Here is a 48,089-nt window from a genome sequence, read left to right as displayed (position 1 = left end):
CATGTCGAAGGGGTTCGGGCTGGCGGCGTTGCGCGTCGGCTACTTGATCGGCGACCCCGAACTCATCGACATCGTCCAACGGGTCCGGATTCCATTCAGCATCAGCTTGATGGGCATCTGGGGCTGTCTGCAGGCACTTGCCGAACCGCAAGAGCTGAAGCGGCGACGCGAGTTCATCAGCTCGGAAGCCGATCGGTTGCACGCGGCGATGCAGAAGATGGAAGGCGTCGAATCGTATCCCTCCGACGGCAACTTCGTCCTGGCTGACATCTCCGCGAGCGGTCGGCCCGTCTCGGCTGTCGTCGACGCACTCCTTGCGGAGGACATTCTGATCAGGGCCATGGGTGCACACGGGCTGAAGGGGTCCCACGTGCGGGTGACGGTCGGGACCATCGAGCAGAACGACCGGTTTCTCAAGCTGTTCGAAGAGCTTCTGCTGCCCGTCGGCAAGGTGTAGGTTCTTGAACCCGGGTGAGCGGAGACTTCGATGAGCCCGCACTTCCTGGCGTTCGATATCGGCACCAGCGGCGTGAAGGTCGTGGTGGTCGACGCCGACGGCGCACTGCTGGACAGCTCGTACCGCGGCTACGGCATTCAGATGGTCGGCGACGCCGGCGTCGAGCAGGATCTCGACCTGATCATCAGGTCGTTGCTTGATGCCGCTCAGGAATTGCTGAGACGAGTAACAGGCGCTGGTGACACTTCCGTCTCCATCGATGGGATCAGCGTCACCGCTCAGATGTTCAATCTTGTGGCCGTCGATGAATCAGGCAAGCCGTTGATTCCGATGATCAGCTGGCTCGACCAACGCGCTGAGGGCGCCGCTCGGGCGCTGGCCGAAATCATGCCGCCCGATGTGCAGTTCAAGCGTTTCTCCGCGGTCGTATCCGCCAAAGACATCGTGCCGAAGATTCTCTGGCTCCGTGACACTGCGCCGGAGGTGTATGCCCGCACCGCCAAGCTGTTGGACTGCAAGGAAGCTGTCGTCCTGCATCTCACGGGCATGGCGGTCACCGATCACGCCGGGGCATCGGCCTATCGGCTTTTCGCCCATGACACCCGCGACTGGGACAACGACGCGTGTGAGGCGGCGGGGATAGATCCCCACAAGCTTCCCGCCGTCCGCGCCGCTACTGACGTGGCCGGCCGGCTCTTGCCCGATATCGCGCATCGACTCGGCTTGCCCGCCGACATCCCGGTGTACGTCGGCGTCGGCGACGTACCTGCGAGCCAATTGGGCTCTGGCGCAGTCCATCCGGGCGATCTTCACGTCAGCCTTGGTACGGCGGTGTACTTCGGCTTGATGATGTCCGAGCGGCGCGTCGATCCTTGTCACCAACTTGGGGCACTGGCGCACGCCCAGGCCGACCAGTGGATCCTCTGGCTCGAAATCGCCACCGGCGGTGCTGCGCTCGCCTGGGCGGTGCGCATGCTGGGGCTCGGCGAACCCGGCTCGGTGGACTACACACAGGTCGAACAGATGGCGCGGGACAGTGCACACGATATGGATGGCCTGTTGTTCGCGCCGTGGCTCAGCGGAGAGCGCGTACCGGTATTCGACGACGCTGCCCGCGCCTCGTTCGTCGGCCTGAGCTTGCACCATGGACCAGGACACTTCCTGCGCGCCGTCATGGAGGGCGTGGCGTTCCAAATGCGGTGGGCCCTGCAGTACGGGCTCGACTACGGAGAGAGGGTCAAGAGGATCCGCGCGGTGGGCGGCGGATCGATGGGATCGGTGTGGACTCAGATCATCGCCGACGTGCTGGAGCGTCCGCTGGAAACCATCGCCGCACCGCAGGATGCCGGGGCGATCGGAGCCGCCGCATGCGCACTGGTTGGGAGCGGGGCCAAGCCCGACTACTCGTTCCTCGCCGACCGGGTGACGGTTACCCATACCTATTTGCCCGACGCGGGCCGGTCGCGCGAATACGGCGCCCGGTATGTCCAGTACAGACGGCTCTACGACGCCCTCTATCCGATCTATCACGACATGCGAGATGAGGCTGGACGGTGACACACCGCTGCGTGGTGTTCGACCTCGATGGGGTGCTGGTGATGTCCGAGCACTTGTGGGAGCAGGGCTGGGAATCGGTGTCGGCCGAGCACGGCTACCTCTGGCTGTCCGAGGACACCAGGACGTGCCAGGGCAAAAGCGTCCCCGAATGGGCCCGCTACGTCAGTCAACGCACCGGCATGGACGAACAAGCCGCAGCGCAACGCGTCATCGGTGTGGTCGCGGCGGCGTACGACCGCGGCCAGGTTCCGCTTATCGATGGAGCGCTCGAAATGGTGCAGGCCGCCGCGGCGAGAGTGCCGGTGGCGTTGGCCTCTTCGGCGCCCCGCACGATTATCGACCGGGTAATGACGTCCACGCCCGTCGGCGAGTACTTCCGCGCGACGGTCTCCAGCGCCGAGGTGGCCGCGGGAAAGCCCGCCCCCGACGTCTACCAGGAAGCCGTCGCCAGGTTAGGTGCACGCAGCGCAGGCAGCTATGCGGTCGAGGACTCGAGCAACGGCATCCGGGCCGCCGCAGCCGCCGGGCTCACAGTTCTGGGCATGGAACACCCTGCGTACCCGGTGGACCGCGACGCTTCCGGCCGCGCCGCCGGCGTCTACCACAGCATCGAAGACGTCACCGCCGTGCTGGTGGGTTTCCTCGACGAACGCTAGCTCGTCATCCACCAGACGGGGCCATGGTAGGACTGCTGCCATGACCCAGGTCGCAGATGATCTCGCCCTCGCGTTGGAGATGGCCGATGCCGCAGACGCACTGACCTTGGACCGGTTCGGTGCGCTCGATCTGCGTGTCGATACCAAACCGGACCTCACACCGGTCACCGACGCCGACGAATCGGCAGAAGAGCTGCTGAGGGCGTCGCTGACGGCGCACCGTCCCGATGATTCGGTGTTCGGCGAAGAACTCGGCGGCACACCGGCTTTCACGGGTCGGCAGTGGGTCCTCGATCCGATCGACGGCACGAAGAACTTCGTCCGCGGAGTTCCGGTGTGGTGCACGCTGATCGCCCTGCTCGTCGACGGCACCCCCGTCGTCGGCGTCGTCAGCGCCCCCGCACTCGGACGTCGGTGGTGGGCGGGCGCCGGCGAAGGCGCGTTCACCTCCTTCGGCGATGCGAAGCGGCGTATCTCCGTCTCCGGAGTCGATGACCTCGCCTCGGCCAGCCTGTCCTTCTCCGACCTCACCGGATGGGGTGACCGCCGATCGCGTTTCCTCGACCTCACCGACGAGGTCTGGCGGGTACGCGCCTACGGCGATTTCTGGTCTCACTGCCTGGTGGCCGAGGGTGCCGTCGACATCGCGATCGAACCTGACCTCAAGCCGTGGGACCTCGGTCCTCTTGACCTCCTTGTGAGGGAGGCGGGCGGCACGTTCACGAACTTCCACGGCGAGTCGGGCCCACACGGCGTTAGCGCGGTTTCGACCAACGGACGTCTGCACGACGCGGTGCTGGCCAGGCTCAACGAGGTGTGAGCCAGGGAACATTCCTTTTCTATCTTACTCCGGAGTAAGATAGGGTCATCGGCACTGCCCTACTGAGCGAGGCTGCACACAAATGACCAACACAATCGACCGCAAGTCGGCGCGCGCACCGAAAAAGAACGGGCGGGAAAGCGCCGTCGGCGCCCACAAGCACAAGCGGACACCGACCGATATCGGCCTGGCATTGATCACTCCGATCGTCGGCCAGGAGTTCCTGGACAAGCACAACCTGCGCGATCCGCTCAACCGCGGACTGAAGTACGGGGTGAAACAGGTCTTCTCGGTCGTCGGCGCCACCAACCGTCAGTTCAAGAAGGTGTCCGGCGGCAAGAGCAGCCCGACCCGACTGAAGGCCAGCGGAGCCGACTACTTCGACCTGACGCCGGACGACGACCAGAAGATGATCGTCGAGACCGTCAGCGACTTCGCCGAAGAGGTTCTCCGGCCCGCCGCCCGCGATGCCGACGAAAAAGCAAGCTACCCAGCGGATCTCGTCGCCAAGGCCAACGAACTGGGCATCACCGCGATCAATATCCCGGAGGATTTCGACGGCATCGCCGAACACCGTGCCGCCGTGACGAACTCGCTGGTTGCCGAGGCGCTCGCCTACGGAGACATGGGATTGGCGTTGCCGATCCTGGCGCCCGCCGGTGTCGCATCGGCGCTCACCCATTGGGGCAGTGCCGACCAGCAATCCACCTACCTCACCGAGTTCGCCGGCGAGAATGTGCCGCAGGCCTGCCTGGCGATCGCCGAACCGCGTCCGTTGTTCGATCCGACCGCGCTGAAGACGACGGCCGTTCGCACGCCGAGCGGTTACCGCCTCGACGGCGTGAAGTCGTTGGTGGTGGCCGCCAAGGAAGCCGAATTGCTCATCGTGGCGGCCCAATTGAACGGCAAGCCCGCGATGTTCATTGTCGAATCGTCGTCGAAGGGCCTTGCCGTCCAAGCCGACCCGAGCATGGGGATCCGCGCGGCGGCGCTCGGCCGGGTCGAACTGAACAATGTGACTGTTCCGCTGTCCGCGCGCCTCGGTGAGCAGGCCGCGACAGACGAGGACTACTCGGAGGCTGTCGCACTTTCCCGGCTCGGCTGGGCATCGCTGGCCGTCGGCACAGCCCACGCGGTGCTGGATCACGTCGTCCCCTATGTGAAGGAACGGCACGCGTTCGGCGAACCGATCGCCCACCGCCAGTCGGTGGCGTTCATGTGCGCCAACATCGCGATCGAACTCGACGGTCTGCGGCTGATCACCTGGCGTGGCGCGTCACGCGCAGACCAGGGCCTGTCGTTCACCCGGGAAGCGGCGCTGGCCAAGCGGCTCGGCACCGACAAGGGCATGCAGATCGGCCTGGACGGAGTACAGCTGCTCGGTGGCCACGGCTACACCAAGGAATATCCCGTCGAACGCTGGTACCGCGACCTGCGCGCGATCGGCGTCGCCGAGGGCGTCGTCGTCATCTAAGGGGAACGGAAACACTTTCATGGCAATCAATCTGGAAATGCCGCGCAAGCTGAACGCGGTTATCGAGAAGGCGCACCAGGGCGCGGCGGAGATGCTGCGGCCGATATCCCGCAAATGGGATCTTCGCGAGCACGAGTATCCGGTCGAGCTGGACACGTTGGCCACCCTGTTCGAAGGCATCTCCGAGGCAAACTTCGTCGCGTTCGCGGGCGCCGAAGCGTTCCGCGACGCTGAAGAGGCCAAGGCGACGAACCACAACGGCGGCAACATGTCTGCCGTCGTCAACGTGATCGAGATCAGTTGGGGCGACGTCGCCTTGATGCTCTCGGTGCCGCGCCAGGGCCTCGGCAACGCCGCGATCAGCGGGGTGGCCACCAACGAACAACTGGGGCGGCTCGGCAAGGACGTGTGGGCCGCCATGGCCATCACCGAACCCGGCTTCGGCTCCGACTCGGCCGCGGTGTCCACCACAGCCACGCTCGACGGCGACGAGTACGTGATCAACGGCGAGAAGATCTACGTCACCGCCGGCTCGCGGGCCACCCACATCGTGGTCTGGGCGACGCTGGACAAGTCGATGGGCCGCGCGGCGATCAAGTCGTTCATCGTGCCGCGCGAGCATCCCGGTGTCACCGTCGAGCGCCTCGAGGACAAGCTCGGTATCAAGGCCTCCGACACCGCGGCGATCCGCTTCGACAATGTGCGCATCCCGAAGGAAAACCTGCTCGGCAGCCCCGAGATCCAGGTGGAGAAGGGTTTCGCGGGCGTCATGGAGACCTTCGACAACACGCGTCCCGTCGTCGCGGGCATGGCGGTCGGCATCGCGCGCGCCGCCCTGGAGGAATTGCGCAAAATCCTCGAGGACGCGGGCGTGGAGATCTCCTACGACAAGCCCGCCCAGGTCCAGAGCGCCGCCGCCGCGGAGTTCCTGCGCATGGAGGCCGACTGGGAGGCCGCCTATCTACTGACGGTGCGCTCCGCGTGGCAGGCCGATAACGACATCCCGAACAGCAAGGAGGCGTCGATGGGCAAGGCGAAGGCGGCTCGGGTGGCCACCGACGTCACGCTCAAGGCTGTCGAAATGGCAGGAACCACTGGCTATTGCGAAGAGACGCTGCTGGAGAAGTGGGCGCGCGACTCCAAGATCCTGGACATCTTCGAAGGAACGCAGCAGATTCAACAGCTGGTGGTGGCGCGCAGGCTGCTTGGACTGTCGTCGGCCGAACTGAAGTAGCCCCCGTGGCCGCGACGTAATGTCGTGGCATGGACAACTTTGCCGCTCTGGTCGCCCGCAAGAACGACGATCGCATCGACTGCGCGATCGAGACCTTGGCGGAGTCCGACCTTCCCCCCGGCGAGGTGACTATTCGGGTGGCCCACTCGAGCGTCAACTTCAAGGACGCGCTGGCCGTGACGCCCAACGGCGGTGTGGTGCGCGACTATCCGATCGTGCCCGGCATCGACCTGACCGGCGAGGTGGTCGAGTCGCAGTCGCCCGATTTCGCCGTGGGCGACGCGGTGCTGGCGCACGGATACGAGATCGGCACTGCCCGCAACGGCGGCTACGCCGAATACGCACGGGTGCCCGCGGACTGGGTGGTCTCACTCGGCCCGCTGAGCCCCCGCGACGGGGCCGCCATCGGGACGGCGGGCTTCACCGCGGCGATGAGCGTTCAGGCGCTGATCGACTGGGGCATCACGCCCGACGACGGACCGATCGTGGTGACCGGTGCGACGGGCGGTGTCGGATCGGTCAGCGTCGACCTGCTTGCCGCCGCGGGTTACGAGGTCGTCGCATCGACCGGCAAAACAGAGGCGGCCGACCGACTCAAAGCACTCGGCGCCGCCGACGTCATCGGCCGGCTGCCCGAGGATCCCGACGCCAAGCCCCGCCCGCTGGCCAAGACCCGGTGGGCCGGGGCGGTCGACTGCGTCGGCGGCAAGACCCTCGCGGACGTGCTCAGCACTCTGCGGTACGGCGGAGCTGTCGCGGCCAGCGGGCTGACCGGCGGGCCGGGGCTGAACACCACCGTCATGCCGTTCATCCTGCGAGGAGTGTCGCTGCTGGGCATGGACTCGGTGCTGATGCCGATCGGGCCGCGCCGCGAACTTTGGAAGAAGCTGGGCGATTCGCTTCGTCCGCAACACCTTTCGGATATCACGAACGAAGTCGACATCTCAGATGTGGTCGGCGTCCTCGACGAGATCCGCGAGGGCCGCTACTCGGGTCGCGCCGTGGTACGGGTGGCCGGCGGTTTCTAGATGCGCCGACTGCTGCTGATGGCCGTCTGCGCCGCGGCTATCTCCACCGCACCCGCTGCGGTGGCCGACCCCGCCGGTGACAACTCGGGTTACCAGCCCTACGGCGACGGGGTGCCGACGATAATCTCCGGCGGACCCGTCCCGACGATGAACGGGGTGCCGTGTGTCGCAGGGCATCTGGGCACTTGCATCTCGATGGCACAAAACCAATCCCCGCCGAGGAGACCCTCGACGGGGATTGGCCATAGTCCAACGATCAGGCGTTGACTACCCGAGGTACTTCTCCATATCGGGCTTCATCTGCTGCAGCTGTGCGCCCCAGTACTCCCAGCTGTGCGTGCCGTAATCCGGGAAGTTGAACACGGCGTTCTTGCCGCCCGCGGCGACGTAGTTGTCCTGGAACGTGCGGTTGGTCCGAATCGTCAGGCCCTCGAGGAAGGTCGCGGGCAGGTTGGCGCCACCAAGCTCGTTAGGCGTGCCGTTACCGCAGTACACCCAGAGGCGAGTGTTGTTGGCTACCAGTGCCGGAATTTGGACCATCGGGTCGTTGCGCTGCCATGCCGGATCGGACTGAGGACCCCACATGGGGTCGGTCTCGTAGCCGCCCGCATCACCCATGGCCAGGTTGATAAGGCCGGGCCACTGACCCTCGGACGGGTTCAGGAACGCCGACAGCGAGCCGGCGTAGATGAACATCTGCGGGTGATACACCGCGAGGATCATCGACGAGTTGCCCGACATCGAGAGGCCAACTGAGGCGTTGCCGTTCGTGGACACGCCCTTCTCGGCCGACAGCCACTGAGGCAGCTCGGCGGTCAGGAACGTTTCCCACTTGTAGGTCTGGCAGCCGTCCTTGCCGCACGCAGGCTGGTACCAGTCGGTGTAGAAGCTCGACTGTCCGCCCACCGGCATGATGACCGAAAGGGGACTCTGGTTGAACCACTCGAATGCCGGGGTCTCGATGTCCCAGCCGTTGTAGTCGTCGCGGGCGCGAAGACCGTCGAGAAGAAGCACCGAGTGCGAACCCGTGCCCTTTTGGAACTGAATCTTGATGTCGCGGCCCATCGATGCGGACGGCACCATCAGGTATTCGACGGGTAGGCCAGGCCGGGAGAACGCACCCGCCGTCGCCGATCCTCCCGCGAAGCCGATGATCCCCGGTAGCAGGACCGTCGCCAGAGCGGCGACTGTGAACCTGCGTGCCCAACGGCCTCGGAACTTGTCAACGAAGGTCATAACTGCAGTCCATCCATCTTTCGGTTATCGCGAACGCCTACACGGGTCATACCCGCTCGACATCAGACGAGCGGACCAAGCGAATTCAGTTGTGCTTCCTGAGTAAAACATGTGACCAGGGCGGGAGAAACCCCGGCTGTCGTGCTGTGTCTCTTTCGTAAGCGAAATTTATCGTGACGCCATCGTCAATCGGACCGGTCCGGCGGCACTGCTTCGGATCGCCGATCACCGTAGGGTAGTTGATGATGGCAATGAAGCGCGCGGGGGCTGCCACCAGCCGGTTAACTGTCGACGACTGGGTCCAGGCGGGCTTTTCGATTCTTGCCGAAGAAGGCATACCGAGCTCAGGATCGACAGGCTGTGCAGCCGCATATGATGTGAGAAAGGGGCCACCGTGGCCGACGACCTTCGTGACCGCCTCACGACGCTGTTTCAGAAGAACGTCGCGAACCGTGTGATGCGGGCGATGCCGTTCCAGACGCTGCTGGAGACGACCGGCCGCACGTCTGGTGAGCCGCGCCGCACGCCGCTCGGGGGCAGCAAGGTCGGCAACGAGTTCTGGTTCGTATCCGAGTTCGGCGAGAACTCCCAGTACGTGAAGAACATCAAGGTCAACCCCAACGTGCGGGTCCGGCTACGCGGCCGATGGCACAACGGCACCGCCCATCTGGTGCCCGACGACGACCCACGGGAACGGCTTCGCTCGTTGCCGCAGTTCAACAGCTTCGGCGTGCGCACATTCGGCACGAACCTGCTGTCGGTTCGGGTCGACCTGACGGACTGAGGCGTTGACGCGGGCGCTCCCGAAAAACTAAAGTCAGATTTACTTTTTCGCCGCGCCGTCCGGTAGGAGCACCATGGAATCGTTCGTTCACCTGCGCAAGGGCACGACCCCGCGGCGGCTGCACGCCGACCTGGACGGCCTGAAGGACGACGAACTCGGCCGCGGCGGGTTCACCGGCCGCACCGCCAACATGTACCGCCGCAACGACCCGACGGCCTACCGCAGCTCAGGGCCGCTACGACCCGTCGACGTGCTGGCGAGCGATCTCAAGCCCAGCGACGCCACCGACGCGGCTGGCGGTCCGATGCTGATGTTCTCCAATCCCGACTGCCAGGTTCTGCTGTCGCGACGGACCGAGCCGATGCCGTTCTTCGTTCGCTACGTCGACGGCGATCTGCTGTCCTTCGTGCACAAGGGCACCGGCGTGCTGGAGACCGAGTTCGGCCCGTTGCGCTACCGCGAGGGCGACTGGGTGTACATCCCGAAGGCGTGCACGTTCCGCCAGGTGCCCGATGTCGAATCGGTTCTTCTTCTCATCCAGACCACCGACGAGCTGCGGGTGCCGCCGCCGGGCCAGCTGGGTAGGCACTTTCCGTTCGACCCGTCGCAGGTCCTCATTCCCGACCCCGTACCGATGGACGGCCCTCCCCCGTCGGGCGCGGACACCTACGAGGTGCGACTCATCCACGACGGTGGGCCGACAACGCTCACCTACCAACATCATCCACTTGACGTGGAGGGTTGGCGCGGCGACAACTTCGCCTTCACGTTCAACATCGCCGACTACAACGTGGTGACCTCCGACAGCGTGCACCTGCCCCCGACCGTTCACCTGTTCATGCAGGCCGCAGGCGTCTACGTGATGAACTTCCTGCCCAAGCCCGCCGAGGGTGTGCCAGGCACCGAGCGCACACCCTGGTATCACCGCAACGTCGACTACGACGAGATCGCGTTCTTCCACGCGGGTTCGCTTTACGGCATCCCGATGCCGCCGGGGCTGATTTCACATGCGCCACAAGGCGTTCACCACGGCGCACCGGAGAAGGCGCGCGAACGCGCGCGACGCAAGTTCGACGAGTATGACAGGGTCGACTGGTCGGTGATCGCCATCGATACCAGGCGCAGGCTCATCCCATCCGACGAGGTGCTGGCCAACGACTTGGGTCAACACTGATGACGACGACGGAGGCACCGGTCCGCTACGAATACGATCGCATTCCGTATCTCGTTGCCTATCAGAACACTTCGGCGGTTCGGGATGTCTACGGCGGCGTCGCCGAGCTGGTGGTGCTGGAGAGTTATCTGCTCAAACCGAGGAACACGACGGATACCGGAGCCGCACCGGCGGCGACATCAAACACCGTGCTGGTGTTCATGCATCCCATCGGCGGGGGCGCCTACCTGCCGATGATCAATGCGCTGGCGCGCGCAGGCCACCACGTCATCTACTGCAACAGCAGGTTCCGCGGCACCGACTCGGCGCTGCTGATGGAGAAGGTCGTCGAAGACCTCGGCGAAGCCATCAAGGACGCGAAGAACCGGCTGGGGTACTCGAAGGTCGTGCTTGCGGGCTGGAGCGGCGGCGGTTCGCTTTCGGTGTTCTATCAACAGCAGGCGCAGAAGCCGACGGTCACCGCGAGCCCGTCCGGCGACGGTCCCGACCTCACCAAGCTCGGACTCCTGCCTGCCGACGGCATCATGCTGCTGGCCGCGCACGTCAGCCGCCACGGCACGATGACCGAGTGGATGGACGCGTCTATCCTCGACGAGGCGGACCCGACGGCGCGCGATCCCGAGCTGGACCTCTACAACCCCGACAACCCCAACCAGCCGCCGTACACGGCCGAGTTTCTCGCGCGCTACCGCGAGGCGCAGATCGCGCGAAACAGGAGAATCACGAAGTGGGTCAAGGAGAAGCTCGCCGAACTCAAGGCGGCGGGTCGGCCCAACGACGAGTACGGGTTCGTCGTCCACGGCACGATGGCAGACCCGCGCTGGCTCGACCCGACCGTCGATCCGAACGAACGCGCCCCTGGCACCTGCTATCTGGGCGATCCTTCGGTGGTGAACAACAGTCCAGTCGGCCTGGCCCGGTTCTGCACACTGCGGAGTTGGCTGTCGCAGTGGAGCTACGACGACGCCAACGGCGACGCGGTCGAGTGCGGCCCCGACATCGCGGTGCCGACGCTGGTGATCGGGAACCTGGCCGACGATGCCTGCACGCCGAGCCACACCCGCAGGCTGTTCGAGGCGATCGGGCATCCTGATAAGGAGATGCACGAAATCCCCGGCGCCAACCACTACTACTCCGGCCCCGAACAACGCGGGACGCTGCGGCAGGCCGTCGGCATCTGCACCGACTGGCTGCACCGGCACGGGTTCTCCCAATGACAACCGGTCCGCTGGACGGCATCCGGGTCATCGAGGTCGGCACACTGATCTCCGGACCGTTCGCGGGCCGGCTGCTCGGCGACATGGGTGCCGAGGTCATCAAGGTCGAACCGCCCGGGGCGCCCGATCCGCTGCGCACGTGGGGGCAGGCCGAACTCGACGGCCACCACTTCTTCTGGACGGTGCACGCGCGCAACAAGAAGGCCGTCACGCTGAACCTGCGCGAGACCGAGGGCCGCGACATCTTTCTCGATCTCGTCGAGCGGTCCGACATCATCGTGGAGAACTTCCGGCCCGGCACGCTGGAGAAGTGGGGTCTTGGCTACGACGCGCTGGCGGCCCGCAACGAGGGCATCATCCTGGTCCGGGTGTCGGGCTACGGGCAGACCGGCCCCGAGGCGCACAAGGCGGGATACGCGTCGGTTGCCGAGGCCGCCAGTGGGCTGCGGCATATGAACGGATTTCCCGGGGGTCCACCACCCCGCCTCGCACTCTCGCTCGGCGACAGCCTCGCGGGCATGTTCGCCGCACAGGGCGCGATGGCCGCGCTGTATCGGCGCACAGTGACCGGCAAGGGCCAGATCGTCGACGCCGCATTGACCGAATCCTGCCTGGCCGTGCAGGAGTCGACGATCCCCGACTACGACGTCGGCGGTGTGATCCGCGGCCCGTCGGGCACCCGGCTCGAGGGCATCGCGCCGTCCAACATCTACCGCAGCGCTGACGGCAGCTGGGTGGTGATCGCCGCCAATCAGGACACCGTGTTTCGGCGACTGTGCGCGGCGATGGGCACGCCGGAGTTGGCCACCGACGACCGGTTCGCCAATCACGTTGCGCGCGGCCGTAATCAGGACGAGCTGGACAAGATCATCGGCGCCTGGGCCTCCGAACGTGGTCCCGACGACATCATCTCCACCCTCTCGGACGCGGGGGTGATCAGCGGGCCGATCAACACCGTGGCCGAAGTCGTGGAGGATCCGCAGCTGCTTTCCCGCGGCATGATCGCCGAGCACTTCGACGAACGGATCGGCCGCAATGTGTTGGGACCCGGTGTGGTGCCGGTGCTCACGGAGAGCCCGGGGACCATCCGCTTCGCGGGTTCGGCCAGGCCCGGCCAGCACAACGACGACGTGTACTGCGGGTTGCTCGGCAGGACCGAGGCCGAGCTGGCGGCGCTGAAGGAAAGGGGGGTGCTGTGAGCGAGCTACCGGCACACGTCGACATTCGCGATGTCTCGCTGCGTGACGGCCTGCAGATCGAGGATCCGATCCCGTTGGCCGCCAAGCTCGAATTGCTGGCCGCGGTCGCCGCCACCGGTGTACGGGAAATGGAGGCGACGGCATTCGTGTCCCCGTCGAAGGTGCCCGCGCTGGCCGATGCCCCCGAACTCGCCGCCGAACTGGTGAACTTCGACGGCATCGAGTTCTCCGCTCTCGTCGCGAGCCCGAACGGAGCAAAACGGGCCATCGCGGCGGGACTGCATTCGATCGAGTACGTGGTGTCGGCGGCGGATGGTCACAGCCGGTCCAATGTCGGGCGTTCGGTGGCCGAGTCGACGGCACTGATCGGTGAGATCATCGCGATTGCACACGACAGCGGGGCTTCGGTGGAGGTCATCATCGCCACCGCATGGGACTGCCCCTTCGACGGCCCGACGCCTGCTGCGCGGGTCCTCGACATCGTCAAGGCGGCTTGCGACAGCGACGCCGACCGGCTCGCGATCGCCGACACCATCGGCACCACGACGCCGCGCCGGGTGACCGACCTGATCGCCGAGGTATCACCACTGATCGCGGACATCCCGCTCGGCGCGCACTTCCACAACACCCGCGGCGCAGGGCTCGCCAGTGCGTACGCCGCAGTGACCGCGGGTGTCACCCGGCTCGACGCCTCCGTCGGCGGACTGGGCGGGTGCCCGTTCGCGCCCGGCGCGAAAGGCAACATCGCCACCGAAGACCTGGTCTACCTGCTGCGGGACAGCGGAATTCACGTCGATGTCGATCTGGAGGCCGCGATCGCCGCAGCCCGGGTTGCGGAACGTCTCGTCGGCCATGAACTCCCCAGCTCGTTGCTGCGGGCCGGTGACCGACTGCTCGGCGCGTAGCCGTGCCTGTCCAGACACTCACACCCAAAGGCCGCCAGACCCGTACCGCCATCGAACAGGCCGCCAGAAAGCTGTTCGCGGAGCGCGGCTTTCACGGCACCACGCTGGCCGACATCACATCGGCGGCGGGCAAGTCGCCCGCGGTGTTCTACCGGTACTACACCGACAAGGAAGACCTGCTGGCCGCACTGGCCGAGTCCTTCCTGCGCGACATCGTCACTCCGTCGGGGCTGAGCCTGCACTTGCCGGACTCGGCAAATGACAGCGAGTTCTTCACGTCGGTGGTGACCGGCTACTGGAACATGTTCAAGCAGAACATCGGGATCATGATCGCGGTCGCCCAGCTGGCCACGACACAGCAGCGATTTGCCGGCGTGCAGAACGAGTTCCGGCGCTTCGGCATGGACATCGTCGCCGCATCCGTGCGGCGCGCACAGGAGCAGGGCCACGGGACCGAACTCGATCCCGAACACACGGCGGCGGCGATCGCGCTGCTGTTCGAGAACTTCACCACCGTGGTTGTCGGGCGGTCGAGCCTCGGACTCGAGATCAGCGACGAGGATGCCATCGCGACACTCTCGACGATCTGGAAGAAGACCCTGTACGGGTTCTGACAAAGGAGACCACCGTGGATTTCGCTCTCCCCGAACACCTTCCCGGCCTGCTGGCCCAGATGGACGAGTTCATCGAGTCGGAGATCAGACCGCTGGAGCGCGAGAACATCCAGTATTTCGACCAACGCCGCGAGCACGCCCGCACCGATTGGGACAACGGGGGCATCCCGCGTCGTGAGTGGGAAGACCTGCTCGGCGAGATGCGCAGGCGTGCCGATGCGGCCGGCTGGCTGCGCTACGGATTGCCGTCGCAGTTCGGTGGCCGCGACGGCACCAACATCGACATGGCGGTGATCCGGGAACACCTCGCGCACAAGGGCCTCGGGCTGCACAACGATCTGCAGGACGAGTCGTCGATCGTCGGCAACTTCCCCCAGGTCATCATGATGGACCGGTTTGGCACCGACGCGCAGAAGCGGGAGTGGACCGACGCCCTGATCACCGGTGAGCGCTCGATGGCGTTCGGGCTCACCGAGCCGAACCACGGCTCCGACGCCACCTGGCTGGAGACCCGCGCAGAGGCCGACGGCGACGACTGGATCATCGACGGCGCCAAGCGGTTCAACACCGGCGTGCACAGGGCGACGCATGATCTCGTGTTCGCGCGCACCTCGGGTGACCCGGGACAGGCGCGCGGCATCACCGCATTCCTGGTGCCGACGGACGCGCCGGGGTTCAGCGTGCCGTACTACTGGTGGACGTTCAACATGCCGACCGATCACGGCGAGGTCGAGCTCAAGGATGTCCGGGTGTCCGCCGACACCGTTCTCGGCGAGGTGGACCGCGGCCTTGAGGTCGGCCAGACGTTCCTGCACGAGAACAGGATTCGGCAGGCGGCAAGCAGCCTGGGCGCCGCCCAGTACTGCATCGATCGCGCCGTCGAGTACGCGAACGACCGCAACGTGTTCGGCAAGCCGCTGTCAGTCAACCAGGCCGTGCAGTGGCCACTGGTGGAGCTGCAGACCGAGGCCCAGATGGTGCGGCTGCTGGTCTACTACGCGGCGACCCAGCTGGACGGCAACCACCACATGGAGGTGTCGGACAAGGTGTCGATGGCCAACTACCGCGCCAACCGGCTGGTGTGCGAGGCCGCCGACCGGGCGATGCAGGTGTTCGGCGGAGTCGGCTACAGCAGGCATCAGCCCTTCGAGCACATCTACCGTCATCACCGTCGCTACCGGATCACCGAAGGCGCAGAGGAGATCCAGATCCGGCGAGTGGCCCAGCGGCTCTTCGGTTTCGGCCGCAAGTGAAACACCAACTGGCCGATGTCCTGAAGCCGGTCGTCGGCGAGGTCCGCATCGAGAACCTCACCACCTTGACCGGCGGTGCGAGCCGCACCACCTGGGCATTCGACGCGGTCGGTGACGACGGCAGGCTGGCCCTGATCCTGCGCACCGGTCCGCCAGACGATGTCCATGCGGGCATGGAGCTGGAGGCCAGCGCCCAACAGCGCGCGGCGGCCGCGGGGGCACCCGTCCCCCGAATACTTGCCGCCGACAATTCGACTGCCGCACTGGGCAATCCGTACCTCATCTGCAACGCTATCGCGGGCGAGACGATAGTCAGGCGGATACATCGCGCTCTCGACAGAGCCGACGGGGCTGCCGGAAGAGACCGGCTGCTGACACAGTGCGCGCAGGCGCTGGCCGCGATCCACCGCGCCGACCCGGACGGGCTCGGCCTGGCGCAGACCGAGCAGCTGTCCGAGTGGCGCGACCGGCTCGACGAGATGGGCGACACCACAGCGACCTTCGAATGGGCGTTTCGGTGGCTGGCCGCCAACCGACCGCCGCCGACACCGCCGCGGCTGGTGCACGGGGATTTCCGGATGGGCAATGTGATCGTCGACGACTCGGGCTTGGCCGCCGTGCTGGACTGGGAGCTCGTGCACATCGGCGAGGTCTACGAGGACCTGGCCTGGTTCTGCATCCGGGCCTGGCGGTTCGGCGCACCGGACGCGCTCGGTGCGGGCGGCCTGGGCAGCGTCGAAAGCTTTCTCACCGCGTACGAAGAGGCCGCGGGCATCGACCTCGACCGCGACGTATTTCGCTGGTGGCTGACGGTGGCCACCCTGCGCTGGGGCGTCATCTGCCGGTTCCAGGCCGAGCGCCACCTGTCGGGCCAGACCCCGTCGGTCGAACTCGCCGCGATCGGCCGCCGGGTCAGCGAAACCGAGTGGGACGTGCTGGACCTGCTGGAGGGGGCGCGGACGTGAGCCCGGTGTACGGACGGCCGACGGCCGCCGAACTCGTCGCGGTCGTCGCAGACTTCCTGGACAACGATGTCCGCAACGCCACCGATGGTCAGGTTTCGTTTCATGCCCGGGTGGCCGCGAATGTGCTGCGCATCGTCGAGCGGGAGCTGTTGGACGACCGAGCCGCGCCCAACCTCCTTGGGTATCCGGATGAAACGGCGCTGGCGGCTGCCATCCGCGCCGGCGACCTCGACGACAGGGCAGCCGACGTGCTGCCGTGCCTGCGCGCCCTGGTGCGGCATCGCCTCGCCGTCGCACACCCCGGCTACGACCAGGCCACATGACGTCAGAGGCGACGAGCCCTGGCCAGCCATGCAGGCTCATCGACGCGGCTGCCGATCGGCAGCCCGATGGCGTCGGCGTGCACCTCGGTGACCACACCGCGATAGGTGGCCGGCTCGAGCGCTTCGAGCTCCCATCCGTCGCCGAACGCGTCCCTGATCGTCTCGCCGCTGACTTCCGGCCCGAAGCCGCGGCCCTGGTCGGACAGCGCGAGGACGTGCACGACGCCACCGGGCAGGCACGCGCCATGCAGGCTGGCGACGTATTTCGGGCGATCGGTGTCGTCGAAGATGTGGAACAGCGCACTGTCGAGGATGGTGTCGTAACGCGGCTCGGCGGGAAGGTTCATCGCGTCGGCGACCTCGAACCGCGGCCCCGCGCCCTTGGCATCGGCATTGCGCCGGGCCTGCTCGACCGCCTCCGGCGCGAAATCGATGCCGAGCACGTCGTAGCCGAGCCCAGTGAGCAGGATCGTGTGCTCGCCGGTTCCGCAGCCGACGTCGAGCACCCTTCCACGGATCAGGCCGGCCCTCTCCAGTTCGACGACCGCAGGTTGCGGTTCGCCGATCACCCACGGCGGGGTGGTGGTTTTGTAGAACTCATCGAAACGAGAGATGGCGGGTGTCGTATCCATGACTGACAGTGTTCTACCTCAACCAAACTTGAGGTCAACCGTCGCCGACGTCGCGCAGCGGCTCTTCGCGGCCATCGAGGGGGGCGACGCCGACGCCGTCGGGGCACTCTGGGACGACGACGTCCTGGTCTGGAAGTCCGCTGAGCCGCAAGAGCAGGTCAAGACGCGCGCACTGCGGGTCATCTTCTGGTTCATGGACGCCACCACCGAACGCCGTTACGAGATTCTCGACCGCCAGTTCTTCGACGGTGGATTCGTCCAGCAGCATGTGCTGCACGCGACGGGGCGAAACGGCGGATCGATCTCGATGCGGGTCTGCATCGTCATTAAGGTGGGGGCCAACGGGCTGATCAGTCGCATCGACGAGTACTTCGACCCGGCGGCGATCGCCCCACTGCTCGATTCGACCAACTGACAGGAAGTGTGACATGGCGAGCCTCAGCGAGTTTCTCAGTGACCCGGCATCGGCCGGGACATGGACCGTCGTCTCCGATCAATCCACGATAACGGTGAAGGCCAAGTCGATGTGGGGTGTCGTGCCCGTCAAGGGGCGCTTCACCGAGTTCAGCGGCGGCGGCGAAATTACCGCTCCCCAAACGGTTTCCGGACAGCTCGACATCAAGGCCGCGTCACTGCGCACCGGTATCGGCAAACGTGACACACATCTTCACTCCGGCGATTTCTTCGAGGCGGAGAAGTTTCCCGACATCAACGTGGTCGTCTCGGGCGCAGACCCGCTCGACGCCGACACCATCAACCTGCATGCCCAGCTGACCATCAGGGGCACAACGAAACCGGTGGACCTCAAGACGAAGGTGACCCCCGTCGGCGACGGCGCGATGCGGGTCACCACCCAGGGAACGGTCAACCGCCAGGACTTCGGCGTCGACGGCAACATGATGGGCATGATCGGCGACAACGCCACCTTTTCGGGCGACGTGGTGTTCCGCCGCGCCGGGGCCTAGCTCGCCGGCGTCGCCGGCCGGACAACTGCGTGGTTTAGCATCTGGCGCATGCCCGAATCATCTCGGCCGCTGCGAATTCTCGTCTACAGCGATAACCCGAGGACTCGCGAACAGGTCCGGTCGGCGCTGGGCAAGCGCGTGCACCCGGACCTGCCCGAGCTGACCTACCTCGACGTGGCCACCGGGGCGATGGTGATCGAGCAGATGGACGAGGGCGGATTCGATCTCGTCATCCTCGACGGCGAAGCCACGCCCGTCGGCGGTATGGGAATTGCCAAGCAGCTCAAGGACGAGATCGACGACTGCCCACCGATCCTGGTGCTCACCGGGCGCGCCGACGACGCCTGGCTGGCGAACTGGTCGCGCGCCGAGGCCGCGGTTCCGCACCCGATCGACCCCATCCGTTTGGGCGAGGCCGTGACGACTCTGCTGCGGGCGCCCGTTCAATAGCCGCTGGACCAAAGGTGCTGCCGCCGTTGGCTCTTCGCGGCACGCCAAACCCGGCGGTTTGCAACCTGAAGCGATAGTAACCCCGAGTTGCAGGCTGCATTTAAAACCCCGCTAGGCTGTGGGTCAGCTCACATCGGAATGCCCACGAGGGAGCAGTCACACCTGCATGAACCTGTATCTACCCATCCTGGTACTCGGCGCGATCGCCGCCGGGTTTGCCGTGTTCTCGGTCGTCGCCGCGCTCCTCGGCGGGCCTCGGCGCTACAACCGCGCCAAGCTCGAGGCCTATGAGTGCGGCATCGAGCCGCTGCCCGAATTGGCCAATCCCGCGGCCGCGGGCCAGCGGTTTCCGATGAAGTATTACGTGACCGCGATGCTTTTCATCGTCTTCGACATCGAGATTGTGTTCCTGTACCCGTGGGCCGTCGCCTTCGACAGTCTCGGGGTATTCGCGCTGGTCGAGATGCTCATGTTCATGGCCACCGTGTTCGTCGCGTACGCCTATGTCTGGCGCCGAGGAGGCCTGAATTGGGACTAGAAGAGAAGTTACCGAGCGGCATCCTGCTGACGACGGTGGAGAAGCTGGCGGGCTATGTCCGCAAGGGCTCCCTGTGGCCTGCCACGTTCGGCCTAGCCTGCTGCGCCATCGAAATGATGGCCACCGCAGGCCCGCGGTTCGACATCTCCCGGTTCGGCATGGAGCGGTTCTCCGCGACTCCCCGGCAGGCCGACCTGATGATCGTCGCCGGACGGGTCAGCCAGAAGATGGCCCCGGTGCTGCGCCAGGTCTACGACCAGATGGCCGAACCCAAATGGGTCCTGTCGATGGGCGTCTGCGCGTCGTCCGGCGGGATGTTCAACAACTACGCGATCGTCCAGGGCGTTGACCACGTCGTTCCGGTGGACATCTACTTGCCCGGATGCCCGCCGCGGCCAGAGATGCTGCTGCACGCGATCCTGAAACTCCACGACAAGATCCAGGAGATGCCGCTCGGCGTCAACCGTGAGGAGGCCGTCCGCGAAGCAGAGAAGGCGGCGCTGGCGGTCACGCCGACCATCGAACTGAAGGGCCTGCTGCGGTGACGACTCCCTCGGATGCTCCCGAGAGCTTCCCCACCGGCACCGGCGATAACGGCGAGAAGGAAGTCGTCGGCGTTCGCCGTGGCATGTTCGGCCCCGAGGGCTCCGGCGACACCTCCGGCTACGGCCGGCTGGTTCGCGAAGTCTCGATGCCGGGCAGCTCGCCGCGCCCGTACGGCGGCTACTTCGACGAGGTCGTCGACGCCCTGGCCGACGTACTCGGCGAGGATGCCTTCGAGGCCGCGATCGAGCGGGTGGTGGTGCACCGCGACCAGCTGACCCTGGAGGTGCGCCGCGAGCAGCTTGCCGCGGTGATGCAGGCGCTGCGCGACGACCCGGGCCTGCGTTTCGAGCTGAGCCTCGGCGTCAGCGGCGTGCACTACCCGGCCGACAGCGGCCGCGAGCTGCACGCTATGTACCCGCTGTTGTCCATCACGCACAACCGGCGGATCCAGGTGGAGACCACTGCACCGGACGCCGACCCGCACATCCCGTCGCTGTTTCGCGTCTATCCCACTACCGACTGGCACGAACGCGAGACCTACGACTTCTTCGGGATCATTTTCGACGGTCATCCCTCCCTGACCCGCATCGAAATGCCGGACGACTGGGTCGGGCACCCGCAGCGCAAGGACTATCCGTTGGGCGGCATCCCTGTCGAGTACCACGGCGCCGAGATACCGCCGCCCGACGAGCGGAGGGCATACAGCTGATGAGTCACGCGAACACCCCGCCGGAGAGCGGGGGATCCGACACCGTCGTCATCGTCGGCGGTGAGGACTGGGACCAGGTGGTCAGCGCGGCCGCCAAGGCAGACGCGGGCGAACGGATCGTCGTCAACATGGGCCCGCAGCACCCGTCGACGCACGGCGTGCTGCGGCTGATCCTCGAGATCGAAGGCGAGACGATCATCTCGGCCCGCTGCGGAATCGGCTACCTGCACACCGGGATCGAGAAGAACCTGGAATACCGAACCTGGACCCAGGGCGTCACGTTCGTCACCCGAATGGATTACCTCTCACCGCTGTTCAACGAAACGGTGTACTGCCTCGGGGTCGAGAAGCTGCTCGGGGTCACCGACGACATCCCCGAACGCGCGAGCATCATCCGCGTGATGATGATGGAGATGAACCGCATTTCGAGCCACCTGGTCGCACTGGCCACCGGCGGCATGGAGCTGGGCTCCATGGGCGCGATGTTCTACGGCTTCCGCGAGCGCGAGCAGATCCTGTCGATCTTCGAGACGATCACCGGGCTGCGGATGAACAACGCCTACATCCGGCCCGGCGGGCTGGCAGCCGACCTGCCCGACGAGGCACTTCCGCAGATCCGCGACATGCTCAAGCTGATGCCCAAGCGGCTGAAGGACCTCGAGGACCTTCTCACCGAAAACTACATCTGGAAGGCCCGCACCCAGGGCATCGGCTACCTCGATCTGACCGGATGCATGGCGCTGGGGATCACCGGCCCGGTGCTGCGCTCCACCGGCCTGCCCCACGACCTGCGCAAGTCGCAGCCGTACTGCGGCTACGAGACATACGACTTCGACGTGATCACCGATGAGGGCTGCGACGCCTACGGCCGGTACCTGATCAGGGTCAAGGAGATGCACGAGGCGTTGAAGATCATCGAGCAGTGCGTGGAGCGTCTCGAGAAGACCTCAGGGCGGGTGATGATCGACGACAAGAAGCTGGCCTGGCCTGCCGACCTGAAGCTCGGCCCCGACGGGCTCGGCAACTCCCCCGAGCACATCGCGAAGATCATGGGCCACTCCATGGAGGGCCTGATCCACCACTTCAAGCTCGTCACCGAGGGCATCCGGGTGCCGCCGGGACAGGTCTACGTCGCGGTGGAGTCACCGCGCGGCGAACTGGGCGTGCACATGGTCTCGGACGGCGGCACACGGCCGTATCGCGTGCATTACCGCGACCCTTCGTTCACCAACCTGCAGGCCGTTGCGGCCACCTGCGAGGGCGGCATGGTCGCCGATGCGATCTCCGCCGTCGCGTCCATCGATCCGGTGATGGGTGGCGTGGACCGCTAATGAGTACCAACGGTTCCCATGTGTTCATCGAACTCGGTCAGCGCCCCGACGAGGCGGGTCCCCCGATCGGCGGCCAACCGGCATACCCGGCCGACGTCACGGCGCAGCTGGAAGCCGCCGCGCAGGAGATCATCGCCAAGTACCCGCGGCCGAGGTCGGCTCTGCTGCCGCTGCTGCATCTCGTGCAGGCCGAAGACGGCTACCTCACCAAGGCCGGGCTCGCGTTCTGCGCGGGCCGGCTCGACCTGACCGAGGCCGAGGTGACCGCGGTCGCCACGTTCTACTCGATGTACCGGCGCACTCCCACCGGCGAGTACCTGGTCGGCGTGTGTACGAACACGCTGTGCGCGATCATGGGCGGCGACGCGATCCTCGATTCGCTGCAGGACCACCTGGGCGTCCACGCAGGCGAGACCACCGACGACGGACGCGTCACCCTCGAACACATCGAGTGCAACGCGGCGTGCGACTACGCACCCGTCGTGATGGTCAACTGGGAGTTCTTCGACAACCAAACCCCGTCCTCTGCAAGGGATCTCGTCGACTCGCTGCGAGCAGGCGAGCCGCCCTTGCCGAGCCGAGGCGCGCCGCTGTGCACATTCCGGGAGACCGCCCGCGTCCTCGCTGGACTGCCCGACGCCCGTCCAATCACGGCGGACGGACAAGTGCCGGCGGCCACGCTGGCCGGGCTGCGGGTCGCCCGCGAGCTCCACATGGAGGCGCCACCGGCCGACGCCGAGCCCGCGTCGCAGCCGAAGTCCGACGGCACGAAGGGCGAGGCCGTCGAGGCCACCAAAAACGAACCGGCACCGGGCCCGTCGGCAACCGTGCCCGCCGAACCGGCGACCACCGAAACCGACCCGAGCAAGACGGATTCACGCGACTGACATGGCACCTGCTACTCCCCTGACACCCGTATTCAGCCGGTACTGGGACGATCCCGAACCCTGGACGCTGGACACCTACCGTCGCCACGACGGATACCGCGCGCTGGAGAAAGCGCTGGCGATGGATCCGGACCAGGTCATCGCGCTGGTGAAGGACTCCGGTCTGCGCGGCCGCGGCGGCGCGGGCTTCCCGACCGGAACCAAATGGTCGTTCATCCCGCAGGACGACACCGGCGCCGGCGCGAAGCCGCACTACCTGGTGATCAACGCCGACGAGTCGGAACCCGGTACGTGCAAGGACATGCCGCTGATCCTGACGACGCCGCACTTCCTGGTTGAGGGCGCCATCATCGCCGCATACGCGATTCGGGCGCACCACGCGTTCATATATGTGCGTGGCGAGGTGGTTCCGGTGCTGCGGCGATTGCAGGCCGCCGTCGCCGAGGCCTATGAAGCCGGCTACCTCGGCACCGACATCAACGGCTCGGGCTTCGACCTCGAGTTGGTCGTGCACGCGGGGGCGGGCGCCTACATCTGCGGCGAGGAGACCGCGCTTCTCGACTCGCTCGAGGGTAGGCGCGGCCAGCCGAGGCTGCGGCCACCGTTTCCGGCAGTGGCAGGTTTGTACGCCTGCCCCACGGTGGTGAACAACGTCGAATCCATTGCGAGCGTTCCGCCGATCATGCTGAACGGGATCGATTGGTTCCGTTCGATGGGATCCGAGAAGTCGCCTGGCTTCACGCTGTACTCGCTGTCGGGACATGTGACCAACCCCGGCCAGTACGAGGCTCCGCTCGGCATCACGTTGCGCGAACTCCTCGATTACGCGGGCGGGGTGCGCGCCGGCCACTCGTTGAAGTTCTGGACGCCGGGCGGTTCATCGACGCCGCTGCTGACCGACGAACACCTTGATGTGCCACTGGATTACGAAGGCATGGCCGGCGCCGGATCGATGCTCGGCACCAAGGCGCTGCAGATCTTCGACGAGACCACCTGCGTGGTGCGTGCGGTGCGGCGGTGGACGGAGTTCTACGCCCACGAGTCGTGCGGCAAGTGCACCCCCTGTCGCGAGGGCACTTACTGGCTCAGCCAGATCTACGAACGGCTGGAAACGGGCCTCGGCACCGAAGACGACATCCAGAAGCTGCTGGACATCTCCGACACCATTCTCGGGAAGTCGTTCTGCGCCTTGGGTGATGGTGCGGCGAGTCCGATCCTGTCGTCGATCGAATACTTCCGTGACGAGTACGTCGCGCATCTGGACGGCGGCTGCCCGTTCGATCCGCATGCCTCGACACTGATGGCGACCGAGGAGGTGGGTGCCTGATGACGATGACCGAACCGACCCGGGATGCACCGGCGGTGGAGATGGTGAACCTGACCATCGACGACGTGCCGATCAGCGTGCCCAAGGGCACCTTGGTGATTCGCGCGGCGGAGCTGATCGGCGTACAGATCCCGCGGTTCTGCGACCATCCGTTGCTCGACCCCGTCGGCGCATGCAGGCAGTGCCTCGTCGAGGTCGAGGGCCAGCGCAAGCCGATGGCCTCCTGCACCATCACCTGCACCCCCGACATGGTGGTGCGCACCCAGCTCACCTCGGAGGCCGCCGACAAAGCCCAGCACGGTGTGATGGAGCTTCTGCTGATCAACCATCCGCTGGACTGCCCGGTTTGCGACAAGGGCGGCGAGTGTCCACTGCAGAACCAGGCGATGTCGAACGGCCGGGCCGAGACACGCTTCGAAGACGTCAAACGCACCTTCCCCAAACCGATCCCGATATCGGCGGAGGTGCTGCTGGACCGGGAGCGATGCGTGCTGTGCGCGCGGTGCACCCGGTTCTCCCAGCAGATCGCCGGCGACCCATTCATCGAACTGTTGGAGCGTGGTGCGCTCCAGCAGGTCGGCATCGCGCCGGGCGAGCCGTTCTCGTCGTACTTCTCGGGCAACACCGTGCAGATCTGTCCGGTGGGGGCCCTCACTAACACGGCCTACCGGTTCCGGGCCCGGCCGTTCGATCTGGTGTCCAGCCCGAGCGCCTGCGAACACTGCGCTTCGGGCTGCGCCCAGCGCACCGACCACCGGCGCGGAAAGGTGTTGCGCCGGTTGGCCGGCGATGACCCGGAGGTCAACGAGGAGTGGAACTGCGACAAGGGCCGGTGGGCGTTCACCTATGCAGGAGTCGGTGACCGAATCACCACACCGCAGATCCGCGAAGACGACGGCAAGCTGCGTTCCGCGTCGTGGTCGGAAGCGCTGCGGGTAGCGGCGACGGGGCTCGCGGCGGCAGCAGGTAGGGCCGGCGTGCTTGTGGGCGGCCGGAGCACCATTGAGGACGCCTACGCGTATTCGAAGTTCGCCCGGATGGTGTTGGGCACCAACGACATCGACTTCCGCAGCCGCGCACACAGTGACGAGGAAGCGGAGTTCCTGGCAGCCGAAGTCGCGGGCAGGCCGATGAACGTCACGTACGCCGACCTGGAGAAGGCGCCCGCGGTGCTGCTCGCCGGCTTCGAGCCGGAAGAGGAGTCGCCGATCGTCTTCCTGAGGCTGCGCAAGGCCGCCCGGAACAACGGTGTGCAGGTGCTCGCCGTCGCTCCGTTCGCCACCCGCGGCCTGACCAAGATGTCCGGCAGGCTCATTCGCGCGACGCCAGGTGCCGAAGCGGCGGCGCTGGACGAGTTGGCCGAAGAGACGCTGCTCAACCAGCCCGGCGCGATCATTCTCGTCGGGGAGCGACTCGCAACGTCGCAGGGCGCGCTCTCGGCGGCAAGCAGATTGGCGGCGGCAACCGGAGCCCGGCTCGGCTGGGTACCGCGCCGCGCAGGCGATCGCGGCGCCCTCGAGGCCGGCGCTCTGCCGAACCTGTTGCCCGGCGGCCGTCCCCTCGCCGATGCGTCGGCACGGGAGCAGACCGCAACCGCGTGGCACGTCTCCGACCTGCCGGACACCGTCGGACGTGACACAGCCGGCATCCTGGCCGCGGCGTCGAGCGGTGAACTGGGTGCGCTGCTGATCGGTGGGATCGAACTCGCCGATCTCCCCGATCCCGACGCCGCACTGGCCGCAATCGAGGCCGCGCCCTTCGTCGTCAGCCTCGAGTTGCGGGAAAGCGCGGTCACCGACCTCGCCGACGTGGTGTTCCCGGTCGCGCCCGTCGTGGAGAAGGCCGGCTCCTTCGTCAACTGGGAAGGCCGAGCTCGGCCTTTCGGACCCTCGCTCGTCAGCAATGCGACACCCGATCTACGGGTGCTGTACACACTCGCCGACGAGATCGGCGTCGACCTCGGCCTGCCGGACGCGGCGACAGCCGCTGAAGAACTCGCCACGCTCGGCTGGTGGGGCGGCACATGGCCGAGCGCACCGAGCATCGCCGCGGCCGAGACCGCTGCACCCGGCAAGGGCGAGGCGGTACTCATCGGGTGGCGGATGCTGCTGGATTCGGGCCGACTGCAGGACGGTGAACCGTTTCTCGCAGCAACCGCCCGCACCCCCGTGGCGCGGCTCTCGGTTGCGACCGCGGCCGAAATCGGTGCGGCCGAAGGAGATCCGGTGACCGTCGCAACCAACAGGGGCGAGGTCACCTTGCCGCTCGAGATCACCGACATGGATGACCGGGTGGTGTGGCTGCCGCTGAACTCGCCGGGATCTGCGGTGCACCAACAACTGGCTGTGACCGCGGGCGCCGTGGTCTCGATCGGGCGGACGCAACTATGACGGACCTTTCGGCCTTCGGCCACGACCCCATCTGGCTGATCCTGGTCAAGTCGGTCGGGGTCTTCGCGTTCCTGCTGCTGACGGTGTTGGCGGCCATCTTGATCGAACGAAAGTTGTTGGGCCGCATGCAGATGCGGTTCGGTCCCAACCGCGTCGGCCCCAAGGGTTTGCTTCAATCGCTCGTCGACGGCCTGAAGCTGGGCCTGAAGGAAGGCCTGGTTCCCGCAGGCGTTGACAAGCCCATCTATCTGCTGGCGCCGGTGATCTCGACAGTGCCCGCGTTCATGGCCTTCGCCGTCATCCCGATGGGGCCGGTGGTCTCGGTGTTCGGCCACAAGACACCGCTGCAGCTGACCGATCTGGCCGTGGCGGTGCTGTACATCCTGGCCGTGACGTCGATCGGGGTGTACGGCATCGTGCTGGCCGGCTGGGCGTCGGGATCGACCTATCCCCTGCTCGGCGGGCTGCGGTCGTCGGCGCAGGTGATCTCCTACGAGATCGCCATGGCGCTGTCCTTCGCCGCGGTTTTCCTCTACGCGGGCACCATGTCCACGTCCGGCATCGTGGCCGCGCAGGACGGCCGCTGGTTCATCTTCCTTCTGCTACCGTCCTTCCTGGTCTACCTGACGTCGATGGTCGGCGAAACCAACCGCGCGCCATTCGATCTGCCGGAAGCCGAGGGCGAACTGGTCGGCGGTTTCCACACCGAGTACTCGTCGTTGAAGTTCGCGATGTTCATGCTCGCCGAGTACGTCAACATGACGACGGTGTCGGCGCTTGCCACCACGATGTTCCTCGGCGGCTGGCACGCTCCATGGCCGATCAGCATGTGGGACGGCGCCAACACCGGTTGGTGGCCGCTGCTGTGGTTCACCGCCAAGGTGTGGGCATTCCTGTTCTTCTACTTCTGGCTGCGCGCCACCCTGCCGCGTCTGCGCTACGACCAGTTCATGGCGCTGGGTTGGAAGGTTCTCATCCCGGTCTCGCTGGTCTGGATCGCCATCGTGGCCACCACGCGCAGCCTGCGCACCGAGGGCTACACGGCGTGGGCCAACGGGCTGATCGTCGTAGGCACCGTCTTCGCGCTCCTGGTCGCCGTGCTGCTGTGGCGCTCCATGCGGGTCAACACCGTCCGAACGATTCCGGTCCAAACCGTCGATGCGGGCGCCTTCCCGATACCGCCGATACCGGGGCCGACCGCCAAGGAGAAAGCCGATGCCTAAATTCCTGGACGCCCTTGCAGGTTTCGGGGTCACGTTTTCCACCATGTTCAAGAAGCCGATCACCGAGGAGTACCCGGAGAAGCCCGGGCCGGTAGCGAAGCGGTATCACGGCCGCCACCAGCTCAACCGGTACCCCGACGGTCTGGAGAAGTGCATCGGCTGCGAGCTGTGCGCATGGGCCTGCCCCGCCGACGCGATCTACGTCGAAGGCGACAACAACACGCCCGACGAGCGGTTCTCGCCCGGTGAGCGCTACGGCCGCGTCTACCAGATCAACTACCTGCGGTGCATCGGCTGCGGGCTGTGCATCGAGGCCTGCCCGACCCGCGCGCTGACCATGACCAACGAATACGAGATGGCCGACGACAACCGCGCCGACCTGATCTGGGGCAAGGACAAACTGCTGGCACCGATGCAACCGGGGATGGTGGCGCCACCGCATCCGATGCAGCCCGGAAGCACCGACGAGGACTACTACCTCGGCAACATCACGCCCATCGACAGCTGGCGCGAAGCGCAAAAAGTCGCCGAGGATGTCCGGTGACCGTCGAGATCGTCGCGCTGGCCGCCGATTCCGCGGGTCATACCTCGACCGCCGAAGCGGTGACGTTCTGGATCGTCGGCGCGGTCGCGCTGCTCGGCGCCGTCGGTGTGGTGGCCGCACCCAAGGCCGTGTACTCCGCCATTTTCCTTGCGGTGACGATGATTTCGCTCGCGGTGCTCTACATCGCACAGGAGGCGCTGTTCCTCGGCATCGTCCAGGTCGTCGTCTACACCGGCGCGGTGATGATGCTGTTCCTCTTCGTGCTGATGCTCATCGGCGTCGACCTGTCGGAAGACCTGGTGGAAACCATTCGCGGCCAACGCTATGCGGCGCTGTTCGCGGGCGTCGGATTCGGCGTCCTGCTGATCGCCGGCATCGGCAACCTTTCGGTCGCGGGCTTCACCGGCCTGCCCGAGGCCAACAGCGGCTCCAATGTGGAAGGTCTCGCTGCGCTCATCTTCACCCGCTACCTGTGGGCGTTCGAGCTGACCGGCGCGCTGCTGATCACCGCTGCACTCGGGGCGATGGTGCTGGCGCACCGGGAGCGCTTCGAGCAGGCCAAGACCCAGCGCGAACTCGCCGAGGAACGGTTCCGGCCCGGCGGGCATCCGACACCGATGCCGGGTCCCGGTGTGTTCGCCAGGCACAACGCCGTGGACATCGAGGCACGGCTGCCTGACGGTTCGGGCTCCGCGATGTCGGTCGCGGCGGTCCTGCAACGACGGAACGTGGACGTGGATGAATCCGGCGCGAAGGAGGTGGACAATGAATCCCGATAACTATCTCTATCTGTCCGCCCTGCTGTTCACGATCGGGGCCTCAGGAGTTCTGCTGCGCCGCAACGCGATCATCATGTTCATGTGCGTTGAGCTGATGCTGAACGCGGCCAACCTCGCCTTCGTATCGTTCTCCCGCATGCACGGGCAACTCGACGGCCAGGTGGTGGCGTTCTTCACCATGGTGGTCGCGGCCTGCGAGGTCGTCGTCGGCCTCGCCATCATCATGACCATCTTCCGCACCCGCCGCTCGGCCTCGGTCGACGACGCCAGCCTGCTGAAAAACTAAGGCTTCGATGACGATTCCGGTTTGGCTTCTGATCGCCCTGCCCCTGGCAGGCGCGGCAATACTTCTGCTGTCCGGCAGACGGTCCGACCCGTGGGGCCATCTGCTCGGCTGTGCGATGTCGCTCGCGTCGTTCGCGGTGGGCGCCGTGCTGTTCGCCGGGATGCTCGGCCGGGCCGGCGAAGAGCGCGTCGTGCACGAGAAGTTGTTCTCCTGGGTGCCGGTCGGCGGGCTGCACGTCGACTTCGGCCTGCAACTGGATCAACTTTCGATATGTTTCGTGCTGCTCATCACCGGTGTCGGCTCTTTGATCCACATCTACTCGGTCGGCTACATGGCCGAAGATCTCGACCGCCGTAGGTTTTTCGGCTATCTGAACCTGTTCCTGTCCGCCATGCTGCTGTTGGTACTCGCCGACAACTACCTGGGCCTGTACATGGGGTGGGAAGGCGTCGGCCTTGCGTCGTATCTGCTGATCGGGTTCTGGCAGCACAAGCCGTCGGCGGCCACCGCGGCCAAGAAGGCGTTCGTGGTCAACCGCGTCGGAGACATCGGCCTTGCGGTCGCGCTGATGGTGATGTTCGCCTACATCGGCTCGATCTCGTTCGAAGGTGTCTTCGCCGCCGCACCGGACCTGGGCGAGGGCACGCTCAACGTCATCGGCCTGCTACTGCTGCTCGCCGCGTGCGGCAAGTCGGCGCAGGTGCCGCTGCAGTCCTGGCTCGGTGATGCCATGGAGGGTCCGACCCCGGTCTCCGCGCTCATCCACGCCGCGACGATGGTGACCGCGGGCGTCTACCTGATCGTCCGGTCCGGACCGGTCTTCGACCTCGCTCCTGGCGCGCAGCTGGGCGTCGTCATCGTCGGTGCGGTCACCCTGTTGTTCGGTGCCATCATCGGTTGCGCCAAGGACGACATCAAGAAGGCGCTCGCGGCGTCCACGATGAGCCAGATCGGCTACATGGTGCTGGCCGCGGGCCTCGGCCCTGCCGGCTATGCGGTCGCGATCATGCACCTGCTCACCCACGGCTTCTTCAAGGCCGGGCTGTTCCTCGGCGCGGGCTCGGTCATGCACGCGATGAACGACGAGGTGAACATGCGGCACTACGGCGGCCTGCGCAAGCTGCTGCCGATCACCTTCGTCACCTTCGGGCTCGGCTACCTCGCGATCATCGGTGTGCCGCCGCTGGCGGGCTTCTTCTCCAAGGACGGGATCATCGAGGCCGCAATCGGTTCGGGCGGAGCCAAGGGCGCCATCCTGGGCGGGGCAGCGATCCTCGGTGCAGGCATCACCGCGTTCTACATGACCCGCGTGATGCTGATGACGTTCTTCGGCGAGGCGCGCTGGCAAGCCTCGGCGAGCGAAGCGACGGGAGAAATGACGGAGCCGCATCCGCACGAGTCGCCGAAGGTGATGACGTGGCCGATGATCGTGCTCGCGGTCGGGTCGGTGGTCTCCGGCGGTGCGCTGGCGATCGGCGGCACGCTGGAGCACTGGCTGGAACCGGTCGTGGGTGCACACGAGGCACACCATGTCGTGCCCGCATGGGTCGTCACCGTCGTCGTGCTGTCGGTCGTCGCGGTCGGCATCCTCGTCGCCTACCGGATGTACGCACAGAAGACGGTGCCCGACACCGCACCCGAGGAGGTGTCGGCGCTGACCGTGGCCGCCCGGAGAGATTTGTACGGTGACGCGATCAACGAGGCCCTGCTGATGAAGTCGGGTCAGGTCCTGACCAAGGATCTGGTCTGGGTCGACAACAAGGGGGTGGACGGCGCGACAGACCGGCTGGCCGCTCTTGTCGGGCGAATGTCGGACAGCCTGCGGCAGGTGCAGACCGGTTTCGCCCGGTCCTATGCCCTGTCGATGCTGGCGGGTGCGGCCCTCGTCGTCGCCGTGATCCTGGCGGTGCAACTGTGGTGACCTCAGTGCCCTGGCTGACGATCATGTGGGCGGTGCCGATGCTGGGCGCCGTGGCGGTGATGCTGATTCCCGCGACCGGTCGTGCACCGGCCAAATGGTTCGCGCTACTCGTCTCGGTTGTCGTGCTGGTGCTCGCGCTCGTCGTCGCCGTCGAGTTCGAGCCGTCGGGGCCGCAATACCAGTTCGTCGAGAACATGCCGTGGATACCGTCTTTCGGAACCGGCTACATCCTCGGAATCGACGGCATCGCGCTGGCGCTCATCGTGCTGACCGCGGTGCTGGTGCCGTTGCTGATCGTCGCGGGCTGGAACGACGCCGACGAGCAGGTCGGCCTGAGGGGCCGCTCCACGCACACCTATCTGGCGCTGACCCTCGCCGTCGAAGGCATGGTCGTGATCTCGCTCGTCTCGCTGGACGTGCTGCTGTTCTACGTCTTCTTCGAGGCCATGCTCATCCCGATGTACTTCCTGATCGGTGGATTCGGGGGCGCGCAGCGGTCCAAGGCGGCGGTGAAGTTCCTGCTGTACAACCTGTTCGGCGGGTTGATCATGCTGGCGGCTGTCATCGGCCTCTACGTGGTGACCGCCGGCAGCGATGCGTTCGAGGCAGGCACCTTCGATTTCCGCGCGATCGTCGCGGCGGTCTCCAACGGTGAGCTGGCCGTCAATCCGGCGATCCTCAACGCGCTGTTCCTCGGCTTCATGTTCGCGTTCGCCGTCAAGGCACCGCTGTGGCCGTTCCACCGCTGGCTGCCCGGCGCCGCCGTTGAGGCCACCCCGGCCAGCGCGGTGCTGATGATGGCCATCATGGACAAGGTCGGCACCTTCGGCATGTTGCGGTACTGCCTGCAGTTGTTCCCCGATGCGTCAGCATATTTCCGGCCTCTGATCATCACGCTGGCTGTGATCGGCATCGTCTACGGCGCGATACTGGCCATCGGCCAGACCGATGTGATGCGGCTGATCGCCTACACGTCCATCTCGCACTTCGGCTTCATCATCCTCGGCATCTTCGTGATGACCAGCCAGGGCCAGTCGGGCTCGACGCTGTACATGGTCAACCACGGGATCTCCACCGCCGCGCTCTTCCTGATCGCCGGATTCCTGGTGTCGCGCAGAGGAACTCGCCTGATCAGTGCCTACGGCGGCGTGCAGAGGGTGGCCCCGGTGCTGGCAGGTACGTTCCTGATTTCCGGGCTGGCGACGCTGTCACTTCCCGGCTTGGCGCCGTTCATCAGTGAATTCCTGGTGTTGATCGGGACATTCACCCGGTACCCGGTGCTGGCCGTGATCGCATCGGCCGCCCTGGTGCTCTCCGCGATCTACATCCTGTGGATGTACCAGCGGATGATGGGCGGTCCGGTCGCCGAAGACAACGCCCGGCTGCGAGACCTGATTCCCCGCGAGCTTGCGGTGGTTACCCCGTTGATCGCGCTGCTGCTGGTGCTCGGCGTGTACCCGAAAGTTGCTCTGGACGTGATCAATCCGGCTGTCAGCCACACGCTGACCACCATCGACCAACCCGACCCCGCGCCCAAACTGGCGGAAGGTCGCCCACGATGAACCTGCCAACCCCCAGCGTCGAGTACGGCCTGCTGTCGCCGATGCTGATCGTGATCGGAGCCGCAATCGCAGGCGTGCTGGTCGAGGCCTTCGTACCCCGCGGGCGGCGCTACATCGTGCAGGTGGTCATCAGCCTGGTCGGCCTGGCGGGCGCATTCGTCGCGGTGGTGCAGTTGGCCCGTGGGCTGCACGGCGCCGTCGGTCGGGTGGCCGTCATCGGAGCTGTCGCCGTCGACGCCCCGACCTTGTTCTTGCAGGCCACGATCCTGCTCGTCGGGGTTCTCGGCATCCTGCTCATCGCCGAGCGGCGCATCCCCGCCGAAGATGAGTCCGAGTCCGAACGCGCTGTGGGCGGGCTGGATTCGTTCACCCCGCAGGCCTCTGCGGTGGTCGGAAGTGTCGCCGAGAAGGTCGCGGTCAAGGCAGGCGTGATGCAGACCGAGGTGTTTCCGCTGACGCTGTTCGCCATCGCCGGGATGCTGTTGTTCCCTGCGGCTGACGACCTCCTTGCCATGTTCGTCGCGCTCGAGGTGTTGTCGCTGCCGCTGTATCTGATGTGCGGGCTGGCGCGTCGACGTCGATTGCTGTCGCAGGAAGCGGCGCTGAAGTACTTTCTGCTCGGGGCGTTCTCGTCGGCCTTCTTCCTGTACGGCGTGGCGATGCTATACGGGTATTCCGGCACGCTGAGCCTGGAGGGAATCGCCGACGCTATCCACGCCAACACGGGCAAGGCGTCACTGGCGTTGATCGGTGTCGGCCTAGTGCTCGTCGGCCTGCTCTTCAAGGTTGGCGCGGCACCGTTCCACTCCTGGATTCCCGACGTGTATCAGGGCGCGCCTACCCCGATCACGGCGTTCATGGCCGCGGCTACCAAGATCGCCGCGTTCGGCGCACTGCTGCGCATCTTCTATGTCGCCGTGCCCGAGATCCGCGCCGACTGGCGACCGGTGCTGTGGGCGATCGCGATCCTGACCATGGTGGTCGGCACCGTCACTGCGATCTCCCAGTCCGACGTCAAGCGGATGCTCGCCTACTCCGCGGTGGCACACACCGGGTTCATCCTGACCGGCGTGATCGCGCTCAACGAGTCCGGCCTTTCTGCGACGCTGTTCTACCTGTTCGCCTACGGGTTCAGCACGGTGGGCGCCTTTGCCGTCGTCGGATTGATCCGCGACAGGACGGGTCAGGAGGAGACCGCGCTGGCGCGTTGGGCGGGGCTTGGCCGGCGCTATCCCATTGTCGGCATTGTGTTTTCGCTGTTCCTGCTCGCCTTCGCGGGCATTCCGCTGACGAGCGGGTTCGTCAGCAAGTTCGCGGTGTTCAAGGCCGCCGGTGAGGGTGGCGCGATTCCGCTGGTGATCGTGGGTGTGGTCGCCAGCGCCGCCGCCGCGTACTTCTACGTCAGGGTCATCGTGCTGATGTTCTTCACCGACCCGCCGGACGACGCGCCGACCGTGGTGGTGCCAAGTGTCTTCACCACGGCCGTCATCACCGTCACCGCCGCCGTGACCTTCGCGCTCGGCGCCCTGCCGCAGCCCGTGCTCGACCTGACGAACATCTCCAATCAGTTCCTGCATTAGCGTGTTCCGATGACCTCGCAGCTCGTCCTGAGCGCCGATCACGGCGCCGTTCGGGTGCTGACGCTGAACCGGCCCGCCGCGCGAAACGCGCTGAGCCGCGACCTGATCCGGGCCGCGTACACGGCGCTGACCGAGGCCGACGCCGACGAGTCCGTGCGGGCAGTGGTGCTGACGGGAGCGGATCCCGCGTTCTGTGCGGGCGTGGATCTCAAGGAGGCGCAGCGCGACGGTCTCGGCTATTTCCGGGAGTTCCGGTCGCAGAGTTGCATCGCCGCGGTGGCGAAGATGCACACACCGATCATCGGGGCCATCAATGGTGCGACGTTCACCGGTGGACTCGAGATGGCGCTCGGCTGCGACTTTCTCATCGCGTCGGAGCGAGCCGTGTTCGCCGACACCCATGCCCGCGTCGGAATCCTGCCCGGCGGCGGGATGACGGCACGGCTCCCCCAGCTCGTCGGCCTCGGCATGGCCCGCCGACTGTCGATGACCGGCGAGGTCGTCGACGCCGCACGCGCCGAGAAGATCGGGCTGGTGACCGAGGTCGTCGCACACGACCGGCTGCTGGACCGCGCACTGGAGCTGGCCGGCCAGATCGCCGAGGTGCCGGGCCCAACCATGTTGGGGCTCAAGGACATGTACACCACCGGCGCCGCCTCGGTGATCGACCCGGCGTTGGCCGCCGAAGAGAAGATCGCCTTCGCCCAGTACCGCGACTTCGACGGGCTTGGCGACCGGTTCCGCGACGTGTCCGAACGCAACAAGCGACAGATCGGGTCGACGGAATAGCCTGCCACCGGTCGCGGTTGTTGCACCAATGACATCCTTGACGGGTAAGACAGCGCTGGTCACCGGCGCTTCACGAGGCATAGGGCGAGCGATCGCACTGCGATTGGCGAGCGACGGCGCGGCGGTCGCCGTTCACTATGGAAGCAACGAGACGGCCGCGGCCGCCACCGTCGCCGACATCCAAGCCGCAGGCGGGCAGGCATTTCCGGTCCGTGCCGAGCTCGGTGTCGACGGAGACGTCGACGAGCTGTTCGACGGGCTGGAGCGCGGCCTCGCGGGCAGGCCCCTCGACATTCTCGTCAACAACGCAGCGATCTCCACCTTCGACGCCACCATCGAGGCGACGCGCGAACAGTTCGACCGAGAGTTCGCGATCAACGTCCGTGCGCCCTTCTTCATCACCCAGCGGGCGCTACCACTGATCCGCGACGGCGGCCGCATCATCAACATCTCTTCGGGTGTCACGTGGTTCGCCACCCCTCAGATCGTGTACTCGATGACCAAGGGCGCTCTCAACGTGATGGGCCGCACGCTGGCACTCGCTGTCGGCGAACGGGGAATCACCGTCAACAACGTATCGCCGGGCGTCACCGATACCGACATGAACTCATGGCTGCACGACAGCCCGGAGGGGTCGGAGGCGGTCAAGGAGATCGTTGCGCTGAAGCGCATCGGGGAGGCAGCCGAGATCGCCGATGCCGTCGCATTTTTCGCCGCCGACGACAGCCGATGGGTGACCGGGCAGACCCTCGACGTCAACGGCGGTCTGTGGCTGGGCCGCCCGGTGCTGCAGTGAGGCTCAGCTCTTTCTCTTGAGGATGAACTCGACCGAGCGGTGACCCTCGAGCCCGGGCAGCGGCGGCAGCGTCGTCCGGTCGACTTGGATCTGCGCCTGCTCCACAACCGGCACGTCGGGGTTGTACGCCGACAGGTAGACGTCATGCGCGGCGAGCGACGCCACCGCGGCGTCGATGAAGTCGTCGACGATCTCGCCGTGGGTGCCGTGCGGGCCGTGCTCGAAGAACCAACGCGGTTTGGTCGGCAGCGAGTCATAGGCCGCCGCAACGGCTAACGAGAACTCGATGTGGTCGCGCTGATTCGGCGCGCCAGGCGCCCACTCAGGACCGCTGTAGAGGGTGATCACCACGTCGGGCGACAGTTCGGTGATCGTCTCGGCGATTTTGGCCTGCAGCTCAGGCGAGTTGAAGATCTGGCTGTCCGGAAAATCCCAAAACTCCACATCCTCGACACCCACGATGGCCGATGACCGCAGCTGCTCGCGCTGACGCAGCGGGCCGCACTCCTCCGGCGACATCCCGGGGATGCCGACCTCGCCGCGGCACGCCAGCGCGTAGTGCACGCGTTTGCCTTGCGACGTCCACTTGGCGACGGCAGCCGCGCAGCCGTACTCGGTGTCGTCAGGATGGGGAACCAGGACCAGCGCGGTGTGCCAGTCAGTGGGGAACGGCTGATGGACCACGGTGTCAGGCAATCACACCGTTGGCGACAATGGCAGTCGTCTGGTCGACCCAGTCGTCGTCGAGTTCCTCGTCGGGCCACAACAGCAGCCTCAGCATGGTGGCGCCGCCGATCACCTCGATCAGGCGCCGTGGGTCGACGTCGGCATGCACGTCGCCGCGGCGCGCCGCGTCAGCCAACCGAACCCGCACGGCCGAGAACACGTCGGTGAAGCGCTCCATCACCCTGGCGTTCAGTTCGGCGTCGGCGGTCATGTCGGCGATCAGACCCGGCAACGCGGCGCGCACCACCGGGCTGGTGAACACGTTCCCCGTTGCGGCGATCATCGCGCGCACGTCGGCCCGGAAGTCACCGGCCGGCGTCTCGATGGCCGTCGGCGCCGCGGGGAACGCGGCCTCGTGAACCAGCTCGGCCTTGCTGGACCAGCGGCGGTACAACGCGGTCTTGGTAGTGCCCGCCCGTTCGGCGACGGCAGCCATGGTCAGGTTCGAATAGCCGATTTCCACAAGCAGATCCGCGGTCGCGCGCAATATGGCAGCGTCGATACGCGGGTCCCTTGGCCGGCCGGCCGCGGGGCTGGCCTTGTCAATCGAGGTCGGGTCTGCTTTCATAACGCTACCCACCGTATCGTAATTAGGCCGGAGGAAGAACCTTGGCTACAGAACCGGCTGTCGAAGACGTCGGCCGACTTCAGCGCTCCGCACGAGACATCAGCTCGCTTCCCGGCGTGATGTCGCAGTGGCTGTCCACGGTGATGCCCGGGGCTACTCGGCTGCAGGTGACCGTGGAGAGCGGCGTCGACTCCAACGGGATGTCCTCGGAGACAATCATCCTGACCGGGCGCTGGGACGCCGACGGCGAAGCGCACGAGGAGAAGTGGGTGGCGCGTGTCGCGCCCGCGGAAGCCGATGTGCCGGTGTTCTCCTCCTACCGGATGGACCACCAGTTCGACGTGATCCGGCTGGTCGGAGAAATGACCGACGTCCCGGTCCCGCGGGTGCGGTGGCTGGAGCCGACGGGCGCCGTGCTCGGCACCCAGTTCTTCCTGATGGACTACGTTTCGGGCGTCGTCCCGCCCGACGTGATGCCCTACACGTTCGGCGACAACTGGTTCGCCGACTCCCCCGCGGAGTCGCAGCGCGAACTGCAGGACATCACCGTCGACGTGCTGGCGAAGCTTCACGCGATTCCCGACGCCGAGGACACCTTCGGGTTCCTGGTCGACGCCGATGAGCCAAACGCGTTGCGGCGCAACCTCGACTGGCTCAAGGCGTGGTATCAGTTCGCAGTCCCCGACATCGGCAGCTCTGCGCTTGTCGAGCAGGCGCTCGATTGGCTCGAAGCGCACTGGCCCGAGGATGTCGCGGCCACTGCGCCGGTACTCGTCTGGGGAGATTCCCGGGTGGGAAACGTGCTCTACGAGGACTACAAGCCTGTCGCCGTACTGGACTGGGAGATGGCGACGCTCGGGCCTCGTGAGATGGATGTCGCGTGGATGGTGTTCGCGCACATGGTCTTTCAGGAGCTTGCGGGTCTGGCGGGGATGCCGGGTCTACCCGACTTCATGCGCGAGGACGACGTGAAGGCCACCTACGCCGACAAGACCGGTGTCGAACTGGGCGACCTGAACTGGTTCTACATCTACTCGGGGGTGATCTGGTGTTGCGTGTTCATGCGGACCAGTGCCCGTCGCGTCCGGTTCGGCGAAATCGAGAAGCCGGACGACGTCGAGACGCTTTTCTATCACGGCGCGCTGCTGCGGCGACTAATCGGAGGAGAAGCCTGATGCTCGGCCCCATGGATGAATTTCCGGTACACCAGATCCCGCAGCCCATCGCGTGGCCGGGTAGCTCCGACCGAAACTTCTACGACCGGTCCTACTACAACGCGCATGACCGCACCGGCGACATCTTTTTGATCACCGGCATCGGGTACTACCCGAACCTGGGTGTGAAGGACGCATTCGTGCTCGTACGTCGTCGGAGCCGCGCCGGCGACGACATCGAACCGAGGAACGAGCAGACAGCAGTGCACCTTTCGGACGCCATCGACCAGGATCGGCTCAACCAGAACGTACTGGGCTATCGCGTCGAGGTCACCGAACCGCTGCACCGGCTCCGGATCGTGATGGACGAGACCGAGGGCATCGCCGCCGACCTGACGTGGAACGGGTTGTTCGACGTCGTGCAGGAGCAGCGACACATTCTGCGGGCAGGCACCCGGATCACGTTGGACGCGCAGCGGTTCGCCCAAGTGGGTTCGTGGAGCGGCCAGGTCGTCATCGACGGCGAGGAGATCACCGTCGACCCGGCGACCTGGATCGGCACTCGCGACCGGTCGTGGGGTATCCGGCCCATCGGCGAGGCCGAACCGGCCGGGCGGCCCGCGGACCCGCCGTTCGAGGGCATGTGGTGGCTGTACGTGCCGATGGCGTTCGACGAGTTCTCGATAGTGCTCATCATCCAGGAGGAGCCGAGCGGTTTCCGGTCACTGAACGACTGCACACGGGTGTGGAAGGACGGCCGCGTCGAGCAACTGGGCTGGCCGCGAGTGAAGATCCACTACACGTCGGGCACCCGGATACCCACGGGTGCGACGATCGACGCCACCGCCGCCGACGGCACACCCGTGCACTTCGACGTGGAATCGAAACTGCCTGTGCCGATCCACGTCGGCGGCGGCTACGGCGGCGACTCGGACTGGATCCACGGTGTGTGGAAGGGCGATAAGTTCACCGAGCGGCTCACCTACGACATGACCGACCCTGCGATCATCGGGCGGGCCGGCTTCGGCGTCATCGACCACGTCGGACGTGCGGTGTGCACCGAGGGCAACGGAACGCCCGCGGAAGGCTGGGGGCTCTTCGAGCACGGCGCGCTGGGCCGTCACGACCCGTCGGGCTTCGCGGACTGGCTGACGGTGGCGGACTAGCTCGATTGGACCCAGCCGTCACACTGGAAACACCGAGCAACGTTCAGTAGGGATCTACTCGCACTTTCTCTGCAAAACGTCGATCGTTGAGTCACCTGAGGAGTGAGATCGAGATTTTGCAGGTCACCCTGTAGACGCGGGCGCTGCAAGGCCGGGGTCAGGCGACCGCGAACAGCGCCGTGCCCGCGACGGCCTCGACGATGAAGTAGAACCAGTTCGGGTAGAACGGCGACCGCGCATCGACCAGCGCGGACGCGATGCGGCCCAACGCCATTCCGGCGAGCGCAACCCCGACAGTGATCAGGATGCCCTTCTGCACGTCACCCCCGCGGAAACCCGCGTAGCCCAACACGGCAGCGATTGCCAGCCCGAAGCCGCCGTAGACGGCCCTCACCTCGGACCGGGCCACCGGCGACTCCAGCGCGATCCCGAACGGCCGGACCAGCGCGCGTGGTGCGGCCAGCGCGTAGATCCCCATGCCGAGGAAGAACACCGCGATCGCGATGGTGACCGCGAACTCGACTGCCACGGGCTACGCCGACTGCGCCGACTCGGCGTCGACGCGACCGAACACCATCGACTCCTCGATACGGTCGAAGCGGTGATCGATCGCGTCCAGCACGTAGTTGTGTCGCACGTTCCACGGCCGGTGCGTTCCGGACTTCGGCAACGCGTGCGCGGCCCGCTGCACGTAGCCCGCGTTGATGTTCCAGGCCGGCTTCTCCGGCATCGGGACATCACCGAGATGCGGGTAAGCATGCGTATAGCCGTGAGAACTCATGTACGCCAGAAGTTTTGCGAAGGCGCGCGCCGTCAGGTCGGCACGCAGAGTCCATGACGCATTGATGTAACCAACACACCACGCCGCGTTCGGAACATCCTCGAGCAGGTGCTCCTTATAGACGAAGCGATCCTGCGGCTTTACCTCGGCCCCGTCGATACTCAATGCGACACCGCCGAGGGCCTGCAACTGAATGCCAGTCGCGGTGACGATCACGTCGGCATCGACTCGCTCTCCGGAACCCAGTACGACACCGGTCGCGTCGACGTGGTCAACCTTGTCGGTCACCACGTCCACCCGGCCGTCGCCGATCGCCTCGTAGAAGTCGTTGTCGAGGATGAGGCACAGCCGCTGATCCCATGGGTCGTAGCGCGGCTTGAAGTGGACGTCAACTGGATATCCTTCGGGCAGAGCTTTTTTCGCGGTGCCGCGGATGTAGCGCCTGCTGACCTTCGGGGCCTTGCGGGCGATGGCGTATATCAAGACGGTGACGATCTTTCCGTACAGCCTGGCCGCCGCGTTCGCGGCGCGCAGCGGAAGCACCTTTCGGAGGAACGTCAACAGCGGGTTGATGCGTGGCATCGACAACAGGTAGCTCGGTGAGCGCTGCAGCATCGTGACGTGGCGGGCCTTCTCGGTCAGCGACGGAATCATGCTGACCGCCGTCGCGCCGCTTCCAATGACCAGCACATTCTTGCCGGCGTAATCCAGAGATTCCGGCCACTGCTGCGGATGCACGACGGGGCCTGAGAAGTCTTGCAGCCCAGGGAAATCCGGCCGGTAGGGCTCGTCGTAGTTGTAGTAGCCGGTGCCGAAGAACAGGAATCGCCCACGATACGCCGTCGGCTCGCCGTCGACCTCGGTCTGCACCGTCCAGGTGTCGGTGGTCGAATCCCAATCCGCCGACAGGACGCGGGTGTTGAACCGGATGTGCTCCTCGATGCCGTGTTTGCGCGCGGTCTGGGTCAGATAATCTCGGATCAGATCGCCCCCGGCGACGTATTCTGGGCGAGTCCACGGCTCGTAGGGATAGCTCAACGTGAAGATGTCACTGTCCGAGCGGATGCCGGGATAGCGATTGAGGTCCCACGTGCCGCCGATCCGCCCACGCCGCTCGAGAACCCGGTAAGACAGCTTCGGGTTCTTTTCGTGGATTCGGTAGGCCGCGCCGATCCCGGAGATTCCCGCGCCGATGATGAGAACGTCGGAAAATTCGGGCTCGGCCATGGCTACCACGATATGTGGTCAGTCGCCGAGTGCGTCAACGATCTCGCCCAATGCCTCCGGCGCCACCGGACCCGGCTGATACAGGCAGATCCGGTCGGAGATACCGTCCGCCCGGTCCCGAATATGGGCCGCCACCTCGGCCGGGCTTCCGCAGGCCGCGATCGTGTGCAACACGTCGTCGTCGATGAGCGTGCCCATCTCCTGCCACCGGCCCTGCTTGGACAACGCATTGAGCTCCGGCTGCAGGTCGCCCCAACCGTGGATCTCGAGCACCGGACGGTAGGCGGGCGTCGAGCCGTAGAAGCCGAGCAGCCTGCGCGCGGCGGTATGGTCGTCGCCGACCGACACGATGATCTCGGGGATGACAGCGAAGTCGTCGGAAGCTCCCCCTGCTCCTCGCGTGCGCAGCGACCTACCCGCAGCGGCAAGGCCTTCGCGCACCGCGGGCATCGTCACCTCGTGCAGAAACCGCTTGTTCCCGAAGGGCATCACGAGCAGGCCGTCGGCGTGCTCGGCCGTCGCACGGGTCAGCCGCGGGCCCAGCGCACCGACGTAGATGGGCGGCGGCCCGTAGGGGTTCTCGCCGGGGCTGAATGTCGGTGTCATCAGCGTGTGGCGGTAGTACTCGCCGCGGAAGTCGAGCCGATCGCCGGTCTCCCAGGCTCGGAAAATCGCCCGCAGCGCCGCGATCAGCTCGGTCATTCTGGCCACCGGCTTGTCGAAGTCGGCGCCGAACCGCTTCTCGATCTGTGTGCGGATCTGGGTGCCAAGGCCGAGCGCAAATCGGCCCTCACTGAGCAGCTGGTGGTCGATCGCCTGGTGGGCGAGATGAATTGGATTGCGGGGAAAGGCAATTGCCACGTTGGTCATCAGGTCCAGACCGCCGACGGTCGACGCCAGGGTGAGCGGCGCAAACACGTCGTTGGTCCCCTCGAAGGTGAAAACCCCGCTGGCACCCGCTTCGCGGTAGGCCCGCGCCTGCTCGATCGCATTGGTGGGCCCGAACAGCGCTGTCATCACCCTCACGGCGTGAGAGCCTAGTCGCGTGACAAAAACCGACGTCGTCATCGTGGGGGCCGGGTTCGCCGGCCTGACCGCTGCGCGCGACCTGGTCCGGCTCGGGTACGACGTCCTCGTGCTGGAGGGCCGCGACCGGGTTGGCGGCCGGTCGTCGACCACGACGATCGCAGGCACGCCGGTCGACCTCGGTGGAACGTTCGTCGGCCCGACCCAGGACGCCGTCGCCGAACTCGCCCGCGAGCTCGGCTGCGAGACGGTGCCTACCCACAGCCGCGGCAAGAACCTGATCAAATGGCGCGGACGGGTGCGCGCGTATCGCAGCACCATCCCGCGGCTGTCGATGCTCGAACTGTTCGACGTCTCCCGGATCCAGTGGCGCTTCGAGCGGATCTGCCGTCGGATATCGGTGGCCGAGCCGTGGAAGGCGCCCCACGCGGACAGCCTCGACAACCAGACGCTCGACCGGTGGTTGCGATCGCTTCATGCAGGCGCGTCGACGCGCGACCTGATGGCGATCATGTCGAGGGTCACCTGGGGCTGCGAACCGGACCAGGTCTCGATGCTGCACGCCGTGAGGTACGTCAAGGCGGCAGGCGGGATCGGACGGATGCTTGACGTGCAGGGCGGCGCGCAGCAGGACCGCTTCCCCGGCGGCACGCAGCAGATTGCGCTGCGACTGGCCGACGAGTTGGGTGAGCGCGTCCGGCGCGGCGCGATCGTCAGGCGCATCGAGCGGCACGCCGACGGCACCATCACCGTCGGCGCCGACGGAGGCGACGTCACCGCCAAGGCGGTGATCGTGGCTATCCCGCCCGCTCACCGCGGTGCCATCGACTTCTCCCCCGACCTGCCAGCCGAATACAACAAGCTCACACAGCACTGGCCACAGGGAAACCTGAGCAAGGCCTACGCGGCATACGAGACTCCGTTCTGGCGAGCGAACGGATGTAGCGGCGAGGCGCTCTCCGACGAGGGCCCGGTCTTCATCACGTTCGACGTCAGCCCCGGTGACGACGGCCCCGGCATCCTATTTGGCTTCACCGACGCGCGAACGTTCGATTCGCTGCCGCCAGACCAGCGCCGCGAGCGCGCGCTGGCGGGGTTCGCCGACCTGTTCGGCGACGAGGCGTTGCAGCCGATCGACTACGTCGACCACTGTTGGGGCGCTGAGGATTTCGCACCCGGCGGGCCGACCGCGGCGGTACCTCCGGGTTCCTGGACGACCTACGGGCCGTGGCTACGCAAGCCCGTGGACGCGATTTTCTGGGCGGGCACCGAAACCGCCGACCAATGGACCGGTTTCCTCGACGGGGCCGTCCGGTCGGGGCGTCGGGCGGCCGCCGAGGTACACGCCGAACTGTCGGGCTAGCTGGTGGCGCGCTCCGGCTGGCTGACCGACTCGGCGAGCCGGCGCAGATGCGCGTTCACCTCATCGGGGTGCTCGAGGATCGCGCAGTGCCCACCGGGCAGCTCGACGAACTGCGCGAGGTTCGGCGCCATCCTTGCGATGTGTCGCGAGGACACCATCGGAAGCAGCCGATCCTTCTGGCTGCCGATCACCAGGGTCGGCACCGCAAGGTTCTGCAGGCCGATGTGCTTGTTCGTGCCCAGCGAGTCGACCAGTTTGCGGGCCCAGCCCCCGCGCCCCGCGGGCGGTGTCTCGGTGAACAACTCGTAGATGAACTCGGCAATCGCAGGATCCGCGTCGCGTCCAACGGCCATCATCTGCACGAAGCGCTTGCTCGGCCGGTCCACGCCCCGCAGCAGAGGCGTCGCCCCGAAGTTCCTCAACAGCACCTCGGCGGTGCGCACCCTGGCGTCGGTGAGGGTCGGCGGTACGGGCGCCAGCTTGACGTGCCGCAGCAGGTCGCCAGTCGTGGTGTTGATCAGCGCGACGCCGTCGGCACGCTCGGTCACCCGGCGCGGATACCGCTCCGACCATGAGCTGATCGCGATGCCGCCCATGGAATGTCCTGCGATGACGGCACGTTCGCCGCGTTTGAGCGTCGCGTCCAGAACGGCGTCGAGGTCGGCGGCCAGGAAGTTGAGGCCGTAGTTCGCGCGCCGCGTCGGCAGGCCGCTGCGGCCGTGGCCGCGGTGGTCGTAGGCGATCACCCGGTAGTCACGGGCCAGGTCGCCGATCTGGTAGGCCCACACGCGGAGGGCGCAGGTGATGCCGTGGGCCAGCACGATCGGGTAGCCGTCGTCGGGGCCGAAAACCTCGACGTGCAGGGCGGTGCCGTCGCCGGCGCGGACCGTCATCGGGCGCGACGGCGGCAGTGCATCGGCCGCGGCGAACCGCCGCACCTTGCGCTTGACCTGCTGACCTCTTGGCATAGCTGGCAGATACTACCGTCAGCCGCCCGAAGCCCCGTTCACCCGAGGTTGTTAAATTCAGCCGATGCGCGCTATTCACATTCCTCGCCTCGACGGTCCGGCAGCGGCGGAGCTCGTCGAGTTGGACGAACCCACCGACGACAGCGCGGTGATCGTCGAGGTCCACGCGGCCGGCGTGGCGTTTCCCGACGCCCTGCAATCCCGCGGGCTCTATCAGTACAAGGCCGAACTTCCGTTCGTGCCGGGCGCCGAGATCGCCGGCGTGGTGCGCAGCGCGCCGTCCGACTGCGGTTTCGCGAAGGGCGACCGCGTGGCCGGCCTGACGATGCTCAACGGGGGCATGGCCGAAGTCGTTGCGCTGCAACCGGACAGGGTGTTCAAACTGCCCGACAACGTGTCCTTCGAGGCCGGTGCGGGTCTGCTGTTCAACGACCTGACCATGCATCACGCGCTGCGCACCCGCGGCAGGCTCGCTGACGGCGAGACCGTGCTGGTGCACGGTGCGGCGGGCGGCATCGGAACATCGACGCTGCGGCTGGCCCCCGCATGGGGTGCGGCGCGGACCATCGCGGTCGTCGGCTCTGAGGACAAGATCGAAATCGCCAGGGCGGCGGGCGCATCCGACGTTGTGCTGGCCGCCGGCTTCAAGGATGCGGTCAAGGAGCTGACGAACGGGCGTGGCGTCGACATCGTCGTCGACCCCGTCGGCGGGGACCGGTTCACCGACTCTTTGCGCTCGTTGGCGCCGGGCGGCCGCTTGCTGGTCATCGGTTTCACCGGCGGCGACATACCTACGGTGAAGGTGAACCGCCTGCTGCTCAACAACGTCGACGCGGTCGGCGTCGGCTGGGGCGCGTGGGCGGGCACTCACCCGAACTACCTCCGCGAGCAGTGGAACGAGCTGGAACCGCTGCTGGCGTCGCGCAAAGTGTCCGCACCGCAACCGGAGGTCTATCCGCTCGAACGCGCGGCCGACGCGATCGCATCACTGGAAAACCGGACCGCCAAGGGCAAGGTCGTGGTCACACTCCGTTGAGGCTGTTTCGACGACGCCGCCCCGTCCCAGTCACATGCTTCGACGGGGCGACCGGCGCATGGGCGGACATCGGGGCCGAAGAATCGGTCGACTGCGACGAGTTGACGGTGAGCACATACAACATCTGGAACGACGACAAGAAGGCCCATGCGCGCTACTCGGCCATCGCCGATCTGTTGTCCGGCCGCACGCCGGACATCATGGTGTTTCAGGAAGTCACCGAAGGTGCGCTCGACGTACTCCTGTCTCAGCAATGGATACGCAACGGATATTCGCGGGCCGCGGTCGCCGGCGGTCGCGTCGGTGATTACGGAATGCTGTTGCTGTCGCGGCTGCCGATTGCACGTGTCGTCCATACGCGTCTGCCTACGCGGCAATCGCGGGGATTCCTGAAGGCCGAATTGGCCATCAACGGCGGCCGATTGGTGGTCTGCTGCATCCATCTGGACAGCGGGAAGTCATCGTCATGGCTGCGCGGCTGGCAGTTGCGCAGGATATTCGGTGCGCTGAAGACGGCGGAAGATGCTGTGGTGCTTGGTGATTTCAACATGCGCGATGACGAGAACTCACGCATCGCCGCCCCGTACCGCGATGTGTGGCCCGTCCTGCGGCCAGGCGAGGATGGCTTCACCGAAGACACGTCGATCAACCTGATGCGTTACGACATGAAGGACAAGCATCGGCACGTCCGCTTTGACCGCGTGCTGCTCAAGAGTCGGCGGTGGACTGCCACAAAGATCGAATTACTGGGCACCGAGCCGATCGCCGCCGGTCTGCCAAGGGTGTTCCCGTCCGACCACTTCGGCCTGGAATGTCGGCTTACAAACCGTAATCCATAGGCGCGCCCTGCGGACCGACGGCCGACTTGTCGGCCACCGCAGTGGCGACAACGGCGCCGTTTTGGCGGGTGCCGACGACCATTACTTCATCGTTGACGGTGAATGATGCTGCAGGGCTGCCACTTTGACCAGTCTCGGTGATCGCGGTGGTGTTCGGAGTGATCGCGTAGGTGCTGGTCGACCCGTCGGCGCTCTGCGTCGTCAGCGACTCGGGTGTGACTACGATCAACCGGCCCTGCTGAGTCAGCGGTTGCTGCGGCTGGGCAGCAGGCGACGTGGTGTTCGCGGCCGGCGACGCTTCTGGCGATACCAATTCGACGATCGCGGCGGCCAGCACGCTGGACACGCCCACCGATGCGGCCATCGAACCGACTACGAGGTTGGACCTCGATACCTTCGCGCGATGCTTTCCACTCATAAGCCTTTCCCCGCTCGGCAGTGTCCGTCGTTGCACAAGGGGTTACCAGGGCCGGCCGTGGCGAAACACATGTATTTATTACGGCGTGCCTAGTTGCGCGAAACCGTCACAAATAGGGGTCTGACCAGGCGCTGATGATGCGGGCCGCGCGAGCCGCCTGATTCTTGCCCGTCAACAGGTGGTCGGCGCCTTCCAGCGAAACGAAGCTGCGGGGGTGGCGGGCGGTGCGGAAGATCTCGCTGGCGTTGGCGATGCCGACGGTGTTGTCGGTGGGCGAATGCATGACAAGCAGCGCGCGGTGCAGGGTACGGATCTGCTCGCGCAGGTCGGCGTCGCGGACGTCCTCGATGAAGTGTCGCTTGAGCGTCAGCGCCTTACCCCCGACCGGGAACGGCGCCTCGCCCTCGGCCTCGATCCGCGCCACCAGCGCGTCGTAGTTGCGTTCGACGTGGCCGGGGTCGTACGGCGCCCCGATGCTCGCCACCGCCGCGACGGTCGGACAGTCATGGGCGGCGGCGATCACCGCCGATCCCCCGAACGAATGCCCGACGAGCAGGTGCACTTCACGGCCCGAGTCGTTCATGAACTCCACAGCCCGTGCCGTGTCGGCCACCTTGTGGGAGAACGACCCGTCGCCCCAGTCGCCGTCGGAGTCACCCAGCCCGA

50 protein-coding genes and 1 pseudogene are annotated in these 48,089 nt (G+C 66.2%); 41 read left to right on the top strand and 10 right to left on the bottom strand.

Annotated features, from left to right (window positions below):
• From QOJ24_RS06575 to QOJ24_RS06545, 7 genes are all read left to right on the top strand, one after another.
• Window positions 1-457: aminotransferase class I/II-fold pyridoxal phosphate-dependent enzyme (locus QOJ24_RS06575; protein ID WP_526260181.1), on the top strand; the 457-nt coding region annotated here is incomplete at its 5' end.
• Window positions 458-487: 30 nt separating this feature from the next.
• The gene (locus QOJ24_RS06570; RefSeq protein ID WP_526260180.1) at window positions 488-2,014 is read left to right on the top strand and encodes a xylulokinase; all 1,527 of its coding nucleotides are present in this window, start codon (window positions 488-490) and stop codon (window positions 2,012-2,014) included.
• Window positions 2,011-2,670 carry an HAD family hydrolase gene (locus tag QOJ24_RS06565; protein ID WP_526260179.1) on the top strand — a complete coding sequence of 220 codons (660 nt, stop codon included), beginning with the start codon at window positions 2,011-2,013 and terminating at the stop codon, window positions 2,668-2,670. The genes QOJ24_RS06570 and QOJ24_RS06565 overlap by 4 nt, the downstream gene beginning before the upstream one ends.
• A gap of 40 nt (window positions 2,671-2,710) precedes the next feature.
• Window positions 2,711-3,490 carry a histidinol-phosphatase gene (gene hisN, locus QOJ24_RS06560; protein ID WP_526260178.1) on the top strand — a complete coding sequence of 260 codons (780 nt, stop codon included), beginning with the start codon at window positions 2,711-2,713 and terminating at the stop codon, window positions 3,488-3,490.
• A gap of 82 nt (window positions 3,491-3,572) precedes the next feature.
• Window positions 3,573-4,964 (top strand): acyl-CoA dehydrogenase family protein, encoded by a 1,392-nt coding sequence (locus QOJ24_RS06555; RefSeq protein WP_526260177.1) that lies wholly within the window; start codon window positions 3,573-3,575, stop codon window positions 4,962-4,964.
• A gap of 19 nt (window positions 4,965-4,983) precedes the next feature.
• Window positions 4,984-6,198 carry an acyl-CoA dehydrogenase family protein gene (locus QOJ24_RS06550; RefSeq protein ID WP_526260176.1) on the top strand — a complete coding sequence of 405 codons (1,215 nt, stop codon included), beginning with the start codon at window positions 4,984-4,986 and terminating at the stop codon, window positions 6,196-6,198.
• A gap of 29 nt (window positions 6,199-6,227) precedes the next feature.
• A complete protein-coding gene (locus tag QOJ24_RS06545) occupies window positions 6,228-7,226 on the top strand; it encodes an oxidoreductase (protein WP_526260175.1) in 999 nt (332 codons plus the stop codon).
• Window positions 7,227-7,493: 267 nt separating this feature from the next.
• Here the strand turns inward: QOJ24_RS06545 and QOJ24_RS06540 are convergent, their stop codons facing one another.
• A complete protein-coding gene (locus QOJ24_RS06540; protein WP_526260174.1) occupies window positions 7,494-8,462 on the bottom strand; it encodes an alpha/beta hydrolase in 969 nt (322 codons plus the stop codon).
• Window positions 8,463-8,713: 251 nt separating this feature from the next.
• Here QOJ24_RS06540 and QOJ24_RS06535 point away from each other — a divergent pair.
• The 10 genes and pseudogenes from QOJ24_RS06535 to QOJ24_RS06490 all read left to right on the top strand — a co-directional run.
• Window positions 8,714-8,835 (top strand): annotated as a pseudogene (locus tag QOJ24_RS06535) (TetR/AcrR family transcriptional regulator); the annotation flags it as partial.
• Window positions 8,836-8,856: 21 nt separating this feature from the next.
• Entirely contained in the window at window positions 8,857-9,246 is a 390-nt protein-coding gene (locus QOJ24_RS06530) for a nitroreductase/quinone reductase family protein (protein WP_526260173.1), read from the top strand.
• Window positions 9,247-9,319: 73 nt separating this feature from the next.
• Window positions 9,320-10,420, top strand: a complete 1,101-nt coding sequence (locus QOJ24_RS06525; protein WP_526260172.1) for a homogentisate 1,2-dioxygenase — start codon at window positions 9,320-9,322, stop codon at window positions 10,418-10,420.
• Window positions 10,420-11,637: an alpha/beta hydrolase family protein gene (locus QOJ24_RS06520; RefSeq protein ID WP_526260171.1), complete on the top strand. Its 1,218-nt coding sequence runs from the start codon at window positions 10,420-10,422 to the stop codon at window positions 11,635-11,637. The genes QOJ24_RS06525 and QOJ24_RS06520 overlap by 1 nt, the downstream gene beginning before the upstream one ends.
• Window positions 11,634-12,836 carry a CaiB/BaiF CoA transferase family protein gene (locus QOJ24_RS06515; protein ID WP_526260170.1) on the top strand — a complete coding sequence of 401 codons (1,203 nt, stop codon included), beginning with the start codon at window positions 11,634-11,636 and terminating at the stop codon, window positions 12,834-12,836. Before QOJ24_RS06520 ends, QOJ24_RS06515 begins: the two co-directional genes overlap by 4 nt.
• Entirely contained in the window at window positions 12,833-13,741 is a 909-nt protein-coding gene (locus QOJ24_RS06510; RefSeq protein ID WP_526260169.1) for a hydroxymethylglutaryl-CoA lyase, read from the top strand. The genes QOJ24_RS06515 and QOJ24_RS06510 overlap by 4 nt, the downstream gene beginning before the upstream one ends.
• Window positions 13,742-13,743: 2 nt before the next feature.
• Window positions 13,744-14,355 (top strand): TetR/AcrR family transcriptional regulator, encoded by a 612-nt coding sequence (locus QOJ24_RS06505; RefSeq protein ID WP_526260168.1) that lies wholly within the window; start codon window positions 13,744-13,746, stop codon window positions 14,353-14,355.
• A 14-nt stretch (window positions 14,356-14,369) separates the two neighbouring features.
• Entirely contained in the window at window positions 14,370-15,608 is a 1,239-nt protein-coding gene (locus QOJ24_RS06500; RefSeq protein ID WP_526260167.1) for an acyl-CoA dehydrogenase family protein, read from the top strand.
• A complete protein-coding gene (locus QOJ24_RS06495) occupies window positions 15,605-16,573 on the top strand; it encodes a phosphotransferase family protein (RefSeq protein ID WP_526260166.1) in 969 nt (322 codons plus the stop codon). Before QOJ24_RS06500 ends, QOJ24_RS06495 begins: the two co-directional genes overlap by 4 nt.
• The gene (locus tag QOJ24_RS06490) at window positions 16,570-16,896 is read left to right on the top strand and encodes a DUF6285 domain-containing protein (protein WP_526260165.1); all 327 of its coding nucleotides are present in this window, start codon (window positions 16,570-16,572) and stop codon (window positions 16,894-16,896) included. Before QOJ24_RS06495 ends, QOJ24_RS06490 begins: the two co-directional genes overlap by 4 nt.
• A gap of 2 nt (window positions 16,897-16,898) precedes the next feature.
• Here QOJ24_RS06490 and QOJ24_RS06485 read toward each other — a convergent pair whose 3' ends face one another.
• Complete coding sequence (locus QOJ24_RS06485; RefSeq protein ID WP_526260164.1) at window positions 16,899-17,528, bottom strand: class I SAM-dependent methyltransferase; 630 nt, start codon at window positions 17,526-17,528, stop codon at window positions 16,899-16,901.
• A 28-nt stretch (window positions 17,529-17,556) separates the two neighbouring features.
• Between QOJ24_RS06485 and QOJ24_RS06480 the strand changes: the two genes are divergently transcribed.
• From QOJ24_RS06480 to QOJ24_RS06390, 19 genes are all read left to right on the top strand, one after another.
• Window positions 17,557-17,943: a nuclear transport factor 2 family protein gene (locus tag QOJ24_RS06480; RefSeq protein WP_526260163.1), complete on the top strand. Its 387-nt coding sequence runs from the start codon at window positions 17,557-17,559 to the stop codon at window positions 17,941-17,943.
• 13 nt (window positions 17,944-17,956) lie between these two features.
• On the top strand, window positions 17,957-18,493 hold the full coding sequence (locus tag QOJ24_RS06475) for a YceI family protein (protein ID WP_526260162.1): 537 nt from the start codon (window positions 17,957-17,959) through the stop codon (window positions 18,491-18,493).
• 48 nt (window positions 18,494-18,541) lie between these two features.
• Complete coding sequence (locus QOJ24_RS06470; RefSeq protein ID WP_526260161.1) at window positions 18,542-18,943, top strand: Rv3143 family two-component system response regulator; 402 nt, start codon at window positions 18,542-18,544, stop codon at window positions 18,941-18,943.
• Window positions 18,944-19,109: 166 nt separating this feature from the next.
• Window positions 19,110-19,481: an NADH-quinone oxidoreductase subunit A gene (locus QOJ24_RS06465; protein ID WP_526260160.1), complete on the top strand. Its 372-nt coding sequence runs from the start codon at window positions 19,110-19,112 to the stop codon at window positions 19,479-19,481.
• Window positions 19,472-20,026: an NADH-quinone oxidoreductase subunit B gene (locus QOJ24_RS06460; RefSeq protein ID WP_526260159.1), complete on the top strand. Its 555-nt coding sequence runs from the start codon at window positions 19,472-19,474 to the stop codon at window positions 20,024-20,026. Before QOJ24_RS06465 ends, QOJ24_RS06460 begins: the two co-directional genes overlap by 10 nt.
• Entirely contained in the window at window positions 20,023-20,736 is a 714-nt protein-coding gene (locus tag QOJ24_RS06455; RefSeq protein ID WP_526260158.1) for an NADH-quinone oxidoreductase subunit C, read from the top strand. Before QOJ24_RS06460 ends, QOJ24_RS06455 begins: the two co-directional genes overlap by 4 nt.
• Complete coding sequence (locus QOJ24_RS06450; RefSeq protein WP_526260157.1) at window positions 20,736-22,067, top strand: NADH-quinone oxidoreductase subunit D; 1,332 nt, start codon at window positions 20,736-20,738, stop codon at window positions 22,065-22,067. The genes QOJ24_RS06455 and QOJ24_RS06450 overlap by 1 nt, the downstream gene beginning before the upstream one ends.
• Window positions 22,067-22,954: an NADH-quinone oxidoreductase subunit NuoE gene (gene nuoE, locus QOJ24_RS06445; RefSeq protein ID WP_526260156.1), complete on the top strand. Its 888-nt coding sequence runs from the start codon at window positions 22,067-22,069 to the stop codon at window positions 22,952-22,954. Before QOJ24_RS06450 ends, nuoE begins: the two co-directional genes overlap by 1 nt.
• A gap of 1 nt (window position 22,955) precedes the next feature.
• Window positions 22,956-24,281 carry an NADH-quinone oxidoreductase subunit NuoF gene (gene nuoF / locus QOJ24_RS06440; RefSeq protein ID WP_526260155.1) on the top strand — a complete coding sequence of 442 codons (1,326 nt, stop codon included), beginning with the start codon at window positions 22,956-22,958 and terminating at the stop codon, window positions 24,279-24,281.
• Entirely contained in the window at window positions 24,281-26,671 is a 2,391-nt protein-coding gene (locus tag QOJ24_RS06435; protein WP_526260154.1) for an NADH-quinone oxidoreductase subunit G, read from the top strand. The genes nuoF and QOJ24_RS06435 overlap by 1 nt, the downstream gene beginning before the upstream one ends.
• Window positions 26,668-27,894, top strand: coding sequence for an NADH-quinone oxidoreductase subunit NuoH (nuoH, locus tag QOJ24_RS06430; RefSeq protein WP_526260153.1), 1,227 nt, complete (start codon window positions 26,668-26,670; stop codon window positions 27,892-27,894). Before QOJ24_RS06435 ends, nuoH begins: the two co-directional genes overlap by 4 nt.
• Window positions 27,830-28,438, top strand: a complete 609-nt coding sequence (gene nuoI / locus QOJ24_RS06425; protein ID WP_526260152.1) for an NADH-quinone oxidoreductase subunit NuoI — start codon at window positions 27,830-27,832, stop codon at window positions 28,436-28,438. Before nuoH ends, nuoI begins: the two co-directional genes overlap by 65 nt.
• Window positions 28,435-29,217, top strand: a complete 783-nt coding sequence (locus tag QOJ24_RS06420) for an NADH-quinone oxidoreductase subunit J (RefSeq protein ID WP_526260151.1) — start codon at window positions 28,435-28,437, stop codon at window positions 29,215-29,217. The genes nuoI and QOJ24_RS06420 overlap by 4 nt, the downstream gene beginning before the upstream one ends.
• Complete coding sequence (gene nuoK / locus QOJ24_RS06415) at window positions 29,204-29,503, top strand: NADH-quinone oxidoreductase subunit NuoK (RefSeq protein WP_526260150.1); 300 nt, start codon at window positions 29,204-29,206, stop codon at window positions 29,501-29,503. Before QOJ24_RS06420 ends, nuoK begins: the two co-directional genes overlap by 14 nt.
• A 7-nt stretch (window positions 29,504-29,510) precedes the next feature.
• Entirely contained in the window at window positions 29,511-31,424 is a 1,914-nt protein-coding gene (gene nuoL, locus QOJ24_RS06410) for an NADH-quinone oxidoreductase subunit L (RefSeq protein WP_526260149.1), read from the top strand.
• A complete protein-coding gene (locus tag QOJ24_RS06405) occupies window positions 31,418-32,986 on the top strand; it encodes an NADH-quinone oxidoreductase subunit M (protein ID WP_526260148.1) in 1,569 nt (522 codons plus the stop codon). Before nuoL ends, QOJ24_RS06405 begins: the two co-directional genes overlap by 7 nt.
• Window positions 32,983-34,566, top strand: coding sequence for an NADH-quinone oxidoreductase subunit NuoN (gene nuoN, locus QOJ24_RS06400; RefSeq protein WP_526260147.1), 1,584 nt, complete (start codon window positions 32,983-32,985; stop codon window positions 34,564-34,566). The genes QOJ24_RS06405 and nuoN overlap by 4 nt, the downstream gene beginning before the upstream one ends.
• Before the next feature lie 9 nt (window positions 34,567-34,575).
• Entirely contained in the window at window positions 34,576-35,355 is a 780-nt protein-coding gene (locus tag QOJ24_RS06395; RefSeq protein WP_526260146.1) for an enoyl-CoA hydratase, read from the top strand.
• A 28-nt stretch (window positions 35,356-35,383) separates the two neighbouring features.
• Window positions 35,384-36,151 carry an SDR family NAD(P)-dependent oxidoreductase gene (locus QOJ24_RS06390; protein WP_526260145.1) on the top strand — a complete coding sequence of 256 codons (768 nt, stop codon included), beginning with the start codon at window positions 35,384-35,386 and terminating at the stop codon, window positions 36,149-36,151.
• Window positions 36,152-36,154: 3 nt separating this feature from the next.
• On the opposite strand, the gene QOJ24_RS06385 is transcribed toward QOJ24_RS06390, so the two are convergent.
• The gene (locus tag QOJ24_RS06385; protein WP_526260144.1) at window positions 36,155-36,847 is read right to left on the bottom strand and encodes a PIG-L deacetylase family protein; all 693 of its coding nucleotides are present in this window, start codon (window positions 36,845-36,847) and stop codon (window positions 36,155-36,157) included.
• Entirely contained in the window at window positions 36,840-37,445 is a 606-nt protein-coding gene (locus QOJ24_RS06380) for a TetR/AcrR family transcriptional regulator C-terminal ligand-binding domain-containing protein (RefSeq protein ID WP_526260143.1), read from the bottom strand. The genes QOJ24_RS06385 and QOJ24_RS06380 overlap by 8 nt, the downstream gene beginning before the upstream one ends.
• Before the next feature lie 41 nt (window positions 37,446-37,486).
• On the opposite strand from QOJ24_RS06380, the gene QOJ24_RS06375 reads away from it, so the two are divergent.
• Both QOJ24_RS06375 and QOJ24_RS06370 read left to right on the top strand, forming a co-directional pair.
• Window positions 37,487-38,620 (top strand): phosphotransferase family protein, encoded by a 1,134-nt coding sequence (locus QOJ24_RS06375; protein ID WP_526260142.1) that lies wholly within the window; start codon window positions 37,487-37,489, stop codon window positions 38,618-38,620.
• Window positions 38,620-39,765: an Rv3169 family protein gene (locus tag QOJ24_RS06370; RefSeq protein ID WP_526260141.1), complete on the top strand. Its 1,146-nt coding sequence runs from the start codon at window positions 38,620-38,622 to the stop codon at window positions 39,763-39,765. The genes QOJ24_RS06375 and QOJ24_RS06370 overlap by 1 nt, the downstream gene beginning before the upstream one ends.
• 157 nt (window positions 39,766-39,922) lie before the next feature.
• Here QOJ24_RS06370 and QOJ24_RS06365 read toward each other — a convergent pair whose 3' ends face one another.
• The 3 genes from QOJ24_RS06365 to QOJ24_RS06355 are packed head-to-tail and all read right to left on the bottom strand — an operon-like array spanning window position 39,923 to window position 42,790.
• Complete coding sequence (locus QOJ24_RS06365; RefSeq protein ID WP_526260140.1) at window positions 39,923-40,294, bottom strand: DUF4345 family protein; 372 nt, start codon at window positions 40,292-40,294, stop codon at window positions 39,923-39,925.
• Between the two features lie 3 nt (window positions 40,295-40,297).
• Window positions 40,298-41,773, bottom strand: coding sequence for a flavin-containing monooxygenase (locus QOJ24_RS06360; protein ID WP_526260139.1), 1,476 nt, complete (start codon window positions 41,771-41,773; stop codon window positions 40,298-40,300).
• 18 nt (window positions 41,774-41,791) lie between these two features.
• A complete protein-coding gene (locus QOJ24_RS06355) occupies window positions 41,792-42,790 on the bottom strand; it encodes a TIGR03617 family F420-dependent LLM class oxidoreductase (protein WP_526260182.1) in 999 nt (332 codons plus the stop codon).
• Between the two features lie 28 nt (window positions 42,791-42,818).
• Here QOJ24_RS06355 and QOJ24_RS06350 point away from each other — a divergent pair, with 28 nt between their 5' ends.
• The gene (locus QOJ24_RS06350) at window positions 42,819-44,162 is read left to right on the top strand and encodes a flavin monoamine oxidase family protein (protein WP_526260138.1); all 1,344 of its coding nucleotides are present in this window, start codon (window positions 42,819-42,821) and stop codon (window positions 44,160-44,162) included.
• On the opposite strand, the gene QOJ24_RS06345 is transcribed toward QOJ24_RS06350, so the two are convergent.
• Complete coding sequence (locus QOJ24_RS06345) at window positions 44,159-45,130, bottom strand: alpha/beta fold hydrolase (protein ID WP_526260137.1); 972 nt, start codon at window positions 45,128-45,130, stop codon at window positions 44,159-44,161. The two genes, QOJ24_RS06350 and QOJ24_RS06345, sit on opposite strands and share 4 nt — an antisense overlap.
• Window positions 45,131-45,194: 64 nt before the next feature.
• Between QOJ24_RS06345 and QOJ24_RS06340 the strand changes: the two genes are divergently transcribed.
• Window positions 45,195-46,166: an NADPH:quinone oxidoreductase family protein gene (locus tag QOJ24_RS06340; RefSeq protein ID WP_526260136.1), complete on the top strand. Its 972-nt coding sequence runs from the start codon at window positions 45,195-45,197 to the stop codon at window positions 46,164-46,166.
• A gap of 107 nt (window positions 46,167-46,273) precedes the next feature.
• Window positions 46,274-47,005, top strand: coding sequence for an endonuclease/exonuclease/phosphatase family protein (locus QOJ24_RS06335; protein ID WP_526260135.1), 732 nt, complete (start codon window positions 46,274-46,276; stop codon window positions 47,003-47,005).
• Here QOJ24_RS06335 and QOJ24_RS06330 read toward each other — a convergent pair.
• Both QOJ24_RS06330 and QOJ24_RS06325 read right to left on the bottom strand, forming a co-directional pair.
• Window positions 46,986-47,369, bottom strand: a complete 384-nt coding sequence (locus QOJ24_RS06330) for a hypothetical protein (RefSeq protein ID WP_526260134.1) — start codon at window positions 47,367-47,369, stop codon at window positions 46,986-46,988. The two genes, QOJ24_RS06335 and QOJ24_RS06330, sit on opposite strands and share 20 nt — an antisense overlap.
• Window positions 47,370-47,529: 160 nt before the next feature.
• The coding region (locus QOJ24_RS06325) for an alpha/beta fold hydrolase (RefSeq protein ID WP_526260133.1) at window positions 47,530-48,089 on the bottom strand (560 nt) is incomplete at its 5' end.

Origin of the sequence: Mycobacterium sp., from assembly GCF_032159775.1 — a bacterium.
In the GTDB taxonomy this organism is placed as follows: Bacteria; Actinomycetota; Actinomycetes; order Mycobacteriales; family Mycobacteriaceae; genus Mycobacterium.
This window is presented reverse-complemented; position numbering and strand designations above follow the sequence as displayed.

What these genes read in the sequence shown, in the direction of transcription:
- QOJ24_RS06570 (WP_526260180.1), top strand. Translation starts at nt 488, where the DNA reads ATGAGCCCGCACTTCCTGGCGTTCGATATCGGCACCAGCGGCGTGAAG.
- hisN (WP_526260178.1), top strand. Translation starts at nt 2,711, where the DNA reads ATGACCCAGGTCGCAGATGATCTCGCCCTCGCGTTGGAGATGGCCGAT.
- QOJ24_RS06555 (WP_526260177.1), top strand. Translation starts at nt 3,573, where the DNA reads ATGACCAACACAATCGACCGCAAGTCGGCGCGCGCACCGAAAAAGAAC.
- QOJ24_RS06550 (WP_526260176.1), top strand. Translation starts at nt 4,984, where the DNA reads ATGGCAATCAATCTGGAAATGCCGCGCAAGCTGAACGCGGTTATCGAG.
- QOJ24_RS06545 (WP_526260175.1), top strand. Translation starts at nt 6,228, where the DNA reads ATGGACAACTTTGCCGCTCTGGTCGCCCGCAAGAACGACGATCGCATC.
- QOJ24_RS06540 (WP_526260174.1), bottom strand. Translation starts at nt 8,462, where the DNA reads ATGACCTTCGTTGACAAGTTCCGAGGCCGTTGGGCACGCAGGTTCACA.
- QOJ24_RS06525 (WP_526260172.1), top strand. Translation starts at nt 9,320, where the DNA reads ATGGAATCGTTCGTTCACCTGCGCAAGGGCACGACCCCGCGGCGGCTG.
- QOJ24_RS06520 (WP_526260171.1), top strand. Translation starts at nt 10,420, where the DNA reads ATGACGACGACGGAGGCACCGGTCCGCTACGAATACGATCGCATTCCG.
- QOJ24_RS06515 (WP_526260170.1), top strand. Translation starts at nt 11,634, where the DNA reads ATGACAACCGGTCCGCTGGACGGCATCCGGGTCATCGAGGTCGGCACA.
- QOJ24_RS06485 (WP_526260164.1), bottom strand. Translation starts at nt 17,528, where the DNA reads ATGGATACGACACCCGCCATCTCTCGTTTCGATGAGTTCTACAAAACC.
- QOJ24_RS06475 (WP_526260162.1), top strand. Translation starts at nt 17,957, where the DNA reads ATGGCGAGCCTCAGCGAGTTTCTCAGTGACCCGGCATCGGCCGGGACA.
- QOJ24_RS06470 (WP_526260161.1), top strand. Translation starts at nt 18,542, where the DNA reads ATGCCCGAATCATCTCGGCCGCTGCGAATTCTCGTCTACAGCGATAAC.
- QOJ24_RS06465 (WP_526260160.1), top strand. Translation starts at nt 19,110, where the DNA reads ATGAACCTGTATCTACCCATCCTGGTACTCGGCGCGATCGCCGCCGGG.
- QOJ24_RS06450 (WP_526260157.1), top strand. Translation starts at nt 20,736, where the DNA reads ATGAGTCACGCGAACACCCCGCCGGAGAGCGGGGGATCCGACACCGTC.
- nuoE (WP_526260156.1), top strand. Translation starts at nt 22,067, where the DNA reads ATGAGTACCAACGGTTCCCATGTGTTCATCGAACTCGGTCAGCGCCCC.
- nuoF (WP_526260155.1), top strand. Translation starts at nt 22,956, where the DNA reads ATGGCACCTGCTACTCCCCTGACACCCGTATTCAGCCGGTACTGGGAC.
- QOJ24_RS06435 (WP_526260154.1), top strand. Translation starts at nt 24,281, where the DNA reads ATGACGATGACCGAACCGACCCGGGATGCACCGGCGGTGGAGATGGTG.
- nuoH (WP_526260153.1), top strand. Translation starts at nt 26,668, where the DNA reads ATGACGGACCTTTCGGCCTTCGGCCACGACCCCATCTGGCTGATCCTG.
- nuoI (WP_526260152.1), top strand. Translation starts at nt 27,830, where the DNA reads ATGCGGGCGCCTTCCCGATACCGCCGATACCGGGGCCGACCGCCAAGG.
- nuoK (WP_526260150.1), top strand. Translation starts at nt 29,204, where the DNA reads ATGAATCCCGATAACTATCTCTATCTGTCCGCCCTGCTGTTCACGATC.
- nuoL (WP_526260149.1), top strand. Translation starts at nt 29,511, where the DNA reads ATGACGATTCCGGTTTGGCTTCTGATCGCCCTGCCCCTGGCAGGCGCG.
- nuoN (WP_526260147.1), top strand. Translation starts at nt 32,983, where the DNA reads ATGAACCTGCCAACCCCCAGCGTCGAGTACGGCCTGCTGTCGCCGATG.
- QOJ24_RS06395 (WP_526260146.1), top strand. Translation starts at nt 34,576, where the DNA reads ATGACCTCGCAGCTCGTCCTGAGCGCCGATCACGGCGCCGTTCGGGTG.
- QOJ24_RS06390 (WP_526260145.1), top strand. Translation starts at nt 35,384, where the DNA reads ATGACATCCTTGACGGGTAAGACAGCGCTGGTCACCGGCGCTTCACGA.
- QOJ24_RS06380 (WP_526260143.1), bottom strand. Translation starts at nt 37,445, where the DNA reads ATGAAAGCAGACCCGACCTCGATTGACAAGGCCAGCCCCGCGGCCGGC.
- QOJ24_RS06370 (WP_526260141.1), top strand. Translation starts at nt 38,620, where the DNA reads ATGCTCGGCCCCATGGATGAATTTCCGGTACACCAGATCCCGCAGCCC.
- QOJ24_RS06360 (WP_526260139.1), bottom strand. Translation starts at nt 41,773, where the DNA reads ATGGCCGAGCCCGAATTTTCCGACGTTCTCATCATCGGCGCGGGAATC.
- QOJ24_RS06355 (WP_526260182.1), bottom strand. Translation starts at nt 42,790, where the DNA reads ATGACAGCGCTGTTCGGGCCCACCAATGCGATCGAGCAGGCGCGGGCC.
- QOJ24_RS06345 (WP_526260137.1), bottom strand. Translation starts at nt 45,130, where the DNA reads ATGCCAAGAGGTCAGCAGGTCAAGCGCAAGGTGCGGCGGTTCGCCGCG.
- QOJ24_RS06340 (WP_526260136.1), top strand. Translation starts at nt 45,195, where the DNA reads ATGCGCGCTATTCACATTCCTCGCCTCGACGGTCCGGCAGCGGCGGAG.
- QOJ24_RS06330 (WP_526260134.1), bottom strand. Translation starts at nt 47,369, where the DNA reads ATGGCCGCATCGGTGGGCGTGTCCAGCGTGCTGGCCGCCGCGATCGTC.